Below are 57,671 nucleotides of genomic sequence, written 5' to 3'. Positions count from 1 at the left end.
TTTTAGCTTCTGCCACAGGAACTTGGTCACACACTGTTCTTCCCTTTCGCAGGCCACAGCGTTATCCCCAATGCAATCAATGGGACTGATTGGTCCCTCTAATATCCGGATAATATCCCCGACGACTATCTCCTCCGGAGGCAGAGCCAGTTCATACCCACCCATGTGTCCTCTGACACTGTTTACCAACCCAGCCTTGCGTAGTGCAGCCATCAGTTGCTCCAGGTAGCTTTCCGAAACATCCTGCCGATCCGCAATCACCCGCAGGGGCATGGGACCACTACCTTCATGCATAGCCAATTCAACCATGGCCCGTAAACCATAACTTCCTCGGGTTGAGATTTTCACGTCAATCACCCCGGTCTCAATTCCCACTAAATTAGTAGACTTTAAGAGCATAGTAGCATAGGGAACCTACCATGTCAACACTTTTCGCGCTAACTCCTACCCAGTCTTAATATGGACGTTCCGAATTCATTATCCCACACTTCTTTATTGCTGCAAGGAAACAATCGCTAAAGCCGTTTAGCTTTCCTTTATACCAGGTGAGGACCCTCTCTCGGCCATCACTCTCGTACCAAGACGCGATCCAATCAGAGCCGACCACAGACACATCGGGATCTAATCCACACAGAACTTAGAAAATCGCGAATGCAAGAAAGAAGTAAGCGAAAACCTCGAAGAAAACCACGATCGAAGGACCAAGCACAATAGCCTTGACATACCTAGCAACGTTATGTATAATACTGCCATGTATAACACTGCAAGGTAATCGTGGTTTAGTCTACCGCACGGAGATGAAATTGTGGACATCAACAAAGATCTCATAGCCGCTTCTTCGACCCCGATCATCCTCGCATTTCTAGCTGAAGCAGATAGCTATGGCTATGCGATCCTGCAGCAAGTTAAGGAACTGTCGGGAGGTCATCTCCAGTGGACAGATGGGATGCTCTACCCCGTTCTGCACCGTCTTGAGCGCCTTGGCCATATTGAGTCGCGATGGGAAGTTGCGGAAAGCGGCCGCCGTCGCAAATACTACCGTATCACCCCCCAAGGGCGAGCTCAACTCTCCGAAGAGGTCCGCCAGTGGCAGACCGTTGATACGATGCTGCGCAGCCTCTTGTCAGGACTTCGTATGGCGATTCCCAACAACACTGAGGCTTCTTCACCGCCGCTTCATCAGGGAGGCTAAAGACTATGGATGACGAATCTCTAGAGCAACAGATAAATCTCTGGCGGGACTATCTGCGCCGCCGTCAGACCATCCATTCCCTCGATATAGAGGAACTAGAAGACCATTTGCGCGAGCAGATCGCTGCTCTAGTCGAAGCAGGGCTCTCTACCGATGAGGCCTTTTTAGTAGCAGTGAAGCGCATGGGCGAGCTAGATGACCTCTCAAACGAGTTTGCTCGGGAGCACTCAGGTCGGCTATGGAAGCAACTTGTGGTTACCTCTTCAGAATCGGCAAAACAGCGGGGGCGGGCTTTTACCGAAACCATCGTTGTCATGTGTCTTGCGGTAGTGGCGGCTCTGGCAATCAAATTGCCGACAGCATTCGGTATCCACCTATATAAAGACAGTGGGTTTTATGCCCGCAACCTATCCTTCTTCGTACTACCATTCCTTACTACCTATTTTGTGTGGAAGCGCGGGGATAAGCTTTTTACCCGCCGTTGGATAGTTGTAGCATTTGCCGTAGCAGCCTTCTTTGCTAACACTTATCCTTTCTCACCGGGAGGCCATACCGAAGTGCTCACGTCCTTGCATCTGCCGCTGGTGCTCTGGGTGGTGGTGGGAACCACCTATGCCGGTACTCGCTGGGGTGACGTGGCGGGACGCATGGATTTCATCCGGTTTTCCGGAGAACTCTTCATTTACTATGTACTAATAGCGCTTGGTGGCGGTGTACTTACAGCATTCACTATCCTCATCTTCCAAGCCATAGCTGTCGACATCGAGCCTCTTCTCATGTCCTGGCTAGTACCTTGCGGTGCCATGGGAGCCATTCTGATTGGTTCCTGGTTGGTTGAGGCAAAGCAAAGCGTCATTGAGAATATGGCACCCGTGCTGACGCGCCTTTTCACACCACTTTTTGCCATCATGCTGGTGACATTCCTAATTACCCTGGTATGGACAGGACGAGGAGTAGACATCGATCGGAACGTGCTGATTGTGTTTGATCTGCTCCTAGTGGTCGTTCTCGGTTTGTTACTGTATGCGATATCTGCTCGAGATCAGCGGTTACCACCTAACCTCTTTGATGTTTTGCAGGTCGTGTTGGTGATCAGTGCGCTACTAGCGGATGCCGTAGCCCTATGGGCTATTGCCACACGGATCTCGGAGTTTGGGCTCAGCCCTAACCGCGTGGCTGCATTAGGTGAGAACTTGATTCTACTGGTCAACCTAGGCTGGTCTGCTGTGCTTTACATACGCTTTCTATGCAGGAGTAGATCGTTTGCCGAACTCGAACAGTGGCAGACAAACTACCTATGGGTCTATGCTGTATGGGCAACAATTGTTGTGGTAGTGTTTCCACCCGTGTTTGCGTACATCTGATATGTTGTTGTCTAGCCATAACGTAACCAGATATAGTAGAGCAACGAAGAGACAATGACCACATACTCATAACCTTTCGCTCTGAGCGTATTAAGAAGCTGTCCCGTGTGCTAGTCTCAGGGCAGCATGATGACTGGAAAGCAGAATCGGCGATTATACCCTTCAGATATTCGCCGTCGAATTAGAAAAATGCCGGGGTACGACGCGTCAGTGGAGTAGTTACCTTTATAACGGCTCCGAAGGAGCCTTTCACCTGTTGTGGAAAGGAACCAAACCCTTCTTGCTGCACAGTAATGCGGCGGAAACATATTCGGGAAGGACAGAATTTGAAAGCAAGCATTTGATGAAAAAGAACTCTTCGGAGTGAAATGAGGTCATGCTGCTTCAGGACCCAATTATGATCGCTAGCGACTTAAGACACAGCATCTTTTTTCTCTGTTACCATACAGGAAGTCCACTCACTGGGCAAATATGAGGTAATTGCCCCTGCAATCGTTGCCGCTAACCGCGCTTACGGAAACGGTCTGCGACCCGCTTTTCCCGCCCCTGTTCTGTCGGTTCGTAGAATACCTTGTTTTTGTGCACGTCTGGCAGGTACTGTTGCTTCACCCAATGATTTGGATAGTCATGCGGGTACTTATACCCGATCCCATGGCCAAGTTTCTTAGCGCCCTTGTAGGATGCATCCCGCAGGTGCAAGGGCACCTCACCTGCCTCTTCTTTTTGGACACAGGAGAAGGCTTTTTCGATTCCGAGGTACGCGCTGTTGCTCTTCTCTGCAGTAGCCAGGTACAAAGCGGCATGGGCCAAGATGATCCTTGCCTCGGGCATGCCGACGTTAGATACGGCATCAAAGGCGGCCGTGGCTAGCATCAAGCCCACAGGGTCGGCCAGCCCAATATCCTCACTGGCAGCAATGACTAATCGTCGGGCCACAAAACGCGGGTCTTCTCCCGAATAAAGCATCTTTGCCAGCCAATACAATGTGGCCTGGGGATCACTACCCCGGATACTCTTGATAAACGCCGACGCCATGTCGTAGTGATAGTCCCCCGACCGATCAAACCGTAACATCCTTTGGGAGGCAACATCAATATCCTCGGCAGTAACCGTATACTCGGTCCCATCCTGCCCAAGACCAGCTGTTACAAACTCGATGATATTCAACGCGGTACGGCTATCCCCATCGGCAAAGGTTAGCAAGTGCTCAAAAGCCTCTTCGGTAAGCTTCACTTTATAAGCACCAAGTCCCCGTTCCTCATCTTCCAAGGCCCTTTGGACTATCCGCCTTACTCCCTCACGGGTTAGCTTCTTCAATTCAAACACCATACAGCGGGACAGTAAAGCCCCCCGAACACTAACCATGGGGTTTTCCGTGGTGGCACCGATTAAGGTAACGATCCCGTTTTCTACATAGGGCAGCAGGGCATCCTGTTGGGTACTGTTGAAACGATGTACCTCATCAATGAAAAGGATTGTCTGCATATTGTCGGTTAGTTTTAGCTTTTGGGCGGCCTCGACCACATTGCGGATATCCTTAACCCCGGACATTACAGCACTAAGTTCCGCAAAATGGGTTTTGGTCTCAGAGGCAATCAGTCGGGCAAGTGTAGTCTTACCACTACCCGGGGGGCCAAAGAAAATGAGTGATGGGACATAGCCACTGCGAATAGCACGCCACAAAGGAGTTCCCTCACCAATAATATCCTGATGGCCTTCTAACTCCCGCAGGGTCCTTGGGCGCATTCGCACCGCAAGGGGCGCATCCTTTGTCGCATTCATAGCATCAGGCGATAAGACCTCGGAGGTCATCCGAGGATAGAGTCGCCACACCACCCTTCGCTAAAAATTATGTACTAGGCAACACCCATGCTTTGGGACAAAAAAAGCCCCCGCTGTGCCGCTATGACTGGCTTGCTACGAACCCGCACTAGGCAGGTGGGTGCCCGCCTCCTTGCTTTCTGCTTCCCGAAAAATCCGGGCCTGCATCCACAAGAAGAGCTAAGCTCCCAATGTAATGGTGTTGGGTCAATAACACCACCAGCTTAACCGCGAACACAGCAGGGATGAAGAAATTTCTCCAAAGGGCCATGCCTGTTACCTTTAGGTCAATTAAATACTATCATAGAATCGAACTTGATGCAAGGTAGAACATCTTCCAAGATCTACGTTAGGAGGTGAGTATGCCTGCCTTTGGACCTAGGGCTTCACCTTTGGAGCAATCCTGATACCTACTTCATCAAGTTGCCCTTGATCAACGGGGGAGGGCGCCTTCGTCAATAGACAGGTTCCCTTCTGGGTTTTGGGAAAAGCGATACATTCCCGAATGGAGGAGATCCCCGCCAAAAGCATGATCCAGCGATCAAGGCCAAAGGCAAATCCACCGTGGGGCGGTACTCCAAACCGAAATGCCTCCAGGAGAAAGCCAAACTTCTCCTCTGCGGCCTCTTTTGAGATTCCTAGAAGCTTAAACATCTGCTGCTGCAGAGTGCGATCGTGAATACGAATACTCCCTCCACCTACCTCCACCCCATTTAGAACCAGGTCATAAGCAGCAGAACGAACCTTGCCAGGATCACTTTCTAGTAGGGCTACATCCTCCTGCAGGGGTGCTGTAAAGGGATGATGCACCGCCACATATCGTTCTTCACCCTCGGCATACTCAACTAAGGGGAAGTCCACCACCCACAGGTAGTAATCCGGCTTACCCTCCAGCAATCCAAGTTCCTGGGCAAGCTCTAACCGCAGCTGTCCTAGAACGTGGTTTGCCACCTGGGGCGAATCAGCAACCCAGATAAGGAGATCTCCACGTTGGGCCTCCATCCGTACTAGGATCTCTTCCAGAACACTCTCTGAGAAGAACTTAGCAATGGGGGATTTGAGCTCTTCCTCGGTATACTGAGCCCAGGCTAACCCCTTGGCTCCAAGTTCTATAGCTCGCTTGGTTAACGCATCGATGCGGCTGCGCGGGAAAGATGCACCCTCGGGTACTGCCACTCCCTTCACCATACCGCCACCATCTAGTACTTTATTAAATACCTGAAAGTCTGAACCATGAACAACATCCGACACGTTCTTAAGTTCCATGCCAAACCTTAAGTCCGGCTTGTCACTACCGAAACGATCCATGGCCTCACTATAGGTTAGCTGGGGTAACGGACTTAGCAATTCCTCTCCCGTTACTTCACGAACCACATCCTTAACTAGGCCCTCCACCATCTCGATGACGTCTTCCCTAGTCACAAAGGACATCTCCAGGTCAATTTGCGTAAACTCCGGCTGTCTATCGGCCCGAAGATCCTCATCCCGAAAACACCGTGCAATCTGAAAGTACCGCTCAAAACCAGAAACCATTAATAGCTGTTTAAATAGCTGGGGGGATTGGGGTAATGCATAAAACTCCCCCGGCTGCAGTCGACTCGGTACCAAAAAATCCCGGGCCCCTTCGGGGGTGGAACGGGTGAGCATTGGGGTCTCCACTTCCCAAAAACCTTGGGCATCCAAGTGGTTACGAACTATTTGTCCCACTCGATGACGCAGAGCAAAGACCCTTTGCAGTTCTGGTCGTCTGAGGTCTAAGTATCGGTAACGCAACCGCATGGCTTCCTCCACGTCTGCAGTCTTTTCACTTTCCACGGAGATCGGTGGGGTCTCGGCCAAACTAATAACCTCCAGCTGCTCCACAAAAACCTCGATACTGCCGCTGGCAAGCTTCGGATTCTCCATCCCGGCTAAGCGCCGTCGGACCTCGCCAGAAATATAAATCACAAACTCGCTCCGGAGTGTTTCCGCCAATCGGAAACTATCCGCGGCGCAATCGGTGGGATTAAAGACAATCTGCACCAATCCTGACCGATCTCGCAAATCTACAAAAATCACGCCCCCGTGATCCCGGCGGCGGTGCACCCAACCACACAGTGCCACCTTACGGCCCACATCTGCCTCATTTAAGTGACCGCATACATCAGTTCGCTTCCACATGTTGATTCCTCCACCTTAACTACAACCGCTTTTGTACTTCGTCAAAAAGACATGCCTCATCGACGAGGCACTCCTTACCTGTAGTCATATCCTTCAAGGTTACTTTGCCCTGTTGGTACTCACTTTCCCCGTATACAATCACAAACCTAGCCCCAAGACGGTTGGCAGATTTAAACTGTCCCTTCATCCCCCTGGTTTCATACGCCATCTCCGTGGAGATACCAAGGCGTCGCAGGCCAAAGAGAGTCTTGCAGGCCGGTGCTCTCAACTCGCCTCCGGTTACCGCAAGATACACCTGGCAAACTGGCGGAATGCTAATCTGTGTTCCGCATTTCTCCAAAACCAGAAGAACCCGTTCCATGCCAGCGGCAAATCCAACTGCGGGGGTACTAGGCCCGCCCATTTCCGCCACCAGTCCGTCGTAGCGCCCACCGCCACCCACCGCATCTTGCGATCCCAGCAGGCCGGAGCTAATCTCAAAGACTGTCCGGGTGTAGTAATCAAAACCCCGTACCAAGAAGGGGTTCACCACGTAGTCTTCCTTAAGATCATCTAGTAGAGCTAGTACTTGGGCAAAGTGCTCCTTGCACTCAGGACACAGATAGTCCTTGATTAAAGGAGCTTGCGCCAGCTCTTGCTTACATCCTTGTTCCTTGCAGTCTAACACCCTAAGGGGATTTTGTGCATAACGCCGCCTGCAATCTGGGCAGAATCCTTCTAACCGGTTGGATAAAAAGCTTAACAGCTCCTCAATATACACAGAGCGGCACTCTCTGCAACCGATTGAGTTAATCGTCAACGTACAATCGTGCAAGCCAAGGACCCGATAAAAATCCATCACCATGATGATTAGTTCCACATCCCCTAGGGGGTCTACTACACCAAGAAGTTCCGCCCCAAACTGATGGAACTGACGATAACGCCCGGTCTGGGGCCGCTCGTAGCGGAACATAGGACCAAGGTAATACAGTTTTGTCGGCTCCGGATCACCATACATCCTATGTTCTAGAAAGGAACGTACCACAGGAGCGGTGCCCTCCGGTCGCAGGGTCAGGCTACGCCCGCCCTTGTCGGTAAAGGTATACATCTCCTTTTCCACGATATCAGTACCTTCACCGATACCACGGCTGAAAAGCTCCGTATGTTCAAAGATTGGTGTACGCAGTTCCTGATACCCATAACTCCCACAGACCTGGCGAAACACCTGTTCTACCCGTTGCCACCCACTCACTTCGCCGGGAAGAATATCCTTAGTACCCCTGGGCGTTGTGATCTCTGCCATAAAACAACTACTCCCCTCACTACCACTAACGTAATAGTCCGCTGTACCTGGAACGGTACAGCGGACTAAACTGTACTTCCTTACTCTTCTACATCATTGCCTTCATCGGTATCGGAATTAACCTCATCCACGTTCTCCGGTGTCTCATCAGGGGTTGTGGTATCCCCAGTCGCATTCTGTTGTTCTTGCTGCTGCAATTGATATCTTTCTTCATACCACTTGAAGATATCCTCAAGACGCTGATTAATCACCGCAAGCTCTTCAGTCCGACCCATCTGGGCAAGCACTGCCTGCAGGTTGTAGTGCAGCATTAAGTCATACTTATTAGCATCAGACGCACTAATAAAGGCTTCGGCCGCAAGATCTTCCTCTTGTTTGGCCATGTAGTAAGAGCCAAGCACATAATAGGCTTCACTAACTTGGTAGCTGGTGCCGAGCCGCTCGATACAAGATTGGATTGTCTCGATCGCTAGATCAATCTCATCAATGCGGGCATAGGCATCGGCCAAGGATGCATAGAGTGTGATCTCATCGGGAGTCGCCTTCAACGCAGCCTTGTATTCATCAATGGCCGATTCAAACTCTCCCCTAACATATAGCACCCGGGCATTCATCTGCTTATCCTGGTAAACAATCTCCGCCTCTTTCTTGAGCTCGGTAAGCATCTGGTCCACCTTTTCGTTAGTCTTACTCTCTTTAAGGCTCTCTGCCAGACTTTCCTTAGCCTGTTCATATTCCTCACCGGAGGCTTCTTTGTGTTCTAGTACATTAATCACATGATACCCATAGAAAGTCTTTGCTATAGTATAATCGCCTACGGCTGTGGAAAATGCCGCCTCTTCAAATTCCTCGAGCATTGTTCCCCGCTTAAAAAAGCCAAGTTCTCCAGCGTTGTCCTTACTGCCCATATCGTCGGAGTATTCCTGGGCTAAGGCCGCAAAATCCTCACCGGACTTGGCTTTAGCAAGCAGTTCCTCTGCCAGGGCCTTTGCCTCGTCATCTTCCTTATCATCGGTACTGATTAGGATGTGCCGTGCATTGACTTCCTCGTAAGCTGCGGCAAGCTCCGCATCAGTAACCTCAATACTATTGCGCAGATTTCGAAGCAACTTGTCGATAGGCAAATAGGTGCGGATCTCCTCTTTGATTACGCTGTCGGAGACATCGAGTTGATCACCGTACTGGGCTTTGAGTTGACTTAGTTCGGCGTCAACCTCGGCATTGGTGACTTTAATCTTATCGGCTTTGGCCTTTTGCACTAACAGCTCCCTGGAGATCAGCCACTCCAGCTGTTCGTACCTAATATTCTCCCACCGCAGCCAGCTTACCTCACCGACAATACCCATCATACTCTGCCAGTAATTCTCATAGCCCACCGCCTGATTGAACCGTTGCGCCAACTCCTGGGCGTAGATGGGCGACCCATTAACCGTGGCCACTACCCGTCCTTGGCTCTGATTCGAACCCCCAAATCCGCTTCTTACTCCTACATAAATACCTGACGCCGCAAAACCAAGGATCACGATTACTAGGATCACCTTAGTTGCGTTACGCATTTTGGAAAAAACCATGGCCCTACCCCCGTTACGTTACTCTGTAATTTCAGTACCAGTTGCCAAATGTACAATCTTGCTTAATTGTACTGTATTGGCGCGCACCCTGTCAATTTACATGGATTCCTGGATCCCGAGCTCAAAGGCCTGTCCCACAAGGCTTTGTCCTGCTAAGCTTTAAGATCGGCAAGAATCAACCTCTCTTTCTACAATGTTCTTAATCTGCTGGTCATAGACAATCCTGATGAATCCCGTCAATAAATGGATTAGACTTCTTCTCCCTGGCAATGTCGGTCTTAGGACCATGGCCAGGACAAACAACGGTATTATCGGGCAGGCAACATAGTTTCTTCAGCGAAGCCTGCAACTCTTTAAAAGAAGAACCAGGAAAGTCATATCGACCGATGGATCCGGCAAAAAGCGTATCTCCGGAAAAGGCAGTACCATCCAAAACATATGTAACACCACCGGGGGTATGACCTGGAGTCTCAATGACTTGAATAACCGTTCCATCACTAAGGGTCAAGTCCTGATCTCCTTCGAGAATAATATCCGCTGGTACAGTAGTAAGGCCATCCTGGAAGAACAAGGAAAGGTTGGCCGCGGAATCGACGAGCATTTCTGCATCGTTCCTATGGATAACCACCTTGGCCCCGGTGTTCTTAACAAGCAGGGAGACTGCCCCGATATGATCAAAATGTCCGTGGGTAAGTAGGATATACCTCAGATCGAGATCCATCTCCCGAATTGTAGTTAGCAGTTGGGCGCCATTCCCCCCGGGATCCACAGCAAAACCACGTTTGTTATCAATCCTTACCAGATAGCAATTGGTGGCTAGAGCACCTACGGAGCAACACTTAATATCCATTACAGCATTTCCCCCTAAAAGTTGCGTCTACTATCTAACAGCAGGGTCACAGGTCCATCATTAACGGAGACCACCTGCATATTTGCACCGAACTCCCCCTTTTCCACCTCCACATCTAAGTCCTTGAGACTGCGAATGAATTCTTCGTAAAGAACCACAGCCTTCTCCGATGGAGCTGCCTGGGTATAATCAGGACGTCTGCCCCTACGGCAGTCGCCATAGAGAGTAAACTGCGATACAACTAACGCCGAATATCCGGCCTGCACTAGGGAAATATTCATCCGCCCTGTCTCATCATCGAATATCCGCAGATTGGCGGCCTTTTCTGCTAGGTAACGGTAATCCCCTTCCTCATCATCTGTAGCCACACCCAAATACATCAAGGCACCCTGTTCAATCCCGCCAACTACATCACCATCGACCAAAACCTTTGCTTCCTGAACCCTTTGCACCACTAAACGCAATGTACTAACCCTCTCTATGTTGGATGTGCCCGATACACATCAAGGACACCGGAAACTTGTTTTAGTTGCTTAATAATGCTATTCATATGCTCCACATTGCGAATATCCAGTACTAGATCGATAATTGCCTTATCCCGGTCTAGTCTCGCATTGACACCCTCTATGTTTGTCTTCTGCTCGGAGACAGTATTCATAATACTTGCAAGCAAATGCACCTGATCCACGGCCTCCACCCGAATTTCCACAGGATAGGACACCTCATCTTGATTTATCCATTCCACGTCGATCCGACGCTCCGGCTCATTCTGTAGATAGGCTACATTAGGACAGTCCTCCCGATGGATGGATACACCACGACCCCGGGTAATATACCCCACAATGGGATCCCCCGGTACGGGATTACAGCACTTGGAAAAGCGAACCAAAAGATTATCCACGCCCCGACAGCGTACCCCTTCGATCTGACGTAAGAGAGGTTCGGGCATGCGGCGCCTTTGCTTGGCTAAGTTCATCTCTTGCCGTCGATTCTCCAATTCCTGGGGCCCAATAATCCGACCTAATGCCTGACGGGCAGGTACCTTGCCAAAGCCGATAGAACACAGCAGGTCATCACCGGAGACAAACCCGTAGCGTGCTGCAGTCTGGGCCAATTTATCCGGCTTTAGAATCACGTTGGGCTCCACGCCAAATTTCTTGGCCTCCCGCTCCAACATGGATCTACCCCGCTGTACATTCTCGTCCCGTCGTTCCTCCTTAAGATAACCCCGAATCTTCGAACGGGCCTTTGAGGTCTTCACAAAATGGAGCCAATCACGGCTAGGAGAGGCATTCTTTGAGGTGAGAATCTCCACGAATTCCCCATTTTTCAAAATATAATCTAAGGGTACAATCCGACCATTAACCTTAGCGCCCGCGCACCTAAGGCCCACATCGGTGTGTACGCTAAAGGCAAAATCCACAGGAGTAGCACCCGCGGGCAGGTTTTTCACATCTCCCTTGGGCGTAAAGACAAAGACCTCATCCTCAAAGAGGTCTATCTTTAGCATCTCCATAAACTCATCGGGGTCCTTCATCTCTTTAAGCCAATCCATGACTTCCCGCAGCCAGGCCATCTTCAGTTCAAACTTAGTATCCTGGGAGCCGCCCTCTTTGTATAGCCAATGGGCCGCAATACCCCGCTCCGCCACCCAGTGCATTTGCCAGGTACGAATCTGCACCTCAAAGGCCTCACCACCCGGACCAATAACGGTGGTATGCAACGACCGATACATGTTGGCCTTGGGCATAGCAATATAGTCTTTAAAACGGCCAGGGACTGGTTTCCACATAGTGTGGACGATCCCTAAGACCCCGTAACACTCCTTAACTGAATCTACAATCACCCGCACACCCAAAAGATCATAAATCTCGTCTATGGTCTTTTGCTGACTTCTCATTTTTTGAAATATGCTGTAAACATGCTTGGTGCGCCCGCTGATCTCCGCCTTGATCTCCATCTGATCAAGTCTTTTCTTTAATTGATCCATCACAAAGAACAAATCCGCATCACGCTGGGCACGCTTGCGATTGACCTCCTCCACCAACATATGGTAGTCCTCTGGGTACAAATAGAGGAAGGCCAACTCCTCCATCTCCCACTTAATCTGCCACATACCAAGCCGGTTCGCCAGCGGACAGTATATCTCTAAAGTCTCTCGGGAGATCTTCTGCTGTCTTTCCGCGGATAATGCATCAAGGGTACGCATATTGTGCAGCCGGTCCGCCAGTTTGATGATCACCACCCGCACATCCTGGGCCATGGCTAAGAACAACTTGCGTAAAGACTCCGCCTGTTGCTCTTTTTTCGTCCGAAAAGGGATCTTGCTAAGTTTAGTCACCCCATCCACAAAAAGGGCGATTTCATCACCAAAGCGTTCCCGAATCTCGCTAACGGTGACTTCCGTATCCTCCACGACATCATGCATCAGGCCACCAGCAATAATCGTCTCCTCCATACCCAAATCAGCGAGGATCATTGCCACTTCGAATGGATGACAGAAATACGGCTCCTCCGAATCCCGATACTGACCAGCATGGACCTGTTGGGCAAAGTGATAGGCGTCACTAACTACGGAAAGATCGGCATCGGGCTCATATTCGCGTATTTTCCCAAGTAACTGCTCCAAAGACACCTACCCCACCCCCATCAGTCCACATCTAGCTTTCGTACTTAACCAACGATAAAACATCATAACCCGAGAGCTGCTTCCTACCCTCCAGATACATAAGTTCGATTAGAAAACCAAAACCGATGATATCTCCTTGAAGTCGTTCCACCAGCTTTGCGGCCGCCTTGATCGTACCCCCAGTTGCCAGCAAATCATCCACCATTAAGACCTTCGTCCCTGGGCTAATGGCATCCCGATGGATCTCCAAGGCATCGGTCCCATATTCAAGCTCATACTCAACATGTTCTGTTTCTGCGGGTAACTTGCCCGGTTTGCGAATAAGGACAAAACCAACACCCAATTCATAGGCTAAGGGAGCGCCAATGAGAAATCCCCGGGACTCAACTCCCACAACAATCTCCGGGCGTTTAGGCCGATAATAGTCCGCCATTGTCTGAATGGAATACCTAAAGGCCTGTCCATCCTTAAGGACTGTAGTAATGTCCTTAAAGCTAATGCCCTCCTTGGGAAAGTCTGTAATTTCCCTGACCATTGACTTTAGTTCCACCGAGTACCCTCCTAGATGCACCAATCTCTGTTGTGTTTAGATCCTCTATGATCTTTGTGACCGGTTGGGTCGTCAAATACCGATAAAACCGGCTAAAAGTCCCTACAAGGAATTTATTATCATTATATCGAATTGACGTTTCTAAGTCTAGCTTACGGCCTGGATGGGATACAGATAATCGGCCATCATCTGTATCCACCAACAAGCCAAGTTCGCCAAAGATGTCCAAGACTACCGTTGCTACCAAGTTCCCTAAGCATTCACTAAGCTCCTCAAAGGGTTTTATAAGCCTTTTCATATCCCCCGTTACAAACGCGGTGAAGTCTTGGCGACTAAGGGGTTCTTTCTGCAGTCTAAGATAAGCACTCCCTAGCATCCTGCGGTTAGGGCAGATTACCCTAAGTAGAGTCTTGGTTTTTGCTGCTTGGTCCCGATCCACAAGTAAGTGGACCTCAGGGGCATCACTAAACCCAGCCAGTAATCTGCCTAGCCGGTCATAGCCTGGGGGCATGCCCCACACCGCCAAGCAGGAACATCCGATGCCTGCAAGGGTTTCCTCCTCAAGGCTACATCCATAGAAAAGCTGGGCTGTTCCGTGCATATGTTCTAGAGAAACAACTCCACCATCATCACCCAGGGATCTGGTTGCTTTTGGCGTGAAACCCGCCTGCTTCCAGTCCTCCACTTCATCTTTGGTGCAAGGAGCAACCCCGATGTAGACACTTACCTGTTCTTCTCTCTGCAGCAACTCAGCGACATACATAGGTTTGCTTAAGACTTTTCGGCCATCGTACACCCTGCTGCGATGGACATACGCCGCAGGCTGTATCGAACAACCAATATCCACCAGCTGGCCCTGCAGCATAATCTCGCCCTGCCATTGGTTCTTGCCAATCCGAAAGGCGAGATCCACCTGTTCGCCTAAGACATCCTGCCGGTCCCCCATGCGAAAGCCAATGACAGGTAACTGGGCCTCCTGTTGGCCCACACAGAGTTTTAGATGATCCTTGTTAGCTCCAACACGCCGACTGTCTACCACCCGCACTGCCCGGCATCCGAAGACGGGCTTTGGATTACCAGGGCCAAAGGGCTCAAGGGTACCCAATTGATCCACAAGGTCTAGACTTAACCCCCCAATATCCACCAATGCATCCACCTTAAGTTTCGGTACAATATCCCCCGGGCTTAGCCTGGCATTGGCATAGGAGATGAAGCTTTGGGCAAATTGGTCAATCCGTTCCTCTAAGACAGCAACCCCAGCGGCCATTTTGTGTCCTCCGTACCCTTCTAAGGCGTCGCTACACTCCCCCAAAGCTTCGTAAAGGTCAAATCCTTCAATACTGCGGCCAGAGCCCTTTCCAAGTTCATCATCAAGTCCAATCAGAATCGTCGGACGATGGTACCGATCCACAAGCCTTGAAGCGGCAATACCCACAATCCCCGAAGACCAGTTGGGACTGGCCAAGACCAAAGCCCGATTCCGTAGCAAGTTCTGGGCATGTACCATTTCTTCCGCTTCTTGGACAATACGTGACTCATCCTGTTGTCGTTGACGGTTGGTAGCATCTAGTGTCTGGGCAAGTTCCAAAGCCTCCTTCGGATCCTGGGATAACAACAAATCCAAAGCGACTTGGGCATGATCCATCCTGCCTGCAGCATTGAGACGGGGGGCCAACATAAACCCCACATGGTATGCTTCGATCTCTTGTTCCTGCAAATCGGCAACTTCAAGTAGGGCCCGCAAACCAATCCTTTGTGTGGCACCAATCCGGGGCAGGCCGAACCTTGTAAAAACCCGGTTCTCATCAAGCAAGGGGACCACATCGGCCACGGTACCCAAGGCCACTAGATCTAAATAGTCTACACTTGGGAATTGATCCTCCCGCCGTTTTTCCCATAGGGCTTGGGCCAATTTGTATGCAACGCCAACACCGGCCAAATCCTGAAAAGGATAGGTGCTATCCACTCTTTTGGGGTTAACCACCGCCACCGCCCTAGGGGTACTCTCCCCCATCTCGTGGTGGTCTGTGATCACCAGATCAATTCCTTCTGCCTTGGCGACCTCCGCCTCGATGATAGCGGAAGCACCACAGTCCACGGTAATAATTACTTTGGTACCCCGGCTACTTAACTCCCGGATCGCCTCCTCATGAAGGCCATACCCTTCGGTCAAGCGGTGGGGTATATAAAAATCCACATCACCGCCGAGCTTGCGCAAGACCTCAATTAATAACGCCGTCGCGGTCAACCCGTCCACATCGTAGTCTCCATAGACCACGATGGGCTCTTGCCGATCAATGGCTTGCGAAACCCTTGCTACGGCTTGGGAAATATCCGGTAGCCCCCTGTAATCATGACAGTTTGCCAAGCTAGGCTGCAAAAACTCCAATGCCCTCGCCGGATCAACAAAACCCCGGCCCACCAAGATCTGGGCCAAGACCGGGGAAATATCCAACTGAGCAGCCAAATGCTGGCTTTGTTCTAGATCAATATCCTGTACAACCCATTTCATCAAGATACCATCGTTGGGCCGTCTACGGCCTAACGATGCCACCATCCCTTCCCGAAATAACATAGGACTTGGATCCACCCCTATGTTTTCTAGATAGCAAACATGTTAAAGTTTTCCTGTGCGAAGAATAGATACAAGTAGCCACAACCCGATAAAGCCGGCAAGCAAGTATCCGGCCAAGCCCAAGATGGGATAACCCAAAAGCCGTGGACCCTTGTCAAAAAGAAGTACTAGGGAGGACCCAATAATCAAGGCGGAGACAATCAATCCAAAGGTCAGTCGGTTACTAATAATATCCAGCCGGTGAATGAATCCTTCCAGCCCCTCGTGGTAAAAATGAATCCCCAGATCGTTTTTGTTTAGCTTCTCCAGCAACTGCTCCGAGGAGAGGATAATTCCCGGGGCTGCCTGGGTCAAGCTAATCATTCTCTCCCAGGACCGTTTACCAAGACGAATGGGATCAAAGCGAAGCCGGAGCATCTCCTTACTCATTGACTCCAGTATCTTGAGGACATTTGTATTTGGATCAAGTTGTCGGGCCAAACCTTCAACTGTGACAACGGTCTTCACTAAGAGGGAGAAATCCGCGGGTACCCGTAGATGATGCTTCTTGACTAGATCCAGACTTCTGAGGAAGACATCTCCAACACTTAATTCTTTCAAGGGGACACCATAGTACCGATTGACTAGCAAAAACACATCGCGCTGTAGGGGAGCAAGATCAACACCTTTCGGCAGAATACCCATTTTGCCGAAGTTCGCCACTACCTTTTTAGGATCATTCTCTTTCACACCGAAGAAGATACCCACTAGACTATCTAGGGTATCATCGTCTAGATAGCCCATCATGCCAAAATCAATAAGGGATAATACCCCTTCATCGTTCACAAACAAATTACCCGGATGGGGGTCACCATGGAAAAAGCCATGAAGGAAAACCTGCTCGAAAAACACCTCAATCAGATTCTCTGCAGTTTGCTTCAAGTCGATTCCCCGGGCCTTAAGCTCATCAATCCTGTCGATCTTCGTCCCATAGACGCGGTCCATGGTTAGGACCCGGGAGGTGGTAAGCTCCCAATACACCTTCGGAATGCTCACCCGAGGATTTTGGGCAACATCCCGACCCATGCGCTCCATTTGGGTCCCTTCATAGGTATAGTCCAGTTCATCAAGCAAGACCACAGCGAACTCATCAACAATCTCCACAGGGCTAAACCCCGGAGGCTGGAACCTCTCCTGATAAATCTCCGCCAACCCTCGCATAATCTCCAGATCAGTACGCATCACCCCTTCGATACCAGGGCGCTGCACCTTCACCACCACATCGGAACCATCAAACAGCTTTGCCCCATGAACCTGTCCCAACGATGCGGAAGCCAAGGGCGTAGTATCAAAGGAGGCAAACCGTTCTAGCACAGGCCCCCCTAGCTCCTGGACCAAGACCCTTTCCATCTCTTCAAAGGCGACAGGCTCCACATTATCCTGGAGTTTCTCTAGTTCCTGAATCATTTGTCTTGAGACTAAATCAGGACGGGTACTTAGTACTTGCCCAAACTTAACAAAGGTAGGCCCTAGGGATTCTAGCACCAGACGAACTCGAAAAGCTAAAGAGGAAGGATCCGGCTGTGGATCCGCATGGACCAAACCCCTCTTGGACCAAGGTAAGAAACGCCTAAGCCCTAGCTGCTCAATGAGATAGCCGAATCCTTGGCGGAGCAGAATCTCAGCAATCTGACGATAGCGCCTAAAGTGTTTGTATGTACGCTGCAAACCCATCCTGCCTCACCCTATCTTCTAGGACGGGTTTTCTTTCTCCAAAGCCAAAACCCGCTCCTTAAGCTGTGCTAGTTCCAGTTCGAGTTCCTTAAGCTCATCCTTGCGCACAAAGCCTAACTCAGACATGATCCCACCGAGCTTCTCCCAAGCCTTAGCGCTGAGTTCCTGTCCTTCTTGTGTAAACCGCGCCTGGGCCGCTTCCACCAGTTTTTGCCCCTCATCCACACTCATGCGCCCTTGTTTAACGAAGTCATTCACTACTTCTTCTAGTTTCTCCATGGACAACGCAGCAAGACCTAAACTAGTCAGTAAAAAGCGGTCGAATAGACTAGCCATATAGCTCCCCCTCTTTGTGATATATCAAGGGGATGGTCAGCGACCATCCCCCAATCTAGAGCAGACTAATTGGCTTTAGCAACAGATTTCCCTGTAGAAGCATCCTTCCTCTGCCGTAGCGTAAGCCACAATGGGCTTGCGATAAACAATGAGGAGAAGGTGCCCACCAGAACTCCTAGGATTAGGGCGAAGACGAAATCACGAATGGAACTGCCTCCTAGGAAAAACAAGGACACAAGCACCAGCAGAGTCGTCAGACTCGTATTAATCGTCCGGGATAGGCTTTGGGAAATAGAAGTCTCCACCAGCTCTCCTACATCAGCCTTTGGGCTAAAGCGCCTGTTCTCCCTGATCCGGTCGAAGGTCACAATCGTATCATTAATGGAGTATCCCACAATGGTCAAAATTGCGGCGACGAAATTGCTGTTGATCTCCATGCCTAACAGGGAAAACACTCCACAGGTAATCAACACATCATGCAATAGTGCCAACACAGCGGCCACCCCGAAGGTGAACTCGAAGCGAAAGCCAATATAGATTAAGATCATCAATGCCGCTAAGGTCAAAGACCACAGGGCCTTGTTGATCAATTCCTCACCAATAATCGGGCCCACAACCTCTGTCCGTCGGATTTCAACCTCGCCATAGACTTCCTTTAGCAAAGCGTCGATCTGATCGATCTCGTCGTTTTCTAAGTGTCTAGTGCGGATGATGGCATTTTGACCCTGTCCTGCCATTTGGATCGTTGGCTTACCCAAATCAATGTTTTCAAGCTTCGCTAAATGACCAAGGAGCTCCTCCCCGTTGGTTACTACGGGTAAGCGCCGTTCGATGAGGGTCCCCCCGGTGAAGTCGATGCCTAGGTTCAAACCCTTTGTGCTTAGCAGTACTACACTAAGCAAGGCAAATACCAATGCAATACCCAGCCAAAGGTTCTTTCTTTTTGCGATATTCATCGACTAACCCCCCTTGCGCCAAAATACCGGGCAAATTTGTCCGGATCCCGATCCACCACTATGCTAATTAACAGCCTAGTAACGACAATGGCCGTAAACATACTGGTAAGAATACCGATACCAAGTATTACCGCAAAGCCACGAATCGGTCCACTGCCTAGCGCAAACAAGACGACAGCAACAATAAGGGTGGTAATGTTCGAATCGGCAATCGCCGGAAGCGCCCGATCAAATCCAGCATCAACGGCGGCTCTCAGTCGCTTGCCCGCTTTCATTTCATCTTTGATGCGTTCAAAGATAATCACATTAGCATCAACCGCCATCCCAATGGAAAGGATGAAACCGGCAATACCAGGTAAGGTCAAGGTTGCCCGTACCGCGGTCATGATCCCCAATACTAATACAACATAGATACAAAGGGCCACATCGGCCAAAGCTCCAGGGAGTCTGTAGTAAAAGAACATATATAGTAATACCAGAATAACACCAATAATGCCTGCCTTTAAGCTAGCATCAATGGATTCCTGTCCCAAGCTTGGACCCACGTTTCTCACTTCCATGACCTTAAGGGGCACGGGCAGTGCTCCAGCCCGGAGTTGCAGGGCCAACTCCTTGGCGCTTTCAATAGTGAAGTTCCCGGTAATAATGGCATCTCCATCGGGAATCACACTCTCCACTTTGGGACTACTAATGACCTCGCCATCGAGGATGATGGGAAGCTGAAACCCAATGAACTTGGCGGTAACTTCGGCAAACTTGCGCGCACCTTCCTTGGTAAAGGAGATGGCTACGGCTGGCTTGCCAAAACGGTCAAAGCTCTGCCGGGCATCTTTCAAATCAGCACCGGTTAAGACCGTATTCCCGTAGGAATCACAGATCTCAAGTTGGGCTGGTTTTCCAATCACCCTTAGGGCCTCCTGATGATCATGGACCCCTGGAAGTTCAATAATTACCCGGTCATTCCCCTCTGGTTGAATCACCGGTTCTGTAACACCTAAGGCATTAATTCGTCGGTCAATTACGGTCACCACTCGCTGCATCAAATCTGAGGTGACTTCCACATCGTCACTCGATTGAGCCTTCATGACCACGTGGACTCCGCCCTGTAAGTCTAAACCAAACTGCAGTGGAAGACGATATAGTAATAGGCCGGCTGTGATCAATAAAACAAGGACCAACGCAAGTCTTATTCGGTTTCCCTTGTGCATTTTCTGCTTCCTCCTAGCCAGTGTGCTTACCAAGCCCAAATTCCTAGTTTGTCCTGCTTTATATATACGCACATTATAAATCTATACACTAAGCCTTGTCAATTTAGCCACCGTGGCTTCACAATAGACAAGCACCGTTGATCTCCAGCTTAAACTGACAATCTAAAAGCTCTGCAGCCCTGCGGCACATGATCATACGGGATAGGAAGATCTCGAAGTATTCCATCACAGGGCAAATCTCCCTTTGGATACTCAACTCAAGGGAAATAGTGCGCTTTTGCTTATCAACATTAACGAAGGACCGGACAGCTGCAAAGCTAACCCGGTCATGAATATCAAACGTTGCCTGGTCCCGATTACGCACCCGAGTACGGTGCACATCACTCTTGTCTGCTAAGATCAAAGCAGCAGACACCGGCGTCACCGCGCTACCCACATCCTCTTCGTGGTTGCCCACGGCAGAGATAATAATCGCCAATTCCTCATCGGACATGTTTTCCGCCTTTAGAATCGGATATAGCAAACAAGCTCCAAATCCACCGTGATTTAGCCGACTGACTAAGTTGCCAATATCATGGCAGTATCCTGCGATCTCCGCCAGTTCTACTTGCCGCTTAGGGTAATCCAGTCTATCTAGGATATTCCCGGCAATCTGGGCCACTAGGTTAGCATGACGAAAACCATGCTCCGTAAAACCAAGTACAGCTAGGTTCTGGTCAGCTTGGCTTAGGAAGGCACTGATCGTTTGATTTTCCTTCACTGTTTTTAAGGTTATGCGCAATTTCCATCTCCTATCCTTGGCAGACAGATCTTACTTGACCCGGCCCACTCCACCTTTGGTAATCTTAATTTCCACTTTGTCTGCCACCTGCAGTACTACATCATCTTCGTCAATCTTGACGATCTCACCATGGATGCCACCGACAGTGATGACCTTATCGCCTTTCTTCAACCCATCAATCATCTCTTGCCTTTGCTTCTGCTGTTTTTGCTGGGGTCGAATCAACATAATGTAGAAAAGTCCTAGCATCAGCGCAAAGAAAAGCAGGCTTCCCCAAAGCCCTCCGCCCACCGGTGTTTGTGTTGTTTCTGCAGCTAAGAATACCATCAAATTGCAGTCCCCCTCGTTTTGTCTTTCCTGCTTCTTTATTGTTATACTCATCTAGCTTAATCGTAAAAACCCTTATTAAGCTAAAGACCATCGCTCCTTAAACTCCCGATAAAATCTAGGGAACTCCCCCTGCATAAGGCTCTCTCTTATTCTTGCCATTAACTGTCCTAGGAAATACAGGTTATGGTACGTAGTCAGACGAATACCCAAAACCTCATTAGTTTTGAGTAAATGCCGGACATACGCCCGGGAAAAATTGCGACACGCCCAACAACCACATTCCGGATCCATCGGAGCAGGATCCGCTTGGTACTCTGCATTCCGAATGACAAGTTTCCCCTCCGGCATAAAAATCGTACCATGTCTTCCTAGGCGAGTAGGCAATACACAATCGAACATGTCGATCCCCCGGGCCACCCCTTCCACTAGATCATCGGGTGAGCCCACGCCCATCAGATAACGGGGCCGTTCCTCCGGTAGCATGGGCACGGTCACATCAAGCATTTCGTGCATAACCCCCTTAGGTTCACCTACGCTTAGCCCGCCAATGGCATAGCCGGGAAAGTCCAAATCAACAATCTGCTTGGCGCTTTCCTGACGCAGCTGGGCATAGGTGCTGCCTTGCACAATTCCAAAAAGCAGCTGGTCCTCCCGGGTTTTTGCATTTTTGCACCGTTTTGCCCAACGGGTCGTTCGCTCTAGGGCCTCCTTGGCATAATCCTCATCAATAGGGTACGGCGCGCATTCATCAAAGGCCATGCAAATATCCGCCCCCAGGTTCTGTTGGATGGCTATGGATTGCTCGGAACCGATAAAATGCTTACTCCCATCAAGATGGGATCTAAAGGTAACACCCTCATCTTCGATTTTGCGCAATTTGCTCAGGCTAAACACCTGGAAACCACCGCTATCGGTAAGTATACTCCTCGGCCAACTCATGAACCGATGTAACCCGCCTAAGCGCGCGATTAGTTCATCACCAGGCCGTAGGTACAAATGATACGTGTTAGCCAAGATAATCTGAAAGCCCAAGGTTTGTAGTTCCTCGGGGGATACAGTCTTAACCGTAGCCTGAGTCCCCACAGGCATAAACACTGGGGTTTCAATCTGACTGTGCGCCGTGGTCAATACACCAAGACGAGCCCTGGTTTGACTGCATGTACCCAATAACTGAAAACTCAAGAACGCTCTCCCCCGTTTAGATAATCAGCATCCCATCGCCGTAGCTGTAAAATGCATATTTCTCATCAACAGCCAGTTGGTATGCATCTAGCATAAACTTGGTTCCGCCAAAAGCACAGACTAGCATCAGCAACGTCGAACAGGGCAAATGGAAGTTTGTGATCAACCCATCGATTACCTTAAACTCATACCCAGGGTAAATAAAAATGTCCGTCCAGCCCGATGCCTGACAAACCTTACCATGGGTTTGGCTAACGGCCTCTAGGGTGCGTGCCACAGTTGTCCCCACAGCAATCACCCGGCCACCTTGCCCTTTCGTCTTGTTAATTAGGCTAGCACAATCCTTACTTATCTCGAAAAACTCTGCGTGCATCTTATGATCTTCAATCTTCTCCGTTTGCACCGGACGGAAGGTACCTAGGCCAATATGCAGGGTCAATGCGGTAATACCAACTCCTTTAGCCTCAATCCGGCGAAGAAGTTCTTTGGTGAAATGCAAGCCTGCGGTCGGCGCCGCCGCGGAGCCTAGTTCCTTAGCATAGACCGTCTGATATCTTTCCCGATCCATGGCAAAGGGATCCCGGGTAATATAGGGCGGAAGGGGCACCTGTCCCACCTTAGCGAAAGCATCCATTAAGGGCTCACAACTTTCAAACTCCACAATCCCCTTACCCTCATCCTCTTTGGCCACAACTGTGCCCATCAATTCCCCTTGGCCAAAAATAAGTCGTTCCCCGAGTTTAACCCGTTTGGCCCGCTTCATCAAAACCTGCCAAGTCTGTCCTTCAACAGGTGAGAGGAGTAACAACTCCACGCGACCCAGGGTATCGGGTCTTCTGCCGAGAAGACGTGCTGGTAAGACTTTGGAGTCGTTTAGGACCAGCAGATCCCCCGCCTGCAAGAAATCAGGTAGATTCGCGAAGGTACTGTGGATGAGCCCCTCCCCCCAGCGTTTGGCGACCATTAATTTTGCTGCATCCCGTCTCTTTGCAGGGGCTTGGGCAATTAGCTCTTTCGGCAGTTCGTAATAAAATTCCTCTGTTCTCATGTTTATCTATAGCCCAATCTTCTCAGTTCATCTTCGTTCTTACGCCAGTTCTTCTTTACCTTGACCCACAACTGTAGGTTGACCTGACTCCCTAAAAGGGCCTCGATATCTAGCCGGGCTGCCTGCCCAATACTTTTGAGCATGCGGCCCCCTTTCCCAATGATAATCCCCTTTTGGGAATCCCGCTCCACGATAATCGTGGCACGAATATCGATCAGTTCCCGCTGCTCTCGCTGCCGGAAATCCTCAATAATCACTGCCACCGCGTGGGGTACTTCCTCCTCGGTAGACCGTAGCACCTTTTCCCTGATGAACTCCGCAACGATAAACTGCTCTGGGTGGGCGCTAACCCAGTCATCGGGGTAGTATTTTGGTCCCAGGGGTAGTTTACTGATCAAGAGAGCAAGAAACTCCTCTACTCCCTGGCCTGTCAACGCCGACACCAACATCAAGGACGAAAACTTGAGGTTCTGAAGCCGCTTTCTTTGGGCCTCTGCCATTGCATCGGCCTTATTGGCCACCACAACCAGTTCAGGACCCTTTCCCGAAAGCTCCCTTAATTCATCGTAGATCCTCTCATCCTCGGAGGTAAAACCGGCGGAACCATCAAAGACAAAGACAACAACGTCCACTTCGGATACGGCCGTTCTTGCCTGTCGAACCATGTATTGCCCCAGTTTATGCTTTGGTACATGCAGCCCTGGAGTATCAATAAAGACTACTTGGGCATCTTCCCGGGTTAGGACGCCTTGTACTTGGTTGCGAGTGGTCTGAGGTTTCTCGGAGACAATGGCAACCTTCGACCCGATCACATAGTTCACCAAGGTTGACTTACCCACATTAGGACGACCAACAACGGCCACAAATCCGCTCCTAACTTCCATCTTGTTCCCCCATTTGGGCTAGTCTAGGCTTCCTTGACCATCTCCATCCAGTCCTCACCTGGTCCGTAAACATCGACTAGCAATTCCCCTTCCTCGAATCCAAAACTCCTGTATAAATGAATCGCCCGGTCATTCTTTGGCGCTACGGTAAGAATGACCCGGGTGAATCCATCTTCCTTCACCCTGGAAAGGGCTTCATCTAAAAAAAACCTGCCAAATCCCCGGTTTTGGTACTTAGGGTCAACGGAGATTCCCGCAAGGTAACAGGTATCAGGTTCCTTCCAACAGGACATAAACTCCATTACACCAATGATCTCATCGGCATATTCCAAACAAAAGACCCGTCCATAACGGGCATGAGGGGCTAACATCCACTGATTCATGCCCCCTTCTCCAAAGGCAATACGCTCTAATTGGGTCAAACGGGCCATTAATTCAAGATCAAATTCCTCTAGTTGATACACCTTCGGCTTCACTCTTAGTCCTCCAAACCAAGCTTTCTCCACAAAAGCTAGAACTTTGCAGGCAAGATCCGGCAGCCGCTCCACCACATACCCTTATTGTAGTCTTCTGACTAGGAAGCCTGCTGTCCCTTACCAAGGATCAGTCCTTTAAGGGGCAGATCTAGCCTAGCAATGTACCATGATACCACAATAACTCAGTCCTCGTCCACCTCTAACACCATCAACAGCCGATCCTCACCGGGTCCATACTCTTCTTTGAGAAAACCAGCTTCTCTAAACCCCAAATCAGTGTAGATCTCAATGGCTTGTTTGTTGTCCAAGGCAACCGTTAACAGAACCTGTCTGAATCCATCCCGCCGTATCTGTCCTAGAGCCTCCTGCAAAAAGAACTTGCCATAGCCGTTAAACCGATGGTCGGGCTCGACAGTAATACCCACTAAGTAGCAGACTTGCCCCTCCCACAGACGCATAAACTGCAGCACACCAATGATCTCACCGGCATACTCAAGACAGAACACCTTGCCGTACCGCACCAGGGGTGCGAGCTGCCACTGATTCATGCCACCTTCACCAAAGGCAGTTTTCTCAAGGAAGGTCAAACGATCCATGATCTTCTTGTTAAACTTATCTAGACGATAAACCGCAAGCGACACTTTAAACTCCCTTTTCTAGAACGAAAGCCTCAGGCAGCAACTCGGCGATTGGTGTAACTTCATAGTTCCCCTTGGAATCGGCCATGATCACAATAATATCCTTCCCAAATTCAAAGAGCACCTGTCGGCAAGCACCACAGGGACGACATAGTTCATCGCCCACAATGGCAATAGCCTTGAAGTTCTGAAACCCCGCGGTGACCGCCGTACCGATCGCCACCCGTTCAGCACACATAGTTAGGCCATAGGAGACATTCTCCACATTACAGCCTGTGAAAACCTCACCTTCTTCAGTCAGCACACAGGCTCCCACCGCATAGTGGGAATAGGGCGCGTAGGAGAACTGGCGCACCTGTTGGGCCTTATCGATTAGTCTACCATATTCTTTTTCCATCTGATTCATATAATCACCTCGATCACATGGCGTTCTTGAGAATCTGTGCTAGATCCTGTGGGGTTACGGCTCTGGGATTTGCTTTCGTCGAGCCGGAATTGACCCCAAGCTCCGCTAAGTCCTGGCAATCTGCTTCATCCAGGCCTAGCATACCCAGTCCTGCAGGAAAGTCCAATTCAACGAGAAGGTTTCGTACATAGGCGATGGCTCCCCAGGCTAGTTCTTCAACGTCTTGGCCCTCCCCGCCCCAACTACGAAAGATCCGAGCATATTCCCTTTTGGCCACAGGAAGATTATACTCCATTACCCAAGGCAACAAAAGGGCACACACCACCCCATGATTAAGACCGTAGCGTTGCCCCAGCGGATGGGCCAAGCCATGAACAGCACCAAGACGGGCATTGGCTAGGGCGATTCCAGCAAGAAGACTACCTTGGGTCATATATCCCCTGGAACACCTATCTTTTCCATTGCGGTACGCAGCCACTATGTTTTGACCGATCACCTGGGCGCTGTATAGAGCATAGGGTCGGGTCAAAGGATTAGCATACCGGGAAGTGGCGGCTTCAATGGCCTGGGTAAGGGCATCCATTCCGGTAAAAGCGGTAACCTTTGGCGGCATACTGTAGGTCAGCTCCGGATCCACAATGGCCACATCGGGCATCCAACCATCCCGGCGGATACTCTGTTTTATCTTTTTCTCCCGGTCAATCAGTACTGCATTATTGGTCGCTTCGGACCCGGTACCCGCAGTGGTAGGCATCGCAATCCACCTTAAGCTCCTTTTGGGTATAGGTTCGCCGTAGAAATACGATGAAATATCTAAGGGAGCCGCGTACAGGCCACTGGCAGCTTTACCCACATCTAACACACTTCCCCCACCAAGGGCAATCAAGACATCGGGGCGCACCTCTTCGAGAAAACGTAATAGCCTTCTTACGTTATCCAAATCAGGCTCTTGGGGAATGCCACTGTATAGGCTCAGCCGGATTCCACTGTCATCTAGGGAATTACGGACGCATTCCAGAGCCCCACTTTTGGACGCGGAGCCACATCCGGCAATCACCACAGCTGTGGGACCAAATTCCCCGGCGACCTGGCCGATCCTAGATACTGAACCCTCACCATAAATAATCTTTGTCGGTATCATGAAAGTAGAAATCTGCGACAAAAAAGTCACCTCCACCAGCAATTGCTAGCAGGAAAAACACCTTTACCGGCGAAGTTAGTACAGGTACATTTTACTAAGTCACGCTCGGAGGTAATGCCCAGTTGAAACAGTCAATGCCGTTTCTCCTAGTATTCTGCGCGTTCCTTGGTATCTTACTCCTGCCAAGGGCAGACACCTCTTCCCCGGCCGAGAATTGCCAATTCTATACCGTGGACAGGATTGAGGCGGATCTCGCCCTACTGTTGTGGGCAGAGGATGAAACTAAACACCTAGTTATCTCTACAGACCAAATCCCCGGCGTCTATGAAGGGGCCGTAGTTGAGCTCAGCTTCAAACTAAGACCAGACATTGAGGGGCAACGCCGCCGCAAAGCCTCTGAGTTACTTAGAGGTCTGCTTACTTTTTAGTTTTTCTAGTAGATCTGCAACATGGTTTTGCCGCCGGACTTCCTCCTCCCGGTCAAACTCAAAGGTCACCTTCAAAACGTGACCTTCTCTGGCACCCGGGGGCAATAGTACTGTGGGTATGGGGATATTGTAAGTCCGCCCCCCTTTTTCCACAAGAAGATGTGCAATATCATCACTAATCTGGTCAATCACCGCTGTAAAGGTGCCCAAAACTCAGTCACCTCCGGTGGTAATCAAGTTCTCTAACTTCTCATAGGTCTTTTGACCAATCCCCTTTATCTTGGTCAGCTCCTCTTTGCTTGTAAAGGGCTGTCCTTGACGGTGCTCCATGATGCGGTCCGCTAAGGTAGGGCCGATCCCTGGCAATAACATCAATTGTTCCTTTGGTGCAGTGTTAATATTGATCAAAGACCTTGCCAGATCCTGTTCCGCCAGCACTTGGTAGCTCTGTCCATCGGTCCTCACCACAATATGTCCAGATTCATCATTGCGATAGATGCGCACCTGCAAGGCTGCAAGGCGCTGTAGGGTTTCCTGGTGTGGATGCCCGTAGGAGTTGCCTGCGCCCGATTGGATCACAGCAATATCGGGCAAGACAGAGGCTAGGAAATCCCCATGGCTGGAATACCGGGATCCATGGTGACCCACCTTTAGCACCGTGGCCTTAACCGGCATATCCTTCCCAATCATGTCTAGTTCCGCCCCATGCCCCGCATCACCAGTAAACAAGAAGGAAACGTCCCCGTACCGTAGATAGAGCACTAGGGAGTTTTCGTTTAAATCATCAAACATAGACTCTTCTGGGGGTGAGAGCACAAGCAGTTCATCCACCCCCGCAAGGTCCAATCGATCGCCTTGACGGGGTGTCTGAAAGGGGATGTTCAATCGATCGATGAGTTCTAGAAAGGATATGTACGTACTGCTTGTATGGATCTGACCACAGGCGGCGACCTCACCCACCTCAAACTCCTCTAAAACGGGAATCAGTCCCCCAACGTGATCGTAATGGGGATGCGTCGCCACCAAAAGATCAATCCCCGTGATGTCCAGCTGCCGTAAATAAGGGACTAGAACGTTCTTGCCCCCAGGGGTCTCTCCTCCATCGATCAGCATCACAGCCCCAGTATCAGTCATGATCACAATGGCATCACCTTGGCCCACATTGACGAAATGGACCTCCAAGGCAAGTAAAGGCATAGTAGTAATACAGAGGACTAAAAGGCACACCATTAGTAGTCGCTTTAAGCTTTGCACAAGACACCCTCCCCGGCTATAGCCCTAAGAGACAAGGGAAGCTATGCCGACTAAAAATGTGACAATCGCGGTACCTAACATAGAACCGATGATAACTTCAAGGATAGTATGTATACCAGCCTCGACTCGACTTTGAATCACTAACAAGGCAAGAACAAAGGCAATGAAGACCACGTGGGACTGTGTGGAGAAAAAGAAGATTAAGGTGGCTAGGGCAAAGGATACAGCGGCATGGAAGCTAGGCATTCCTCCTTGAAGGGCCATCTTGCCCCCCATGGCTTTGATGGCAATCACCACAAAGGCAACCACCAAGATAGAGCTAGCCGTCAGGAAGAAGGGGTTTGACAACAAGAGGCCTCGCCACCTGATCTGTAACGGTGCAAGGCGAGGCGCAAACAAGAAAAAACCAATCACCACCGCGGCCAGGGATGTAAACAACACTGCTCCGGCTGCAATTTCCTTAGACTTAGCCGCCAAGGCATGGTAAGTAGGGCTAATGATATCTACCATCCGTTCAATAGCTGTATTGAACAGCTCAGCGGTAATAACTAGGGCAACAACAAGGGTTAGGATCGCCATTTCTACCGCGTTTAGCCCTAACAGCAAACCAATTCCTACCACGATCAAGGCTGCGCAAAAATGAATGCGCATATTTCGTTCACTGCGCAATGCCTCTGCAATACCCCGTAGGGCATCCTCAAAGCTTTCCAGTACACTACGGTGCTTAGAGTCCTTCATTTTCACCACACCTCGCACCAATACCTACCTTCTTTAGGACTTCCTCTTCTAGAGAGCGCATTCTCTGCCTTTGCTCCTCATTCTGGTGATCATAACCAGATAGATGCAAACACCCATGGGCGGTCAGAAAGCAGAGTTCTCTCAATAGAGAATGACCATATTCCTCTGCTTGTTGAACTGCCAGGGGATAGCAGATCACAATATCTCCAAGGGGACGCTCCTGCGGTTCCAGAAAAAGAAGCTCCTCCTGTTCAACGGGAAAGGACAAGACGTCCGTAGGACCTACCTTTCCCCGGTAGGTCTCATTTAAGAGCGCCGACTGTTCACTTTCTACAAAGACAATGTTAACCTCTCCTGCAGTCTGTCGACACAGGGTAAAGGCTACACCAGCAACCAAGCGGATCTTCTCCTTCGTCATCTCATCCACAGTCACATTGGCCAGATTATCAAATACGGTGACTTCTACCATTAGTTCTTCGCCTTCTTCTGTAATTCCTCAACTACGGTCTCGGGATACTGCACCCGACTATGATAAATCCCAGATAGTACTCTACTGAAGGCTTGGGCAATGGTATCTAGGTCCTTAAGGGTTAGATCGCTTTCATCGAGTTGTCCGGAGTTAAGCTTGTCTTTAATGATCTTCCTGGCCAAACCATCAATCCGGCCTGCAGTAGGTTTGGATAGGGACCGTACCGCCGCCTCCACCGAATCGGCCAACATAACAATCGCCGTCTCCTTAGTCTGAGGTTTTGGTCCGGGATAGCGAAAATCGCTTTCCTCTACTTCACCGTCTCTGCTATTTTCCAAGGCCCGGTGGTAGAAAAACTTCACCAGATCAGTTCCATGGTGCTGTTGGGTAAAATCGATAATAACTTGGGGCAATTTGTATTGCTTGGCCAACTCCGCCCCATCCTTAGTATGGGATACGATAATCAGAGTACTGAGGCTCGGAGCAATCTTATCATGAGGGTTTTCAGGAATAAACTGATTCTCCCCGAAAAAGTATGGTCGCTTTAGCTTGCCAATATCATGGTAATGGGCCCCAACTCTAGCAAGGATAGAATTACCATCAATCGCATCCGCGGCAGACTCGGCCAGATTACCAACAATAATGCTGTGATGATAGGTGCCCGGCGCTTCGATCAACAGTCTGCGAAGTAACGGTTGGTTTGGATTAGATAGTTCCAGTAGGCGAATAGAGGAGGTAATCCCAAACAGGGTCTCCAGATAAGGGAGCACACCAATGGCTAGCACACCAGAAAGCAAGCCATTGACAAGTCCCACCCAAGAGTTCTTTAACAGATCCCCGTCGGTTTGGATTAGGCCAATGGCAACGATCGTAAAAAACAGAGCAATTCCCACAATAAATCCGCCTCGGGTAATATCCGACCGCTGGCTGGCCTTGGAGACACTATAGACACCAGTCAAGCCGCCCACAATGGCCACAACGGCAAACTTAAGCTCCATACCAGAAAAGAGGCCGACAATAATTCCAAAGGCAATGGCGCTAATCGCTGACAGCCTGGAATCCACCAAAATGGCCATTAACATTGTTCCCATGGCAACCGGCGCCAGATATCCGGCATAGGGCCAGGACAGTACACTCATAAGCTTACTCAAAAACACAACTAAGACGCTGACCAAACACAGCAAACCGAATAGTCGTACATCGGTCAAGATCGCGCGCTCGTACTGGTACATATAGGCAAAAAGACCAGCAAACAACAACAAAAGAAGGATTAGCGCTCCGAACATTACCGGATAGCTACTGCTTGTCTTAAGCATCCCCAGGTCTGTAAGGATTTGGATCTGCTCTTCGTTGACCACTTCACCCTTACCAACTATCTTTGATTCTTTTTTCACCATCACAGGCTTAACCTGGGCGATAGCTGCTCTTTCTGCCTCTTTGACCTTTTCTAGGTTTAGCGTTAGATTTGGCTTCACCAGACCAACGGCGATTTCCTGGGCTTCGGGAATGAACTCCTCTGGTAGAGAGCTATCAAAGACGACCGCCGCCATTTGGGCTTTATTAGCTGGGACATCTTCTTCAGCAATTCGCTCGGCCTTAAGAAACTCGCCCACAATCTGAGCCAGTCCCGTCATTCCTTCCTCAAGGGTTGAGGCCGGGATTAGAAGTAATACCTCGGCAAGCCTGTTACTGATCCTAACACCTATCTTCTCGTAGGCTAGGCCTTGAAGCTCCCCGATATCATCAGCAGTGATCGGTAACTGCTCATTAATCCCAGGATTCGTAGCTTCTTCGGCGTCCACACCCTCCCCAGGCTCCTCGTTCTTCCACAGTCCAAGGTCTTCCCGCTTTTCCTTGACGATCTCAAAAAGAGTGGTCACATCGGAGGTAGCATCCAACGCGACCACTTGATTAATCTCAAAATTATTGGGGTCTTGACTAGCCTTCCGCGCCGCATCTTCCGCCGCTTGTTTCTCCAATCGACCGCTGACATAGTTATTCCGGATCGTGCGGGGAGAGTAGAGAGTCTCAGGGGCTACTGAACCCACAGTCAGGTCAAGTTTGGGAACCATATCGATTAGTACAATCACCGCAATAATGATGAATGCTGCAACACCCAACAACCACTGGTAAACATGACCCTTGTCGGGAACTAACTTGTGTCTGGCCTTCTTACTATTCTGCTTTGTTTTCTTTCGGGAAATCAAGAATAAACACCTCTGCCCTAAAGCAACCTAAGCCTGAATTTCATCTTGGGCTCCTTGGTTTTCTTCGTATTGTTCGTATGCCTGTATGATCCTCTGCACTAATTGATGCCGAACAATATCTTCTTTATCTAGGTAGATAAAGGAGATCCCCTCAATTCCCCGGAGGATCGATTGGATTTGTACCAATCCCGATCGTTTACCCCGGGGCAAATCGATCTGTGTGATATCCCCGGTGATTACCGCTTGGGAGCCAAATCCCAACCGAGTCAGAAACATCTTCATTTGCTCTGAGGTAGTATTCTGCGCCTCATCGAGGATGATAAAAGCATCATCCAAAGTTCGCCCCCGCATATAGGCCAAGGGTGCAACTTCAATCATGCCCCGTTCCACATAACGACGATAGGCCTCCTGGCCGAGGATGTCATAGAGGGCATCGTGTAAGGGACGCAGATACGGGTCCACCTTATTGGTCAAATCCCCAGGCAAAAAGCCCAGACTCTCCCCCGCCTCCACCGCAGGCCTAGTTAAGATTAAACGGTTGACTCGCCTGCTTCTTAAGGCACCTACAGCCATGGCCACGGCCAGATAGGTCTTGCCAGTACCCGCCGGACCAATGGCAAAGACAATCCCGTTATCTGAGATAGCTTGTACATATTTGAACTGGCCCTTTGTCTTGGGAACGATCTGCTTACCACGGGCGGTCACTTCGATAACCGTCTTGGACATTTCCTGTAAATAAGCATTTTCGCCTTTTTTCGCTAGTCCCGCCGTATAGAGCACCTGCTGCTTGGAGACAGTACCACATGTTTTGGCAACTCCCGCCAGTTCCTCCAAAGCCTGCTCCGCGCGAATCACATGATCGGCTTCGCCGCTGATCTTAAATTCGTTTCCCCGGGCCACTATCTTAACATCTAATTCGTTTTCAAGCACCTGTAAGTGCTCATCGCCAACACCGCAAAGAGAGACCACCGCGATGTTATCATCGATCATAATGTTTTTTTGGATCCTATTAGCATCCAATATTTCTTTGTTACCCCCTTATAAGACACCTACTCAGCCGATATGGCAGCAAACTCAGCAATGTTTTTGCGGACCTCCACCACCACTGTCGCTTCCATGTATTCAACCCCGTCCTGGGTAATGAGCTCATAACTGACGTTTTGCAGATTTCCTTCCTCAAATTCGGGCAATCGCTTTAAAGCCTTCTCTTTGGCAATTCGTTTAGCATCTTCATAGTCCAACTCATAGCGATTAACCCGAATCTCATTGAAAACTTGCTCCTGCCTTCCTAAAGGCAGGTTCCATCCCCGAATCTGCAAATACTCTGATTTAACCGCCACTTCGTATTCCTCGAAGGAAGGAGTGGCCTTACCTAAGACAAACGATCCGATAATCAACTGAGTCAACCGTTCGCTATTGCCCGTGGGCTCCCTTACTTCTACCACCATCGGGATCAGTCCCGTTTCCTTGTACCAAACCCGGGCATTGACAATCCCATCGGCCCGCAGATAGGGAGTCCTCCCTGCCTGATCCAGTGCCCAATACTCAGGCTCGTAGGGAGCCAGGCGACCGCTGATCAAGACTTGACCCTTCATCACCGTGTCACCACTTGCCACTTGAGGACTACCCTTGATTGGGATTACATCTAGCACGATCCCCCCATCACTGGCAACCATATCACCGCTCTCCTGAAGGGAAACATCAACTACTGCCTTTTCGGCAACCTCAATAGTTACCATCGTCCCCCGCACAAGTAAGCTCGCCCAAGCTAATCTTGGGATTTCCTGGAGAAGGTGCTTTGTAACAGCTTCTTGATCAAGATCGTCCTTTCTTATTCCCCGGGTTAGGCCTGCACGGTTGGCCGCAGCTAGGATCTCACCGGGGTCAACATCCTCATACCCCCTGATTTGAATAAACCAAACATAGGAGGTCAGTAGATAGGTCATAACTAGAAATAACAACCCGCCTACCACCAAGGCTTTCCTTCTGGCCATGCGCTGTAACCAAAAGGGTAAACCCACTTTCCTAATTACAGTACAACGGACCCGGCCCTTGGGGATAAACCCCCGGAGTCTTCGCCAATCCGCCACCGATACCCGACAGCAAATGGTATCAGGTAATATGCGCCTTAGCTGGCCGAATTCAACACCGGCTAGGCTTGCGACGCTGATCACCGACTCAAGGTCCGTGCCCTTTAGGGTTATTATAACATACCCGCATATGTAAAGCCATAACCAGCGCATGCCCTAGTTTGCCCCTTCGCGGTTGGATTGCGCCCCATCGAGTAGGACTTGATCAATTAGCCCGTCGATCATCAATTCATTGTTTGTGATACTGATGATTCGCATCTTCTGCCCCTTAACACCGATGGGCCCATATTTGCTCTGGATTCTCACTTGGGTTTGGCTAAACTCCAGTATGCCCCGATGATTACCTACGTACAGCTGGTATTTCCCAACCATGGTAATCCGAGGCAGATCCAATACCACATCTTCCGGTAGTTCGAAGGCTCTGATCAGGCGTTTTAGCAACTTGAGGTATCCTTGTCTCGTCAGGGGCATAACCCCCTTTCCTCCGTTAGCTTTCTAAATATTCTTATGTCCTAAGGCAGCTATTTAGAACAAGGGCCCCGCTATATAGCAGGGCCCTTTGAGCTCACTTCGTTGGATTAGCGCCTAAACCGCCAAGGTCGCAGTGCCCTTGGGGGGCCAAGAATCTCACTTAAGAGAATTCCTTGCTTCACCTGTTTTGTACTAAGACCTTGTGACCTTTTACTAACTAACTCAACGTCCACTTGATCAGCAAAGTACTCTTCCTTCTTTGCCGGTTCCTCCACGGCAGATTCCGTTTCGGAGGTTAGGCTTTGCAGCACTACCTCCGGTTTACCTCTAGCTGGTCGGACCGGGGGAACAGCACGCCGAGGTTGGGGCTTTTCCTGTTCGGCAAGATGCTTAAGGAGGTTGACCACAAAAGCTAACACTAGATAGACTACAACTGCATAGCCCATTTAGCCTCACTCCTCTGGCTCATGCTTGGACTCATGTCTTCTTGGTTCCTCTTTTATGACCACGTCTTCCTCTTGGGCTAGGCTTTCCCGCATCTCGGTATCGGCCATGATGTTTCGCATGGCATAGTAATCCATCACCCCGAGGTTACCACTTTTTAGGGCCTCCGCCAAAGCAAGGGGCACCTCTGCTTCCGCCTCCACCACCCGAGCCCTCATCTGCTCAACCCGGGCCTTCATCTCTTGCTCAAGGGCCTGGGCTGCAAACCTACGTTCAGCAGCCTTCGCCTGAGCAATGTTTCTATCGGCCTCGGCCTGATCCATCTGGAGCCTGGCCCCAATATTCCTTCCAACATCGACATCGGCGATATCAATAGAGAGGATTTCAAAGGCGGTGCCCGCATCAAGACCCTTTTCTAGAACCCGTTTCGAGATCTGGTCCGGGTTTTCTAACACTTCCTTATGATCCTCAGCAGACCCGACGGTGGTAACAATCCCCTCGCCCACCCGGGCAATAATTGTGGGTTCGCCCGCGCCCCCCACCAATCGATCGATGTTCGCCCGTACTGTGACCCGGGCCTTACTCTTTAACTCAATTCCATCCTTGGCCACCGCGGCAATCAAGGGGGTCTCGATGACCTTGGGGTTAACACTCATTCTTACCGCTTCGAGAACATTTCTGCCCGCCAAATCGATGGCCGCGGCCCGTTCAAAGGTCAGGGGAATATCTGCTCTGTGGGCTGCAATCAAAGCATCGATTACTTGATCTACATTTCCACCGGCCAAATAATGGGCTTCCAGTTTATCTACTGTTACATCAATTCCGGCCTTGACAGCTTTGATCATGGGCATAATCACTCTACCAGGGGGAACCCGTCGCAACCTCATACCGATCAAAGTCACGATACTAATCTTCACCCCGGCAGCCAGGGCGGAAATCCAAAGCCCTAGGGGAATAAAGCTTAACACTATCAGCAACAGTACTAGGACTAAAACCAGGGGAACAAGATAAACATAGGTTTGTGGCATCATGTAGCCTCCTTTATCTTTTTAGCTTCTATTCCTCACTCTTGTAGTTTGCTACCTTCCGCACGAGGATTCTCCCTGCGGATACTTGCATCACTTCTACCGGCACACCTTTTTCAATGAATTCCCCGGCAGAAAGCACATCGACTCTCTCCCCGTCAATCTCGATCGTTCCCGCGGGTCTTAAGACCGAGGTAGTAGTACCAACCTTACCCTGCAGGTCGCTTCGTAAGGTACCACTAATGTATCCTTCTTCCTTTACGGCTTGGGTACTTAGGATCAAGGATCGTAACCTACCCGCCTTCTTGAGCTGCCTAAACAACAGAAAGAACAGGGCAACACTGGCCGCAATCGAAACTATAATCGAGTATAGGGCCACCTGGGGATCAGCAAAGGCTAGAAAAATACTTGAGAAAATACAGAGCAAACCCAACACACCGGGAACACCAAATCCTGGAATCACAAAGGCCTCCAGGATCAAAAGGACTAGTCCCGCAATAAACAAGACTACTACCTCAAAGCCAGCCAGTCCTGCAAACATATGGCCCCCGAAGAAAAGACCGAGAGCAATCAGGCCTGCAGTGCCCGCGACACCAAATCCCGGAGTAGCTATCTCCACAATTAGTCCTAAAAAGCCCACTGTTAAGAGAATAGAGCTCACCACAGGTGAGGTCACAAACCCGGCGATCCGTTCAGCAGTTTTTGGGTTTACCTCAACCACCGTAGGATCTGTCACACCAAGCTCCCTGAAGACCTCCCCCCGGTTTGTCGTTTGAAAATCCGCAATACCATATGTAAGGGCCCGTGATACATCAAGGGTGAGAATCTGACCCGCTGTCACTAGCCCTTCTATCTCTATATTCTTATCCACCATTGCAGCCGCAACGAGGGGATCCTTTCCCCGCATGGAGGCGGCAGCAACAAACTCCTCCCGCAGGGCACTAACTGTTTTCTCATCATTAGGCCTTGGCTCTGCAGCACCAATGGTGCTACCCGGCTGCATGCAGATCTGCTCGGTGGATAAAGCAATCAATGCTGCTGCTGAAAGGGCCCGCCCCTTAACATAGGCGAAGACAGGCACCGGACTTTCTGTAATTGCATCCTTAATCAGTAGGGCTGCATCTACCCGACCACCGACACTATCAATCTCGAGGATAATCTTGGTTGCACCTTGCCTTTGGGCTGCTTGCAGGGCACGTTGTGCAAACCGGGCCATCCCCATTTGTACCTCACCCTTAAGGGATACCACGTGCACAACCTCCGCAGATGCAGCTCCCGCGACCAAAAGGACAACTAGGAGTGCCATTACCACGATTCTCTGCCCCTTCAACACATCTTCGCCCCCTTATATGAGAAAAAATGGTGCCCAAACAGCAGGGCACCAACGCATACTAGTAACGTTTCTTTGAGTTTCTTTTCCGTGCAGCTTCGGATTTCTTCTTCCGTCGAACACTTGGCTTTTCATAGTGCGCTCTTTTACGAGATTCCTGAAAAATCCCTGCCTTACGGCACTCTCTGTTAAATCTGCGTAATACCTTGTCGAAGGACTCGTTACCGTTAACCTTTACTTCGGTCACTTGTCTCCCTCCCCTCCTGTATCAAAGCCAACCAACTTCCTCTGTACTACTGGCAATGGGTCCGCTTAGCGGACATCAACCGGGAGGCCAACCGAGCGACCGTCCTCCAAGCAGGTGAAAATGCACATGCAAGACTGTTTGTCCACCCTGCTCTCCACAATTGGTGACGATGCGATATCCATCCTTGGCGATTCCTTGCTCTTCTGCCAGCTTGGCGGCTACATGGTGGATATGACCAACTAACGTCAAATCATCCTCCTTGATCTCTGTAACACTGGGAATGTGCTTGCGGGGGATGATCAAAAGATGCACTGGAGCCTGGGGGTTAATGTCTTTGAAGGCCACTACTAGCTCATCCTCATAGACTTTGTCCGCAGGGACTTGGCCAGTAGCAATCTTACAAAACAAACATCCAGACATATCTACACCCCCTCTCTCCTATTACACCGTCTGTTAGAAACTTCGACAATAACAGAACGATTCCTGCTTTCGCCAACGTTCCAGCGAAGCTTTAGTGTATCTGTCCATACACTTGGTCCTCTTTTACCTCTGTAATCATAACCTGCTGGAGCTGTCCAAGTAAAGAGGTTGTACCTGGTACCTTTACCTGAACATAGTTGTCGGTAAATCCAGTTAGAAAACCATCCTTTTCTGTCTCCAGTAGGACTTCAAATTTCTCACCAACAAGCCCGTGCCAAAAATCCCGCTGCAGTTCCCTGGCCAGTTCCTCTAAAACCCGGGCCCGCTCACTCTTTACTGCACCGGTAACCTGATGAGGGAACCGTGCAGCAGCGGTTCCTTTCCGCCGAGAGTACCGAAAGATGTGTAGCCCGGAAAAGGCAAGTTTCCGGATAAACGCACAGGTTCGCGCAAAACTCTCTGCATTCTCACCGGGAAACCCCACAATTACGTCGGCAGTAAGAGCACCTCTCGGGGCAAGACTCCGCCATAGGTCGGCGAAGTGGGCGAATTCCTCCAGGGTATATAGACGGCCCATTTTATGCAGAATCTGCTCGTCGCCACTCTGTAAGGGCATGTGCAGATGGTGACATATGCCCCTGGTCGTGGCCATGAATTCGATGAGCCCATCGTCTAGTTCCTGGGGTTCAAGGGAACTAACCCGAATCCGGCCAACGAAACTTTGAGTAATCTGCTCCAGGAGCCAACGCAGATTCCGTTTCGCACCAAATTCCTGGCCATAGGTTCCTAGATTAACACCGGTAAGGACAATCTCCCTGTATCCGAGGTTCTCTAAGGTGGCAATCTCCTCGAGTACCGACTCCGGCGCCCTACTACGGGCTGGTCCCCGGGCAAAGGGAACACGACAGTAGGTACAACGGCGGTCACAGCCATCCTGGATTTTGACAGTAGCCCGGGTTCTATCCCCGAGCCCTTTTACCGATAGGTTCTCATAGTCCCAAGGTCCCTGCCCTTCCACCGCCTGATACTGCCTGCGTGTCCTTTGGACCTTGGCTACCAACTCAGGGATCAGACTGCGGTTCTGGGTGCCTACTACAACATCTACCCCGGGAATACGGGCCACCTCTTCCGGTTCCACCTGGGCATAGCAGCCCATGACCGCTACTACTGCCTTGGGATTTTCCCTTACCGCTCGACGAACCGCCTGCCTACTTTTTCGATCGCCGGTAACCGTCACGGTACAGGTATTAATCACATATACATCGGCCGATTCATCGAAGTTCACGATCTTGTAACCTTCCCTTTCAAACAGTTCCAAAACCGCTTCTGTGTCATACTGGTTAACCTTACAGCCTAAGGTAAAACCGGCCACCTTCTTACCCTGGGCCATGTTAGCACTCTCCTTTATCGCCCAAATCACCTAGGGCATAGCCTATCGCGGCTAGGGCGGCCACCGCCGCCGTTTCAGTGCGCAGAATACGAGGCCCTAAGCCAACTAAATGTACGCCCATATCCTTTGCCAGTGCCGCTTCATCCTCACTGAACCCACCCTCGGGCCCAATAACTAGGGCCACTGATTTGGGCTTGGCATCGCTGAGTACATCCCAAAGTCCACAGGAAACCGGGTAATGGGGCATCACCACCAGATCACAACCAAGATCCCCTTGGGTAAAGGTTAAGGCTTCAGCAAAGCTCATCACACTATGAACCTTGGGCACTTTAGCCCGCCCACATTGTTTGACCGCCTCTTGGCAGATACGCTGCCATCTTGTCACCTTGCCCTCCGCCCGCTTTTGATCCAGTCGGACCACACTATATTTGGTCCAACAGGGTACAAAGTCACAGACACCCAACTGGGTGCCCTCCCGCATTACAAAATCCAGTTTATCTCCTTTACCGATGGCCTGAACCAAAGTCAATGGAAGGGGAGCCTCCCGGTTAGGAAGTCTTTCTAGGATCTTGAACTGCACCATGTCTGAGACAACCTGTATACGGGCTAAGTACTGACGTTTGACTCCATCAAGTACCTCGATCTCATCACCCACCCGCAGGCGTAGTACCTTTGTTAGGTGATGAACCTCTGTGGGTTCATCGATATACCCATAGCCCTCTTGCTCATCCATATTGGAACTAATAAACCGATGCCTAGCCATTTTTATAAATCATACCCGTCCATTCCTCTTTTTCCCCAATATCCAGTAATCTAAACCCCACAGCACCAAGGGCAGTGATTACTGATTGTTGTTGGGCTGTTGTAATCCCCCCGGCAATGAATAGTCCACCGGGAGTCACCGTCCTTTTGAGCGCAGCACCGTTGGCAATGATTACCTCAGCCAGGATATTCATGATCACCACATCGGCACAACCACCGGGCACGGCGGGAAACTTGCCATGGATTACACTACACCGTTCATCCTCGATTCCGTTCCGCGCTACATTCTCCCTTGCTTCAACCACAGCTACCAGATCGTTGTCTACGGCAATAACCCGGCGGGCACCAATCTTACAGGCAGCAATAGATAAAATCCCCGAACCACACCCCACATCATATACCACATCACCTGGTACTACTGACCGCTCCAAAAACTCCAAGGCCAACTGAGTAGTGGGGTGTAGTCCTGTGCCAAAGGCCATCCCCGGGTCCAACAGCAGGGGAATGCGTTGGGTTCCCGTGGCTTCTTGCTCTAACCAAGAAGGGACGATGACAAAACGGGAGCCAATGGGTAGAAGGGAATAGTGTTTCTTCCACCCACTGGCCCAATTCATCGTCACACAAGGCTTCGTAGTTACGGATAGTGCTCCTGGGGGCAATTCATTAGCTTGGGCTACTTGGGCCAGTGCTTGCTGAATTCTGTCCAAAAGCCAATCTGTCATATCTTCGGCCAGATAGCCCCGCACGCGGACATCTTCCCCTGCGGCATCAAACCAACTACCGTTGCATCCGACATCCTGTAGAATCACGGCCAAAACATCACCAAGGCTGGCGGGACCCATTAACTCAATCTCGGTCCATGTTAGATCCTGTTTGTTAATACTAGCCATGGCGACCCAATCCATCAAAGGCGTCCTTGACCCTACCGAAGAAACCCTTGCTTTGCTGATCCGTCACTTCTTCACCGGAAATATCAGCAAACTGCAGCAACAAGGCCTTCTGCTCCTCGCTGAGTTTCGTGGGCACCGTCACCTTAGCCAATACATATTGGTCACCTTTTCCATAGCCCCGCACATCGGAAATCCCCTTATCCTTCAGCCGAAAACTCGTCTCCGGCTGGGTTCCCGGCGGTATCTGTACCTTCACCGGTCCATATAATGTGGGAACCTCTATCTCGGTACCTAGGGCAGCCTGCACAAAGCTTACCGGTACCTCGATATACACATCATTCCCCTTCCGGGTAAATAGTTTATGGGGTTTTACCCGCACATAAACATACAAATCCCCTGCTGGACCACCCCGTCTTCCCGCATCGCCCTGTCCACTCGCACGAATTCTCTGCCCTGATTCAATCCCTTGGGGCACGTTGATCTTGACCTTCCGGTTCTTGCGCAATACCTTCTCCCCGTTGCACCGCTTACAGGGAGTATCATACACGTCACCCTCCCCCCGGCAGCGGGGACAAGCCTGCACATTAACCATCTGGCCTAGAAAGGTCTGCTGGGTACGCCGTACTTGACCGGTTCCACCGCAATCAGGACACCGACGAATAGGTGTACCCGGTTCTGCTCCATTGCCATGGCAATGATCACAGGTTTCCACCCGGTTAATGGGAATCTCTTTTTCTACGCCAAAGGCCGCTTCTTCAAACTCAATCACAATCTCCGTCTGCAAATCGGTACCTCGGATTGGACCCCGGGGCTGCCTACCTCCTTGGGTAAAGGCACCCCCGAATAAATCCTCAAAGATGCTACCAAAATCCCCAAAGCCCCCGAAGTCAAAGCCGCCGAAGCCACCTTCCCCTGATGTTCCATCAAAGGCTGCATGACCGAACTGGTCATACTTAGCCCGAGCATCGGCATTACTTAATACCTGATAGGCCTCATTAATCTCTTTGAACTTCTCTTCCGCTTCGGGAGCCTTATTCACATCCGGGTGGTACTTACGGGCCAGCTTACGGAAAGCCTGTTTTATCTCATTATCCGTTGCATCGCGCCCCACACCGAGGACCTCATAGTAGTCTCTTTTGGCCAAACCTTACCACCTCGGCTATCACTTTCAGCTAGTTATCGTCAACTTCCTTAAAATCGGCATCCACCACGTCATCCTCTGGCGGAGCATCCTGATCCTGGGCCTGATCCTGGGCCTGGTTCCCTTCTTGGGTCTGGTACAGACGAGTGGAGATCTCATGAAGCTCCTTGCTCAATGCATCCATGGCATCCTTGATTTTCTCCGTATCGTCCCCATCCTTAACACTGCTTAGGTCTGCTTTAGCCTTCTCGATCCGATTCTTTTCATCCTCTGTGACCTTATCGCCTAAATCATTCACGGTTTTGTCTACAGAATAAATTAGCTGTTCGGATTCGTTCCGCAGTTCAATACGCTCCCGTCGCTTTTTATCTTCCTCTTCATGCGACTGAGCCTCTTTCACCATTTTCTCGATGTCTTGCTCAGAAAGCCCACTGTTGGAGGTAATTGTAATTTTCTGCTCCTTGCCGGTACCCAGATCCTTAGCTGATACATTAACAATACCATTGGCATCTATATCAAAGGTTACCTCGATTTGTGGTATACCCCTGGGTGCTGGAGGAATTCCTGTCAGCTGGAAGCGGCCAAGGGTAATGTTATCCGCGGCCATAGCCCGTTCTCCTTGAAGCACATGGATATCCACCGCCGTCTGATTATCTGCGGCAGTGCTGAAAATCTGCTTTTGGCTCGTGGGAATTGTGGTGTTTCGCTTAATTAGTGTGGTCATTACTCCGCCTAAGGTCTCAATCCCCAAAGACAGTGGCGTAACATCAAGAAGCACCACGTCCCTAACCTCACCGGCCAAGACTCCCGCCTGAATGGCCGCACCAATGGCAACACTCTCATCGGGATTGACTCCTTTGCTTGGCTCCTTGCTCAGAAGCTTGTGGATGGCCTCTTGCACCGCGGGAATCCTAGTTGATCCGCCCACCAAAATGACCTTATCTACTTCACCAGCACTCAAGCTTGCGTCGGATAGAGCCTTGCGGATCGGCTCCATCGTAGCCTCAACCAAATCGTTGGTCAGTTCGTTAAACTTGCTTCTGGTCAGCTCAAACTCCAGATGCAAGGGGCCGCTCTCTCCTGCGGAGATAAACGGAAGATTGATCGTGGTTAACTGGCGTCCCGAGAGTTCGATCTTAGCCTTTTCCGCCGCTTCCCTAAGTCGCTGCATAGCCATCCGGTCCTTGGTCAGATCGATCCGGTGCTTTTTCTTGAAGTCATCAACCATATAGTTGACAATGCGCTGATCGAAGTCATCGCCACCTAACCGGTTATTCCCCCGGGTCGCGATCACTTCAAAGACTCCATCGCCTAGTTCCAGAATGGATACATCAAAGGTTCCACCGCCCAGGTCAAAAACCAAGATCGTATGATTGTCTTCCTTATCCAAACCATAGGCTAAAGATGCCGCCGTGGGTTCATTGATGATCCTCTTGACATCAAGACCAGCAATGCGGCCGGCATCCTTTGTCGCCTGGCGCTGTGCATCAGTAAAATAGGCAGGTACAGTAATTACCGCCTCGGTAATCTCTTCACCGAGATAATCCTGGGCATCTTGCTTTAGCTTGCGCAGGATCATCGCTGAGATTTCTTGTGGTGTATACTTCTTACCGTCTATTTGCACCGTACGGCTCGTACCCATATCCCGCTTAATGGACATAATAGTACGATCTGGGTTAGTTATTGCCTGCCTTTTGGCAGCTTCCCCCACCAAAAGCTCCCCATCTTTAGTAAAAGCAACAACCGAAGGGGTCGTTCGGCTTCCCTCCGTATTGGGGATAACGACGGGTTCACCGCCCTCGATCACAGAAATACATGAGTTAGTGGTGCCAAGATCAATCCCAACTATTTTTCCCATTTATACCCCACTCCTTCTTCTTTCGCTAACACTTTAGGCTTTTTCACCATCAACGGGTTCCTTCTTTGCAGCTGCTGCGGCAACCTTAACAAGACTCGGGCGTAGTACCCGTTCTCGCTGGATATAGCCACATCTTAACTCTTCAAGGATACATCCTGGAGAGACCTCATCGGTCTCCACCGTCATTAAAGCCTCATGTACAGTAGGATCGTACTCCTTACCTAAAGCAGCAATAGGCTGGACCCCATAGCTACTAAACACCTCTGTAAACTGGTCTAGGACCATTTTAACACCTGCAACCACGCCTTGGTTAGTCTCGTTTTGAGACTGACTCTGCACCGCCAGCTGCAGGTTATCTATAAGAGGAAGTATCTCCAAAACAAACTTGGCCACAGCCTGCTCACCGGCTTCAGCCATTTCTTTACGGGTACGCCGTCTGAAGTTATCAAAGTCAGCTTGTAGCCTAACATACCGGTCCTGGAGCCCTTCCTTTTCTTTAGCCAGCTCCTTTAGCTGACTGGTTGCCTGTTCTAAGGCAGACTGTGTCACTGCTAGCAATTCCTCTGGTTTTGGGGGTTCTTCCCTCTCCCCCTCGGTGACAACACCATCCCCGTCATCTAAGCTCGGGTCCTCACTTACATTCTTCTCCTCACCATCAAAGGCAGGGTGTTTTTCCAATCTGTTCACCTCACAGGGTTCTTAACGCGCAAATCCCCGGTAGAATTCGCATCCAAATCCAAATTCACCGGGTAATGTTGGTCAGTGTCTCACTTAAACTTTCGGCCATAAACTGAACTAAGGACAAGGTTCGCCGGTAATTCATCCTGGTGGGACCTAGGACCCCCATACTGCCAAAGACCTCGCCTTTAATATGATATGTCGCCATCACGATACTGCAGCTCTGTAGTTCCTCATACTTGTGCTCACTTCCGATGATCACCCGTAAACCTCCAGTAACGTTGGCAGGATCAAGCAGATCAAAGATAACATGCCGTCCTTCCAGGACCCTGAGCAGTGTTCTGGCCTTTTCCACATCCTTAAACTCTGGCTGTTCCAGCAAATTGGTAGCTCCGTCTAAATATATTCTCTCCTGGGGTCTACTGTCAAGCCCAGCAACAAGAAGCTCCATGAAATCTTGGAACAACATCGCATCCTGGATCACATTCCTTAGCTCATTGATGACCCCCTTGGTTAAATCATTGATCGTTAGTGTCCTAAGCAGATGGCTAAGATAATCCGACATATGATTAGCCGACTGTTCGCTAATCGGTTCGCTGCTTTCTAGGATCTTGTTTTGGACAAAACCTGGATCAATAACAGAGATAACCATCACATTTTTCTCTTCAAGAGGGACTATCCGCACATGCCGAAAACGGCTCATGCTAAGGCTCGGTGCCAATGCAATTGAGGTATACTGGGTTAGTACTGCAAGAAGTCGCGTGGCATAGCTAATCGCATCTTCAATTTCCCTTCGTTTTGCATTGATCTCCCTTTTGATTCGGATCCGCTCAGCCAGCTCAATTAAATCCGGTTCCATCAACACATCTACATAAAAACGATAGCCCTTATCCGACGGAATACGTCCGGCGGATGTATGGGGTTGATGGAGAAAGCCATGTTCTTCAAGATCAGACATCTCATTGCGAATCGTGGCCGCACTTACGCCTAGATTATGACGCCGGGCAATGGTCCGGGAACCGACAGGTTCCGCGGTAAAAATATAGTCGTCGGTTATTGCTTCTAATATCTTGCGTTTTCTATCGTCCATGACCACACCCCCCACCTGGTGAGCTCGGAAACACTTAGCACTCATATAGCAAGAGTGCTAACAGCGTTCATGTTAAAAATACCACCGAGTAACCTCTTTGTCAAGAGCAGGACCATGCCGACAGCCCATTAAACGAACTCCACAAAAGCTTGATTGCCAAACATTACTCCCTTTGGTGTCAATTTGATCCGATCACACGAACAGTCAACCAACCCCGCTTGCTCCAAATACTCTAGCTCTTCATGGAAGACTTCTATCGGTAGACGATTAAAGCGTTCTCGAAAACGTGGCACTGATACGCCCTCAAGTAACCGCAGCCCCATAAACATCGTCTCCTGCATCACAACATAAGGCGAGTGATAGGTTCGATACACCCCAGGCTGGGTTCGGGTATATTTGGGCAAGTAATCGTGCAGGGAGCCTTCGTTGGCAAAACGGGCGTGACCAAAGTGAGAATGGGCGCCTAGTCCAAAACCTAAATACCAATCATTCCGCCAATAATGCAGATTGTGGCGACAGGGTTGATGCCTTGTGAAATTTGAGATCTCATAATGATCATAGCCCCTAGTTTTCAGAAAAGCGATCGTGTGGGTATACATCCTTGCTTGCAGGGAGTCTGTGGGCATGACAACCCTCCCCGATGCCACCAGTTCCCCTAAGGGAGTCTGTGGTTCCACGGTGAGACAGTAGGTCGAAATATGTGGCGGAGCCCAGTTAGTGATCTCCTCTAGGGTATCATGCCAATTGGCAAGGCTTTGGCCGGGGATGCCAAAGATGAGATCAACGCTTATATTACTAAACCCCACATTCTGGGCGCGCAAGTAAGTCTCCCTGGCGGCATCCGCATCGTGCAACCTTCCTAGAGTTCTGAGCTCCCCCGCATTTAGTGATTGAACCCCGAGGCTAAGCCGATTGACACCAAGTTGCTTGTAGCCCTGGAGCTTATCCAGAGAAAGACTGCAGGGATTGGCTTCCAAGGTAACCTCCAAGTCTCCCTTGATCTCAAAGCACCTATGGATCTTCGCCAGGATGCGCTCTAACTGTGGAGGCGAAAGCAAAGAAGGCGTACCACCCCCGAAATAGATGGTATCAAAAACACATTCCCTTTGGAGATTAGCACTAATGTAATCCATCTCCGCTTCTAGTGCCTGAAGATAAGCATCGATTACCTGGTAATATCCGGGAAAGGACAGAAAATCACAATAGGGGCATTTGCTTTCACAGAAGGGAATATGCACATATATCCCACCATAATTCAGTTGCCTAGTCATCTTCGATACTTAGAATTGCCATAAAAGCTTCTTGGGGAATCTCAATATTCCCAATCTGCTTCATGCGCTTTTTCCCTTCCTTTTGCTTCTCCAGTAGCTTTCGTTTTCGGCTTACGTCGCCACCGTAGCATTTTGCCGTAACGTCTTTGCGTAAAGCCCTAATATTCGTCCGGGCCAGAACCTTATTGCCTACTGCGGCTTGGATGGGAACAGTAAACATCTGCCTGGGAATCACATCCTTTAATTTATCGGCTAGGGCGCGTCCCCTCGCAGCTGCTTTACTACGGTGCACAATGCAGGAGAGGGCATCCACGGACTTACCGTTAAGCAGAATATCCAGTTTGACCGCATCGGTATCCCGGTAGCCGTCAAATTCATAATCCAAGGTCCCATACCCCCGGGTACCGGATTTTAGGCGATCAAAAAAGTCCATGAGAATCTCACTTAAGGGCAAATCATATTGGAGCATGGCCCGTCCGGGACCTAAATACTCCATTCCCTGATACTCACCCCGTCGATCTTGACACAGCTCCATCACCGAGCCAATAAACTGGTCCGGCACCACAATCTTCGCTTTCACAAAGGGCTCCTTGATGTTTTCAATCTCGTTTTGCGGGGGAAAGTCTGCCGGATTATGAATTTCCATGGTCTTGCCTTCGCTGGTTTCCACCCGATAAACGACACTGGGTGCAGTAGTAATGAGATTCATATCAAATTCGCGCTCAAGGCGCTCTTGTACAATCTCTAAATGAAGCAAACCAAGAAAGCCACAGCGGAAACCAAATCCTAAAGCCACCGAGGTCTCCGGTTCAAATACCAGCGCAGCATCATTAAGTTGCAACTTCTCTAGGGCATCACGTAGGGATGTAAAGTCCTCGTTATCCACAGGGTATAACCCGCAATAGACCATGGAACGAGCAGCCCGATACCCCGGTAGGGGAACCTGGGCTGGGTTCTTCACATGGGTGATCGTATCTCCCACCCGACTATCCTTAACATCCTTCATACTGGCCAGCAGGCAGCCCACTTCACCGGGACCTAACCTCTTTACCGAGTGCATATCCGGCCGAAACACTCCAAGCTCATCGACCAAAAACTCCCGGTGATTGGACATCAACTTGATCTCATCCTTCACAGATACACTGCCTTCCATGACTCGAATATAGGCAACAACACCTCGATAACTGTCGAAGTGAGAGTCAAAGATCAAGGCCCGTAAAGGAGCATCCTCCGCTCCTTTGGGTGGAGGAATTCGATGCACAATTGCCTCTAGCACCCCTTCGATGCCCTCCCCGGTTTTCGCACTTACAAGCAATGCCTCATCCTTGCTAATCCCAATGGACTCCTCTAGTTCGTTAAGCACCCATTCAGGGTCAGCACTGGGTAAATCAATCTTGTTGATCACCGGAATAATCTCCAGATCATGTTCCAGGGCCAAATATAGATTGGCAAGGGTCTGAGCCTCTATTCCCTGGGTGGCATCGATAATCAAGAGGGCACCTTCACAGGCAGCTAGACTGCGAGATACCTCGTAGGAAAAGTCCACATGACCCGGTGTATCGATCAGGTTAAGGATATAGGTTTGACCATCCGCTGCCGGGTAATCTAGCCGTACCGCTTGAAGCTTAATGGTAATACCCCGTTCCTTTTCTAGATCCAGTCGGTCTAACACCTGATCTGTCATCTGCCTTTGGGACAGTGTATTCGTCTGCTCGATTAAGCGATCGGCCAGAGTAGATTTCCCATGGTCAATGTGTGCAATTATGCAGAAGTTTCTAATCCGTTCCTGCATGTCGTTGTCCATCCTCCAATACCAACTCCTACATTAGAACTCTAGAGATATTATTATATGTTTTCGCCACAAATGCAAGCAAGATGTCACAGGCGGCCAATTCAGGCTGCAGCGGATTATTGGAATTGGAGTATGCTAGCACCGTGGTGTGCACCCGGTTCTAGTCATCTCGAAGACAACGATAGTCTTGCCTTGCCATGGTTGGAGGTAAAAGAGGTATTGACGAGCGAGAGATCAGGTATCTGCAAATATATGGAGGGAGATAAAATCTGTTTGTCGAAAAAGATAATTATATTCGGAGATCATTAAGTCTTGTCATGGGAGACTATCTGGCTAGAGCAAACTGTGCCGATGCATTTCCCCTTAAGAGGTGCCATCCCAAGCCTCGGGTGGGTCTATGGCCCTAGCTGTCCAAACCGACGGAAAACATGCCATAGGATGCCTTTGAACAATCCAGTGTAGGGTTCGTACCCAACAAGGTCAAGAGAATTGGGTCAGGCTCTACAACCTTATCCCAGCCGGGTTTATAAATTTGTTGTTTGTTGTCACGACTGTCTGCATCCAATGGGAAAGGAGGAGCCGACATGTCTATTCGACGACTAGGAGACTGGGTAATACTACTTGTTGCTGTGGCCATCGTACTAGGCCTGATCTGGTCTATATGGTCAGACGGTAACGAGGATGCTGTCGATACTGATCCCGATTTAGTGTTTATAATGGAGGGTTTTCAGTCAGGCAACGTAAGCAGTCTGGTCAAAAGTTTTTCCAATGAATGCGGAGGGACTATCGAGGAGAGAACCGCATCTTACAATTTTGGCAACAAGTTGGTAACACTGATCATGGCTGGAGAGGAGTTTTTGCCTGATGTAGTGATAATGACAGAAGAGCATGCCCTTGAGCTTGTGAAGACTGATGCTTTTGTGAATTTAGAACCTTTATTTGAACAGGTGGGGATCGATATTAATACGTTACCGGCAGCAAACAGTCGTTACCCTGCTGTTTGGGAAGGTAAACAAGTGTTTCTTGCAATGTCACTAGACCAGTCAACCGGCTCTTAGTCGGGGTACTTAATCGCCGGCGTCTGACTGAAGCCTTTGAACTTGCCTACTATCTTGCCATGAATGGTTGCGTAGAGTCACGGTCAGCGAATTACGTTCTAATCTGGCGGGGTGAGTTTAATGAAGCGCTGCATACGTTCTTCAAATCTAGAAACAGTGAATTACTGTACCACACAATTACTTGCATCCCGATTTGCAGGAACACTGGACTCTAGACGGGTTTCAACGCTTCCATGAAGAGCTTACGGAGATTCATTACCGATACGTGTCATTAGCCATTCCTGTGGAAGTAGAGAGGGTTGAGGACTACACCAGTCAAACAACGGGTAAAGAATACAAGAATGTTGTGCGGGTGCACGTGGTTTTGCTCCAAAGTGTTAGTTGGGGAGATGATGAACGTACTTCTTCTGAGGAATCGGTTATGATGTACTTCTAGATACTCCTGTTTCGTCCATAGAGCGGACGTTCGAAGCAGAGAAGAGTCTGGCAAATGTCGGGGCCAAACGACTGGAAACTAGATCTGAAAAAACAGAAGCAGCTGCCTGCTCACAGTAGGGCAATGTCCCGTTCCTTTCGGCGAACATCAATGCGCCCAGCTGTCTACAATTGTGGTCTTGCTCCTCTCGCCGCGTGGGATGCAGCATCTGGAGACAGGGACACCGCGAAGAACTCTCTCTCCTCTGGCGTCAGCTTGAGCCAGCTAGGTAGCCATGACCATACCCATTCCCTTTGCTGGTCTGGAAGCCCGTTAATAAAAACCTCAATAACCCATTTCAGCCTCTTTCGACTGAAGAAGGCAACTGCAGCCACCCATATGAAGTACATTCGTACTTCGGGACAGTGGTGGACAAACGCCAATACAGGCAGAGTCAATTGCAGGGGACACATGAAAACCAGCACTATTGTAGCAACTGGTCTAATAGCATAAGACACTAGACAAATACCAAGCCATGCGGCGACCAGTTTGCCAGGTAGATACCCGGAACGAGTAAGGGCGATGCTGGTACCAAGTGTCAGTATTGCATCTATCCACGCGTCGCGCTCACCAATCCAGGAGGGCGGCGTCTGTGAACGACGGGCGATCTTGCCATCGAGCATATCGGTGCTCCAGAGGATCATGTTGTATTTGACCAGTCTACCCAGCGAGCTGACTGTCCTCTCCCAGGACATCAGCGCTAGGGCAACTCCCCCTATGAGACGGGACAAAGTCAATAGGTCCGCAAGTGCCCGGACCCATAGCAAGGGCCTGCTTTGCCTCAGATACAACTCACTGGGTGTAACCTTGTCTGCATGTTTGCCCATGGTTCCTCACCCCTACGCTAAAGAGCCCAACAACACAATGCACCAATGTAGGTTACGTTTTCTTTGTACAGTCCCCATCACCAACTGGATTCCCTACCGGAATATCCTTCAAGCACCTGCCCATAGCCCGTTGTTGGTAGCAACCACAATTGGAAACGGTACGCTATCTATAAGTCGCCGCACATCCCCAAAAGCGTTTCATCTGCGCAAGTAAAGGGGAATACCGCTCCCAATACTTATATTGACATTCGGTACTAAGACAGTTGAGGTACATTCAGACTACAGTGTGTCCACAGTCACACCATGGAACAGGTTACAGGCATGACCTACAGAACCGCTAATCCCTGTGTGAATGCGATTCTCGATATCTCCAATGTTTCCTGGTCTTGGTTAAGTAGGAACAGAGCACTCCTGACTACTCCCTCATACTATACCATTGGTCGCTGTTCTGACCAACATACCCTCCACACCGCGTTTTGGCCAAACAGCGATGTATTCTTTTGTTTCTCCTATTATATGAAGTGTGCTGGTTCTGTGTCGAACGTCATGGGAGCTAACAAAGCAGATCTATCCCGTATATGAGGACATCCTAGGAAAGCCACTCCTGTACGGAACGGCTTTCCTAGTAATCTCTCCTTTTAGGTAGGTTCTTCTTGTTTGCTTAGGGTTGAGGTCTGTACTCTAGGTCACCTTCCTAGGCCACATCGTTCTTCTGCGTTGCTTCACCTTCGCTAATAAGCAGGAAGGATACGCTCGATTCTTCGGTACCGGACTTAAGGTGTTCCGTAACAAAAAAGTCGAGTATCGCTTGATCTTTAACCCCTTCCAGATACACATAGCCAAGCTGCAGGGCCTCCTTTGGGATTTCACCATCTCGGAAAACAACACGAAGGAGCTCAGCAGGCAGAGCCCTTGGAACCGTGCCTGTAAGATCGAGCTTCAACCATAGTGGTTGCTCATTATCTTCGGGGTGTGTCACGTCGATCGCATAGTCTAGAGTGGTCCAGAGCTCTCCGTCGGAGGAAACTTGCACGAGCACATCATCTTTAATCCTCGAATTTTGGGCATATATGGTTAATGCATATCGGTAAATATTCGGGACATGCCAGGTAAGGTGCTGTGCACCGGTTCCCTCGCGTCTAATACGGTCTTGATCTCCAAAGAAGATATCAGGATCACCACCTGCGTACGCCCACCCTTCCGGTTCCTGTACTGTTTTCAGTGCATTCCTTATACCAAACCACGCCAAATTCTGGGGTGGTAGGATCTGATCCTCTACGAATTCAAAGTTATCAAGGAGCACTCGCTCCTCAACTTCGGAAACAACTCCGTCAATAGTCTCGGCACTGATGACCAAGTCATAGGGTCCATCCGGGAATACAAGAGTATTAATAGGAAACCTTACCGGTAGGAATGTGGCATCAAACAAGATGTATTCACCAGACGAAGCGGTATCCGTACCGTTTGGTTCTGAGCTGACCGGCCTCAGCTTCGCGGTTACATTCACAATATCCTTCGCCGGGATAATGGGATCCACAGCAATGGTAACCCGTCCACGTAGACGTTCTGCTCCCCGCCCAGTCCTGATTGGTGCAACTAGATCAAAATGCTCAATTAGAAAATGGACGGTGGAGGTATACCGCCGACCCTGACTATCATCGGCGATCACACGGATATTATGATTGCCCTGGGTGAGCTCTGTAGGGCGAAGCGTAACCAAAGCAGGAATACTCCCATTTTGATCAAGTTCCTCTCCATCAATCAGCACTGTGACCTTCTCCAGCTTGATATCTGGGTCATCGATACAAACGGTAGTCACATCGGTTAGAGGTGTCCCGGTAAGTAAATCGAGACGTTCAGTACCATTTCCCAGTCGTAGGCTAACTGGAGGCAATTTAAGGCCATCGTCGGTTAACCACCAAATCGGTTGTGTAAGTTGTGGTAAGTGGGATATCTGTTCCTTGATTTGTCGTGTTGGGTGTAGACCCCACATCTCGAAGAAGGGTGTGAGGTTATAATTGGCAACCTCCGACGCGGTAACAATGAACTGCTGTATCTTTTCTTGGTCAGTGGCAGGTTGCTCGGACTGCGGAACTTCCCGGTACGCTCGGTGTAAGGCCGGGTAAAAGTCTTCGCCAAATGCAAGATCCAGTTGCCAAAACATGACAAGGTTATGGTAAAAGTCGTCGATCACATTGTAATCCCTATTCGGATTATTGAAATGGGCGAATGCTTGATCCCATATTCCGCTGAATGGAACCGGCATAGAATATAGATCCAATCGATCGAATTGATCGAAGATTATGTCATTAATTGTAAGGGGGGGAAAGTACTGGGGGCATCTAGAAGCATTTCACAAACTAGTAAAAAGGGGCGTTTCCGGTTGAGTGTATTAGGTGAAATGGATCTAGATGTCCAAACGTTCGCTAATGGTAAACCTCGGTTTATCGCCGGTGTTGTTGAGGTCTTCAATATACCGCAGATAATCGATGATGCACTAACACCCACTAGGGGCCGAAAACCCGACATTCCCTATGGCACTGTAGCAAAGCTTATGCTTATTAATCTTTGTGATGATCACCATCCTTTGTATCTGCTTGATGAGTATTTTAGGAACAAGGATCTGGACTCCATGACGATCGTTTCGGCAACTACTTGGACAAGATGGATGAGGGTAATCCCCGGGCCATCTTTAGTGCAATATCCACCTATGTGTTCATGAAATATGGCTTGAGTATTCGCAGTCTAAACTACGATACCACATCCAAGGTAATGTGGGGCGAATATGAAAGCGAAGACGGACGAATCGGTGTGATTTCTATTACCTTCGGACATTCGAAAGACAAAAGACCTGACAAAAACCAGCTTAAGATAGGGATTGGTACGGCAGATGGAGTTATTGTTGATGCCAAAGTGCTGTCAGTCAATTACGATGACAAGACCTACAACAATGACGTTTTAGATGATGTACCTGTAATTCTAGACAAATACGAAGTAGCTATGGATAGCTTTTATTACGTAGCTGATAGCTCCTTCTTTACCGAGGGTAATATTAGGAAGGCAATAGACAGAAGGATCAATTTCATTACTAGAGTGCCAGGAACGGTTAGCATTACCCAAGAACTACTGGACAAAGCATGGAACCACCCCAACAGCTATCGTCCGTTTACCTTGGAAAACGCTCAAAGCAAGCAGGTTTTCTATGAAATCCAAGATGATGTTGGGGAATACCGGGGTACTACCTTGAAGTTTGCCGTGTGTTACTCCCATAGTCTCAAAGAAAGGAAACGTAAAACCAGGGAGAAGAGGGCCGAAATAGAGCAGAAGAAGCTGGAAGAGTTAAGTAAGCAATATGCCAAACGAGAGTTTGCCTGTGAATCCGATGCCAATAAGGACATAGAACTGCTTCTGCACAAATAGCTATCAAAACTAGAGTATCACCAAGTAGTCCCCCAGGAGAAACGACGGCGAGGTCGACCAAGGCTCAAGCCCGTAGCGGATAAGCAGTATGTTTACCAACTTGTCATGGAGTACACCCCTGACGAGGATGCCATAGAAAGACTAGTCAAACGTGATTGCACCTTCGTTTTGGCAACTAACGATTTACGCCTTAGCGGAGAACAGATCCTTACCGAATACAAAACACAGAGCAGTGTGGAAAAGAAGTTCCAACAGTTAAAATCTCCACACTTTGTTAACTCGCTTTACCTGAAAAAACCATCCCGCATAGAAGCCCTGGTGTATATGCTTCTCATAACCATGATGATTCTGTCGGTAGTGGAACGAGTAGTTCGGCGGGAGATGAAACAAGAAGAAGCTACGGTAATTGGTCCCGGTGGCGTAAAGATGACTCAGCCAACCTTGAGGGCTATCCTGGGCATCTTCAACTTTGTACCGCATAACAGAATCATCCACAAGAAAGAGGTGGTCCGCAAACTGTTACAGCCTCTAACCGATAGTCAACTTAAGATCCTGAGGTGTTTAGGGTTGTCACCGACCCTCTTTACAGAAACGAGTTGACTGCTAAAAAATCAGGCGATTTGCACGCTTATTCAGCGGAATAAGGGTGGTGTAGCAAATGCCAGGTATTTGCCCAAGTTTCCGGGCGAAAGGGGAACGACTCACTATACCTGTTGAATCACGCTTCTTTGAATTCTAAGCGATATAGGACTTGAAGCTATGGTTACGAAAGACGCTTACACTTCGCGACAACACTGCACCCATCTGGGCACAACGGTGGGCCTTCTTATTTCGTTGAGGCGTGGACGGACGCTATGTAAGGAAGAGGCGGATTACCGAATACTACCATAGAAATCGTTGCGCTCATAAGACTAGTCGTTTCGACCCAATTACATAACCAATGCATGTCCGATAAACCTAAAAACCTGGCTGATCAATCCAAGATGGGACTTTCAAGAACCACTAGTTCTCTCTGTCCAGGAATCTCTACTCCTTTGCAGGAAGTCGCTTCTTCCGGCCCTTAACTGCACTGAGGAGAAACTCTAGTTCTTCCATCCGGAAGGCGAGTAAGAATACACCATAGACGATGATACCTATAAGCATAGGTATCGCCATCTGCAGTAACCTACCCCGGGTCGTAGCAAGGGATACCCATTGACCCACCAGATTACTGGACAGATACACCACAACTCCCATCACCAATGATGCCAGTGAGGACTTCACTACACTTGTGAGGATTCGTCCCCCATCGATGCCACCAAGCTTCTTGCGGAGGATCAAGATATAAACTATAAAGTTCACCGTTGTTGCCACGGAAAAGGCAAGGGCCAAACCACCATAGTCAAGGCCGGTGAAATTCAGGAAGAGGAGGCTTAAAGCAGTGCTCACGATTACTGATAAGATCCCGATCTTAACCGGCGTTTTCGTATCGTATAGGGCATAGAACATTCTGCTTGTGAGCTGGATCCCAGAAAGGGCCGGCAGGGCTAGTGCGTAAAAGAACAAGGCATAGGCAGTGGCTTGGGTATCCGCGACCGTGAACTCACCCGTCTGAAACAAGAACCGTACAATCGGCTCCCCCAATACTAGTAAGCCAAGACTTGCCGGAATCGTAATGATCAGTACCGTACGTAGTCCCAGGGAGTATGTTTCCTTCAGCTCCTTGTAGGCATTAGTTGCTGCAAGTCTCGTTAGTAAGGGAAAAACAGCGGTGGAAATACCCATGGCAAACACCCCGAGGGGGAACTGCATTAAGCGATTTGCCAGGCGCAACGCTGTAATGCTACCTTCAGCTAGACCAGAAGCAATGTTTTGGCTAATCATGAGGTTCAACTGGTTAACCGACAGCCCCACCATAGCTGGCAACATCAAAGCCCCCATTTTACGGATACCAGGATGTCGTAAATCTAAGATAGGTCGATAGGCCCTAGTATAGCGCAGTAAAACCGGTAGCTGTATGGCGAAATTGCCAAAGGCGCCCACCACCAAGCCGACAGCCATGCCAAACACACCGTACTTAGGACCCAAAACGTATGCTCCGGCAATAATCCCTAGATTATATAGAATGGGACCGACCACCGGTGCTGTAAAATGCTGATAACTATTCAGTACACCCATTTCAAGACCCGCCAGTGCTGTGAATAGTACCGCAGGAAATACGATCCTCATCAGCTGCACTAGCAAAGCAAGCTGCTCTCCAGAGTAATCGTAGGCCACAAGGGGTGCTAACTGGGGTGTAAAGATCTCACCAACAACAGTAAAGATCAATAATAAGATCACAGTGGCTGTGATAAAGGTACTGGCCACATGCCAGGCGGTCTCTTCATCATCCTGGGCCAGATAGGAGGTAAAGACAGGGATAAAGGCGGCAGATAGGGCTCCGCCCACCAGCAAGTAGTACATCAAGTCAGGAATACCGAAGGCGGCAAAATAGGCATCTGTCTGCTGGGTACGGCCGAATACCTGGGCTACTGCCCGCTCCCGCACTAATCCCAGTACCCGACTGATGAAAATACCGATCATAACAATAGTGGCATTTCTTGCCACTTGACGATTTGACATTTGATTTACTCCCATCGTGGGCGTCCTCTTACTATTATGGTCATTCCTCTCATTTCCTGCAATACCCAAAGGCTTGTCCACCAGGACCCCGTCAAAGTCAGGATGTGTATACACTTAGGGTAGGTGCTCCGTTTTAGAGTTGTTCTGTTTTCAGAATGGGATTTCCGTTTCGAACAATGACGTGGATTACTACGGCTAATTT

54 protein-coding genes, 1 other RNA gene and 1 pseudogene (1 of these 56 running past the window's edge) are annotated in these 57,671 nt (G+C 49.7%); 7 read left to right on the top strand and 49 right to left on the bottom strand.

All coding sequences use genetic code 11. From position 1 onward, the window contains the following. Positions 1-348, bottom strand: partial view of an Rrf2 family transcriptional regulator gene (locus M0Q40_03300; GenBank protein MCK9221643.1) — the 5' portion only. 72 nt of this gene lie to the left of the window's left edge; only the first 348 of its 420 coding nucleotides appear in the window; it begins with the start codon at positions 346-348; its stop codon lies beyond the left edge, outside the window. 457 nt (positions 349-805) lie between these two features. On the opposite strand from M0Q40_03300, the gene M0Q40_03295 reads away from it, so the two are divergent. Next, positions 806-1,192 carry a helix-turn-helix transcriptional regulator gene (locus tag M0Q40_03295; GenBank protein MCK9221642.1) on the top strand — a complete coding sequence of 129 codons (387 nt, stop codon included), beginning with the start codon at positions 806-808 and terminating at the stop codon, positions 1,190-1,192. 5 nt (positions 1,193-1,197) lie between these two features. Next, the gene (locus M0Q40_03290) at positions 1,198-2,556 is read left to right on the top strand and encodes a permease prefix domain 1-containing protein (protein ID MCK9221641.1); all 1,359 of its coding nucleotides are present in this window, start codon (positions 1,198-1,200) and stop codon (positions 2,554-2,556) included. Between the two features lie 501 nt (positions 2,557-3,057). Here the strand turns inward: M0Q40_03290 and M0Q40_03285 are convergent. The 23 genes from M0Q40_03285 to M0Q40_03175 all read right to left on the bottom strand — a co-directional run bounded on the left by M0Q40_03285 (position 3,058) and on the right by M0Q40_03175 (position 27,114). Beyond that, entirely contained in the window at positions 3,058-4,338 is a 1,281-nt protein-coding gene (locus M0Q40_03285; GenBank protein ID MCK9221640.1) for a replication-associated recombination protein A, read from the bottom strand. 103 nt (positions 4,339-4,441) lie between these two features. Beyond that, a non-coding RNA gene (gene ssrS / locus M0Q40_03280) (6S RNA) lies at positions 4,442-4,626 on the bottom strand. 129 nt (positions 4,627-4,755) lie between these two features. Next, on the bottom strand, positions 4,756-6,537 hold the full coding sequence (gene aspS, locus M0Q40_03275) for an aspartate--tRNA ligase (protein ID MCK9221639.1): 1,782 nt from the start codon (positions 6,535-6,537) through the stop codon (positions 4,756-4,758). A gap of 19 nt (positions 6,538-6,556) precedes the next feature. After that, positions 6,557-7,819: a histidine--tRNA ligase gene (gene hisS / locus M0Q40_03270; protein ID MCK9221638.1), complete on the bottom strand. Its 1,263-nt coding sequence runs from the start codon at positions 7,817-7,819 to the stop codon at positions 6,557-6,559. 80 nt (positions 7,820-7,899) lie between these two features. Continuing rightward, positions 7,900-9,390: a peptidylprolyl isomerase gene (locus tag M0Q40_03265; GenBank protein MCK9221637.1), complete on the bottom strand. Its 1,491-nt coding sequence runs from the start codon at positions 9,388-9,390 to the stop codon at positions 7,900-7,902. A gap of 211 nt (positions 9,391-9,601) precedes the next feature. Next, a complete protein-coding gene (locus M0Q40_03260) occupies positions 9,602-10,240 on the bottom strand; it encodes an MBL fold metallo-hydrolase (protein ID MCK9221636.1) in 639 nt (212 codons plus the stop codon). A 14-nt stretch (positions 10,241-10,254) separates the two neighbouring features. Beyond that, the gene (gene dtd / locus M0Q40_03255; GenBank protein MCK9221635.1) at positions 10,255-10,704 is read right to left on the bottom strand and encodes a D-aminoacyl-tRNA deacylase; all 450 of its coding nucleotides are present in this window, start codon (positions 10,702-10,704) and stop codon (positions 10,255-10,257) included. A gap of 14 nt (positions 10,705-10,718) precedes the next feature. Then, the gene (locus M0Q40_03250) at positions 10,719-12,875 is read right to left on the bottom strand and encodes a bifunctional (p)ppGpp synthetase/guanosine-3',5'-bis(diphosphate) 3'-pyrophosphohydrolase (protein MCK9221634.1); all 2,157 of its coding nucleotides are present in this window, start codon (positions 12,873-12,875) and stop codon (positions 10,719-10,721) included. A gap of 25 nt (positions 12,876-12,900) precedes the next feature. Beyond that, positions 12,901-13,404: an adenine phosphoribosyltransferase gene (locus tag M0Q40_03245; GenBank protein ID MCK9221633.1), complete on the bottom strand. Its 504-nt coding sequence runs from the start codon at positions 13,402-13,404 to the stop codon at positions 12,901-12,903. Further along, positions 13,364-15,994: a single-stranded-DNA-specific exonuclease RecJ gene (gene recJ / locus M0Q40_03240; GenBank protein MCK9221632.1), complete on the bottom strand. Its 2,631-nt coding sequence runs from the start codon at positions 15,992-15,994 to the stop codon at positions 13,364-13,366. Before recJ ends, M0Q40_03245 begins: the two co-directional genes overlap by 41 nt. 42 nt (positions 15,995-16,036) lie before the next feature. Continuing rightward, positions 16,037-17,707 (bottom strand): AarF/ABC1/UbiB kinase family protein, encoded by a 1,671-nt coding sequence (locus tag M0Q40_03235; GenBank protein ID MCK9221631.1) that lies wholly within the window; start codon positions 17,705-17,707, stop codon positions 16,037-16,039. Positions 17,708-17,725: 18 nt separating this feature from the next. Further along, positions 17,726-18,043, bottom strand: a complete 318-nt coding sequence (locus M0Q40_03230) for a hypothetical protein (GenBank protein ID MCK9221630.1) — start codon at positions 18,041-18,043, stop codon at positions 17,726-17,728. 65 nt (positions 18,044-18,108) lie between these two features. After that, positions 18,109-18,999, bottom strand: a complete 891-nt coding sequence (gene secF / locus M0Q40_03225) for a protein translocase subunit SecF (GenBank protein MCK9221629.1) — start codon at positions 18,997-18,999, stop codon at positions 18,109-18,111. Then, positions 18,996-20,207, bottom strand: coding sequence for a protein translocase subunit SecD (gene secD, locus M0Q40_03220; protein MCK9221628.1), 1,212 nt, complete (start codon positions 20,205-20,207; stop codon positions 18,996-18,998). Before secD ends, secF begins: the two co-directional genes overlap by 4 nt. A gap of 118 nt (positions 20,208-20,325) precedes the next feature. Continuing rightward, positions 20,326-20,988: an HD domain-containing protein gene (locus M0Q40_03215; GenBank protein MCK9221627.1), complete on the bottom strand. Its 663-nt coding sequence runs from the start codon at positions 20,986-20,988 to the stop codon at positions 20,326-20,328. A gap of 30 nt (positions 20,989-21,018) precedes the next feature. Further along, a complete protein-coding gene (gene yajC / locus M0Q40_03210; GenBank protein ID MCK9221626.1) occupies positions 21,019-21,315 on the bottom strand; it encodes a preprotein translocase subunit YajC in 297 nt (98 codons plus the stop codon). Positions 21,316-21,393: 78 nt separating this feature from the next. Next, the gene (gene tgt, locus M0Q40_03205) at positions 21,394-22,500 is read right to left on the bottom strand and encodes a tRNA guanosine(34) transglycosylase Tgt (protein ID MCK9221625.1); all 1,107 of its coding nucleotides are present in this window, start codon (positions 22,498-22,500) and stop codon (positions 21,394-21,396) included. Between the two features lie 16 nt (positions 22,501-22,516). Further along, positions 22,517-23,548: a tRNA preQ1(34) S-adenosylmethionine ribosyltransferase-isomerase QueA gene (gene queA, locus M0Q40_03200; GenBank protein MCK9221624.1), complete on the bottom strand. Its 1,032-nt coding sequence runs from the start codon at positions 23,546-23,548 to the stop codon at positions 22,517-22,519. Between the two features lie 2 nt (positions 23,549-23,550). Then, positions 23,551-24,432 (bottom strand): GTPase Era, encoded by an 882-nt coding sequence (gene era, locus M0Q40_03195; protein MCK9221623.1) that lies wholly within the window; start codon positions 24,430-24,432, stop codon positions 23,551-23,553. Positions 24,433-24,455: 23 nt separating this feature from the next. Next, positions 24,456-24,908 (bottom strand): GNAT family N-acetyltransferase, encoded by a 453-nt coding sequence (locus M0Q40_03190; protein ID MCK9221622.1) that lies wholly within the window; start codon positions 24,906-24,908, stop codon positions 24,456-24,458. A gap of 182 nt (positions 24,909-25,090) precedes the next feature. Then, complete coding sequence (locus M0Q40_03185) at positions 25,091-25,549, bottom strand: GNAT family N-acetyltransferase (GenBank protein MCK9221621.1); 459 nt, start codon at positions 25,547-25,549, stop codon at positions 25,091-25,093. 1 nt (position 25,550) lies between these two features. Continuing rightward, complete coding sequence (gene cdd / locus M0Q40_03180; protein MCK9221620.1) at positions 25,551-25,943, bottom strand: cytidine deaminase; 393 nt, start codon at positions 25,941-25,943, stop codon at positions 25,551-25,553. A gap of 22 nt (positions 25,944-25,965) precedes the next feature. Continuing rightward, positions 25,966-27,114 (bottom strand): iron-containing alcohol dehydrogenase, encoded by a 1,149-nt coding sequence (locus tag M0Q40_03175; GenBank protein MCK9221619.1) that lies wholly within the window; start codon positions 27,112-27,114, stop codon positions 25,966-25,968. A gap of 101 nt (positions 27,115-27,215) precedes the next feature. Between M0Q40_03175 and M0Q40_03170 the strand changes: the two genes are divergently transcribed. Next, a complete protein-coding gene (locus M0Q40_03170) occupies positions 27,216-27,521 on the top strand; it encodes a DUF3006 domain-containing protein (protein ID MCK9221618.1) in 306 nt (101 codons plus the stop codon). Here the strand turns inward: M0Q40_03170 and M0Q40_03165 are convergent. From M0Q40_03165 to lepA, 22 genes are all read right to left on the bottom strand, one after another. Beyond that, complete coding sequence (locus M0Q40_03165; GenBank protein MCK9221617.1) at positions 27,495-27,731, bottom strand: DUF3006 domain-containing protein; 237 nt, start codon at positions 27,729-27,731, stop codon at positions 27,495-27,497. The genes M0Q40_03170 and M0Q40_03165 overlap by 27 nt on opposite strands. Positions 27,732-27,734: 3 nt before the next feature. After that, positions 27,735-28,775, bottom strand: coding sequence for a helix-hairpin-helix domain-containing protein (locus M0Q40_03160; protein ID MCK9221616.1), 1,041 nt, complete (start codon positions 28,773-28,775; stop codon positions 27,735-27,737). 24 nt (positions 28,776-28,799) lie between these two features. After that, the gene (locus M0Q40_03155) at positions 28,800-29,513 is read right to left on the bottom strand and encodes a diacylglycerol kinase (GenBank protein ID MCK9221615.1); all 714 of its coding nucleotides are present in this window, start codon (positions 29,511-29,513) and stop codon (positions 28,800-28,802) included. After that, on the bottom strand, positions 29,500-29,982 hold the full coding sequence (ybeY, locus tag M0Q40_03150; protein MCK9221614.1) for an rRNA maturation RNase YbeY: 483 nt from the start codon (positions 29,980-29,982) through the stop codon (positions 29,500-29,502). The genes M0Q40_03155 and ybeY overlap by 14 nt, the downstream gene beginning before the upstream one ends. Beyond that, entirely contained in the window at positions 29,982-32,189 is a 2,208-nt protein-coding gene (locus tag M0Q40_03145; protein ID MCK9221613.1) for an HDIG domain-containing protein, read from the bottom strand. Before M0Q40_03145 ends, ybeY begins: the two co-directional genes overlap by 1 nt. A gap of 27 nt (positions 32,190-32,216) precedes the next feature. Beyond that, positions 32,217-33,179 (bottom strand): PhoH family protein, encoded by a 963-nt coding sequence (locus tag M0Q40_03140; GenBank protein MCK9221612.1) that lies wholly within the window; start codon positions 33,177-33,179, stop codon positions 32,217-32,219. A gap of 59 nt (positions 33,180-33,238) precedes the next feature. After that, the gene (locus M0Q40_03135) at positions 33,239-34,432 is read right to left on the bottom strand and encodes a sporulation protein YqfD (protein ID MCK9221611.1); all 1,194 of its coding nucleotides are present in this window, start codon (positions 34,430-34,432) and stop codon (positions 33,239-33,241) included. 3 nt (positions 34,433-34,435) lie between these two features. Further along, entirely contained in the window at positions 34,436-34,750 is a 315-nt protein-coding gene (gene yqfC, locus M0Q40_03130) for a sporulation protein YqfC (protein ID MCK9221610.1), read from the bottom strand. Between the two features lie 107 nt (positions 34,751-34,857). Further along, a complete protein-coding gene (locus M0Q40_03125; protein ID MCK9221609.1) occupies positions 34,858-35,196 on the bottom strand; it encodes a hypothetical protein in 339 nt (112 codons plus the stop codon). A gap of 6 nt (positions 35,197-35,202) precedes the next feature. Further along, the gene (floA, locus tag M0Q40_03120) at positions 35,203-36,225 is read right to left on the bottom strand and encodes a flotillin-like protein FloA (protein ID MCK9221608.1); all 1,023 of its coding nucleotides are present in this window, start codon (positions 36,223-36,225) and stop codon (positions 35,203-35,205) included. A 25-nt stretch (positions 36,226-36,250) separates the two neighbouring features. After that, positions 36,251-37,552, bottom strand: a complete 1,302-nt coding sequence (locus M0Q40_03115) for an ATP-dependent Clp protease proteolytic subunit (protein MCK9221607.1) — start codon at positions 37,550-37,552, stop codon at positions 36,251-36,253. 58 nt (positions 37,553-37,610) lie between these two features. Next, positions 37,611-37,796 carry a 30S ribosomal protein S21 gene (rpsU, locus tag M0Q40_03110; protein MCK9221606.1) on the bottom strand — a complete coding sequence of 62 codons (186 nt, stop codon included), beginning with the start codon at positions 37,794-37,796 and terminating at the stop codon, positions 37,611-37,613. A 75-nt stretch (positions 37,797-37,871) separates the two neighbouring features. Further along, the gene (locus M0Q40_03105) at positions 37,872-38,216 is read right to left on the bottom strand and encodes a histidine triad nucleotide-binding protein (protein MCK9221605.1); all 345 of its coding nucleotides are present in this window, start codon (positions 38,214-38,216) and stop codon (positions 37,872-37,874) included. 91 nt (positions 38,217-38,307) lie between these two features. Beyond that, on the bottom strand, positions 38,308-39,606 hold the full coding sequence (gene mtaB, locus M0Q40_03100) for a tRNA (N(6)-L-threonylcarbamoyladenosine(37)-C(2))-methylthiotransferase MtaB (protein MCK9221604.1): 1,299 nt from the start codon (positions 39,604-39,606) through the stop codon (positions 38,308-38,310). 1 nt (position 39,607) lies between these two features. Then, positions 39,608-40,369 (bottom strand): 16S rRNA (uracil(1498)-N(3))-methyltransferase, encoded by a 762-nt coding sequence (locus tag M0Q40_03095; protein ID MCK9221603.1) that lies wholly within the window; start codon positions 40,367-40,369, stop codon positions 39,608-39,610. Continuing rightward, positions 40,362-41,273, bottom strand: a complete 912-nt coding sequence (gene prmA / locus M0Q40_03090) for a 50S ribosomal protein L11 methyltransferase (GenBank protein ID MCK9221602.1) — start codon at positions 41,271-41,273, stop codon at positions 40,362-40,364. The genes M0Q40_03095 and prmA overlap by 8 nt, the downstream gene beginning before the upstream one ends. Continuing rightward, positions 41,251-42,402: a molecular chaperone DnaJ gene (gene dnaJ, locus M0Q40_03085; GenBank protein ID MCK9221601.1), complete on the bottom strand. Its 1,152-nt coding sequence runs from the start codon at positions 42,400-42,402 to the stop codon at positions 41,251-41,253. The genes prmA and dnaJ overlap by 23 nt, the downstream gene beginning before the upstream one ends. A gap of 28 nt (positions 42,403-42,430) precedes the next feature. Beyond that, entirely contained in the window at positions 42,431-44,257 is a 1,827-nt protein-coding gene (gene dnaK, locus M0Q40_03080) for a molecular chaperone DnaK (protein MCK9221600.1), read from the bottom strand. A gap of 33 nt (positions 44,258-44,290) precedes the next feature. Continuing rightward, on the bottom strand, positions 44,291-44,935 hold the full coding sequence (grpE, locus tag M0Q40_03075) for a nucleotide exchange factor GrpE (protein MCK9221599.1): 645 nt from the start codon (positions 44,933-44,935) through the stop codon (positions 44,291-44,293). Between the two features lie 64 nt (positions 44,936-44,999). Further along, the gene (hrcA, locus tag M0Q40_03070; protein MCK9221598.1) at positions 45,000-46,025 is read right to left on the bottom strand and encodes a heat-inducible transcriptional repressor HrcA; all 1,026 of its coding nucleotides are present in this window, start codon (positions 46,023-46,025) and stop codon (positions 45,000-45,002) included. Between the two features lie 128 nt (positions 46,026-46,153). After that, entirely contained in the window at positions 46,154-47,263 is a 1,110-nt protein-coding gene (gene hemW / locus M0Q40_03065; protein MCK9221597.1) for a radical SAM family heme chaperone HemW, read from the bottom strand. Positions 47,264-47,288: 25 nt separating this feature from the next. Beyond that, positions 47,289-49,088, bottom strand: coding sequence for a translation elongation factor 4 (lepA, locus tag M0Q40_03060; GenBank protein ID MCK9221596.1), 1,800 nt, complete (start codon positions 49,086-49,088; stop codon positions 47,289-47,291). A gap of 584 nt (positions 49,089-49,672) precedes the next feature. On the opposite strand from lepA, the gene M0Q40_03055 reads away from it, so the two are divergent. After that, a complete protein-coding gene (locus M0Q40_03055) occupies positions 49,673-50,146 on the top strand; it encodes a hypothetical protein (GenBank protein MCK9221595.1) in 474 nt (157 codons plus the stop codon). Positions 50,147-50,411: 265 nt separating this feature from the next. Continuing rightward, entirely contained in the window at positions 50,412-50,582 is a 171-nt protein-coding gene (locus M0Q40_03050; protein ID MCK9221594.1) for a hypothetical protein, read from the top strand. Between the two features lie 164 nt (positions 50,583-50,746). On the opposite strand, the gene M0Q40_03045 is transcribed toward M0Q40_03050, so the two are convergent. Both M0Q40_03045 and M0Q40_03040 read right to left on the bottom strand, forming a co-directional pair. Next, the gene (locus M0Q40_03045; GenBank protein ID MCK9221593.1) at positions 50,747-51,448 is read right to left on the bottom strand and encodes a CDP-alcohol phosphatidyltransferase family protein; all 702 of its coding nucleotides are present in this window, start codon (positions 51,446-51,448) and stop codon (positions 50,747-50,749) included. Positions 51,449-52,142: 694 nt separating this feature from the next. Then, on the bottom strand, positions 52,143-53,714 hold the full coding sequence (locus M0Q40_03040; GenBank protein MCK9221592.1) for a M60 family metallopeptidase: 1,572 nt from the start codon (positions 53,712-53,714) through the stop codon (positions 52,143-52,145). 117 nt (positions 53,715-53,831) lie between these two features. On the opposite strand from M0Q40_03040, the gene M0Q40_03035 reads away from it, so the two are divergent. Next, complete coding sequence (locus tag M0Q40_03035) at positions 53,832-54,170, top strand: DUF4277 domain-containing protein (protein ID MCK9221591.1); 339 nt, start codon at positions 53,832-53,834, stop codon at positions 54,168-54,170. Next, positions 54,113-55,468, top strand: a pseudogene (locus M0Q40_03030) (IS1634 family transposase). Before M0Q40_03035 ends, M0Q40_03030 begins: the two are co-directional and overlap by 58 nt. A gap of 426 nt (positions 55,469-55,894) precedes the next feature. On the opposite strand, the gene murJ reads toward M0Q40_03030, so the two are convergent. After that, positions 55,895-57,469, bottom strand: coding sequence for a murein biosynthesis integral membrane protein MurJ (gene murJ / locus M0Q40_03025; protein MCK9221590.1), 1,575 nt, complete (start codon positions 57,467-57,469; stop codon positions 55,895-55,897). Positions 57,470-57,671 lie beyond the last annotated feature (202 nt).

The sequence above is a fragment of the Limnochordia bacterium genome, from assembly GCA_023230925.1.
Taxonomy (GTDB): Bacteria; Bacillota; Limnochordia; order DUMW01; family DUMW01; genus JALNWK01.
Note: the sequence above shows the minus strand (reverse complement) of the source record. Positions and strands in the feature narration are given on the sequence as shown.

Coding starts and splice junctions, on each gene's coding strand:
- yajC (MCK9221626.1), bottom strand. CDS start 21,315: ATGGTATTCTTAGCTGCAGAAACAACACAAACACCGGTGGGCGGAGGG.
- cdd (MCK9221620.1), bottom strand. CDS start 25,943: ATGGAAAAAGAATATGGTAGACTAATCGATAAGGCCCAACAGGTGCGC.
- yqfC (MCK9221610.1), bottom strand. CDS start 34,750: ATGCCCCTGACGAGACAAGGATACCTCAAGTTGCTAAAACGCCTGATC.
- mtaB (MCK9221604.1), bottom strand. CDS start 39,606: ATGGCCCAGGGTAAGAAGGTGGCCGGTTTTACCTTAGGCTGTAAGGTT.
- M0Q40_03140 (MCK9221612.1), bottom strand. CDS start 33,179: ATGATCGATGATAACATCGCGGTGGTCTCTCTTTGCGGTGTTGGCGAT.
- M0Q40_03095 (MCK9221603.1), bottom strand. CDS start 40,369: ATGGCTAGGCATCGGTTTATTAGTTCCAATATGGATGAGCAAGAGGGC.
- lepA (MCK9221596.1), bottom strand. CDS start 49,088: ATGCAGGAACGGATTAGAAACTTCTGCATAATTGCACACATTGACCAT.
- recJ (MCK9221632.1), bottom strand. CDS start 15,994: ATGTTATTTCGGGAAGGGATGGTGGCATCGTTAGGCCGTAGACGGCCC.
- hrcA (MCK9221598.1), bottom strand. CDS start 46,025: ATGGACGATAGAAAACGCAAGATATTAGAAGCAATAACCGACGACTAT.
- ybeY (MCK9221614.1), bottom strand. CDS start 29,982: ATGGTAGAAGTCACCGTATTTGATAATCTGGCCAATGTGACTGTGGAT.
- M0Q40_03055 (MCK9221595.1), top strand. CDS start 49,673: ATGTCTATTCGACGACTAGGAGACTGGGTAATACTACTTGTTGCTGTG.
- prmA (MCK9221602.1), bottom strand. CDS start 41,273: ATGGATTGGGTCGCCATGGCTAGTATTAACAAACAGGATCTAACATGG.
- aspS (MCK9221639.1), bottom strand. CDS start 6,537: ATGTGGAAGCGAACTGATGTATGCGGTCACTTAAATGAGGCAGATGTG.
- M0Q40_03265 (MCK9221637.1), bottom strand. CDS start 9,390: ATGGTTTTTTCCAAAATGCGTAACGCAACTAAGGTGATCCTAGTAATC.
- M0Q40_03235 (MCK9221631.1), bottom strand. CDS start 17,707: ATGGGTTTGCAGCGTACATACAAACACTTTAGGCGCTATCGTCAGATT.
- dnaK (MCK9221600.1), bottom strand. CDS start 44,257: ATGGGAAAAATAGTTGGGATTGATCTTGGCACCACTAACTCATGTATT.
- M0Q40_03230 (MCK9221630.1), bottom strand. CDS start 18,043: ATGGCTAGTCTATTCGACCGCTTTTTACTGACTAGTTTAGGTCTTGCT.
- M0Q40_03125 (MCK9221609.1), bottom strand. CDS start 35,196: ATGGGCTATGCAGTTGTAGTCTATCTAGTGTTAGCTTTTGTGGTCAAC.
- secF (MCK9221629.1), bottom strand. CDS start 18,999: ATGAATATCGCAAAAAGAAAGAACCTTTGGCTGGGTATTGCATTGGTA.
- M0Q40_03155 (MCK9221615.1), bottom strand. CDS start 29,513: ATGAAGGACTCTAAGCACCGTAGTGTACTGGAAAGCTTTGAGGATGCC.
- era (MCK9221623.1), bottom strand. CDS start 24,432: ATGGAAGTTAGGAGCGGATTTGTGGCCGTTGTTGGTCGTCCTAATGTG.
- M0Q40_03260 (MCK9221636.1), bottom strand. CDS start 10,240: ATGGATATTAAGTGTTGCTCCGTAGGTGCTCTAGCCACCAATTGCTAT.
- floA (MCK9221608.1), bottom strand. CDS start 36,225: ATGATGCCACAAACCTATGTTTATCTTGTTCCCCTGGTTTTAGTCCTA.
- M0Q40_03045 (MCK9221593.1), bottom strand. CDS start 51,448: ATGGGCAAACATGCAGACAAGGTTACACCCAGTGAGTTGTATCTGAGG.
- hisS (MCK9221638.1), bottom strand. CDS start 7,819: ATGGCAGAGATCACAACGCCCAGGGGTACTAAGGATATTCTTCCCGGC.
- M0Q40_03245 (MCK9221633.1), bottom strand. CDS start 13,404: ATGGTCAGGGAAATTACAGACTTTCCCAAGGAGGGCATTAGCTTTAAG.
- M0Q40_03285 (MCK9221640.1), bottom strand. CDS start 4,338: ATGAATGCGACAAAGGATGCGCCCCTTGCGGTGCGAATGCGCCCAAGG.
- secD (MCK9221628.1), bottom strand. CDS start 20,207: ATGCACAAGGGAAACCGAATAAGACTTGCGTTGGTCCTTGTTTTATTG.
- murJ (MCK9221590.1), bottom strand. CDS start 57,469: ATGTCAAATCGTCAAGTGGCAAGAAATGCCACTATTGTTATGATCGGT.
- M0Q40_03105 (MCK9221605.1), bottom strand. CDS start 38,216: ATGTCTGGATGTTTGTTTTGTAAGATTGCTACTGGCCAAGTCCCTGCG.
- queA (MCK9221624.1), bottom strand. CDS start 23,548: ATGAGAACAGAGGAATTTTATTACGAACTGCCGAAAGAGCTAATTGCC.
- M0Q40_03040 (MCK9221592.1), bottom strand. CDS start 53,714: ATGCCGGTTCCATTCAGCGGAATATGGGATCAAGCATTCGCCCATTTC.
- M0Q40_03290 (MCK9221641.1), top strand. CDS start 1,198: ATGGATGACGAATCTCTAGAGCAACAGATAAATCTCTGGCGGGACTAT.
- M0Q40_03135 (MCK9221611.1), bottom strand. CDS start 34,432: ATGCGCTGGTTATGGCTTTACATATGCGGGTATGTTATAATAACCCTA.